This window comes from Pirellulales bacterium, from assembly GCA_035499655.1.
Taxonomy (GTDB): Bacteria; Planctomycetota; Planctomycetia; order Pirellulales; family JADZDJ01; genus DATJYL01.
Genome location: DATJYL010000095.1, coordinates 1 through 57,671 on the forward strand (window position 1 = coordinate 1; position 57,671 = coordinate 57,671).

Below are 57,671 nucleotides of genomic sequence, written 5' to 3' on the forward strand. Positions count from 1 at the left end.
TCATCAAGCAGTGGAAACACGGAGGTTTGATCCAGCGGGCCGCGGACGGAACATCCGACCGAAAACGGCGTGGCTGGATGTTGCGAGGTTTTACGTTACGCAACAAATGTACACTGTACCGATTTGGAAAGAAAATACAAGCGAATTTTGGGCCACGCGTAGAAAGATCGTTCACTGGCTGAGTGCGGGCTGGACGGGGATTTCCAGGAGGCGAGTGCCGCGCAGGATCGACAGGATGATGGGCTGGTCGGCCGGCAGGCGCGAGAGGAGTTGGTGCAGATCGTCCACGCTGCTGACTAGGCGGTCGTTGACCGAGACAATGAAATCGCCGGGTTGGATGCCGGCGCGCTGGGCAGGGCCACCGGGTTCCAGTGCGGCCACTTCGACGGCGCGATCGGAAAGTAAATCCAATTCGCGCACCAGGCGGCGCTCGATGGGGGCCACGGAGGCGGAGATTCCCAGGAATGGGCGGCGCACTTTGCCGTGGGTGATCAGCTCGCCGATGACCCACCGGGCAGTGTTGGCCGGGACGGCGAAACCCAAGCCTTGGGCCATGAACACCACGGCGGTGTTCACGCCGACCACGCGGCCGCGGCTGTCGACCAGCGGACCGCCGCTGTTGCCGGGATTGAGCGGAGCGGTGTGCTGAATGACGCTTTCGATGAGGCGGCCATGCTGCGAGCGCATGCTGCGGCCCAGCGCGCTGACAACGCCGGTGGAGACAGTGGATTCGAAGCCGAGCGGGTTGCCGATGGCGATGACAAGCTGGCCGACGCGGAGGGCGTCGGAATCGCCGAGCGTGCAGAGGGGGAGATCGCGGGCGGCCAGGCGGATGAGGGCCAAATCGGTGGCGGGGTCGTCGCCGATGACTTCGCAATCGAGCCGATCGCCTTCGTGGGTCGTGGCGGTGAGCTTGCTGCGGGCGCCGACTACGTGGCTGTTGGTCAGGGCGTATCCGTCGGGGGTAATGACAAAGCCGGAGCCTTGGCCGCCCTGTTTAGCATCTCGGGGGGGCATGACGCCGATGGTGGCGCGGCCTACCGTTTCGACCACGCGGACCACGGCCTGGGAATAGGCGTCGAGCAGGTTGGCGTCGTCGACGACCGAGTTTGCGCGCGAAGTAGCCGCACCTTGCGATGCGCCTGCTAAACCGCCAGCGTTGGGCAGAGCGTCATGGGCTGAGCCTTGGCCGCAGGATGGTGTGTTATCGCCGGCGTCGGCCTGAATGAGTCGCAGTAGTTGTTCGGCATTGGGATCGCGGGCACGCATGAGAGCATTCTCCGTAGGACTTCGTAAATCGAAATCTGGTTACGAAGGAATGCTATGCAGCGCGTCAAGCGAGGGCCAGTTTGGCCGGGGATGTTGCGGAATGTCGAGGGGGGACAAGCCGCCGGACGATGACTGAGCGATTCGTTACGGGCCGACTTGGGAGGTGGCGGGACGATCGAACGGGGCGTCGGTGGGTAAGGCGGGCTGGCGAGGCGCCGCTTGGGGCGATACGGGTGACGGGGCAGGGGTTGGGTGAGCGGCGGTTAGCGAAGTTCCGGCCGGCGGGGCGAGTGCGCTAATGATGTCGCGCATGGCTAATCGCAACGTGGAGAGATGGGCTGCCATCGAGGGGACGGCATCGGTGCAGCCGTCGGATTGATCGGCGAGTTCCTTGGAGGTGAGTTCTTTTGGCGCGGATGGTTTGTCAGCGGGAGGCAGCAGCATGGGTTGTTGGGCGGTGCGCTGTAACTGAGGCAGCGTCCGGTTAGCGTCGTCATGCTTGTCGATGGTCGGAGGCGGTTGGATGGGGAGGAGCGACGGGGCCGGGGCGTTGGCGCTGGCATTGGTTGGCGCCGCGGCGGTGAGGGGCAACGGCGGCAGCGCAGGCTGGTTGTACATTCGCTCGTGATACACCATGAGGGTGTGCAAGGCGTGCCCCAACGGCCCGATGCTCCACGATTTTTCGGAATTGTCTTCCAGTATGTCGGAAAGAAAATTGAGGGCCCTGAGCACGCGCGGATCGCGCAGATCATCGGTGGGCAACGACCAGACGATGAATTCCAGCATGTGGCCGGTGGTTTGCAGCTTGCGGTCGATGTCGCCGGGACGATCGGCGGGATAATTGAACCATTCGGTGCTGAAGCTACCGTCGGGGTTTTGCAGGGTGCCGAGGGTATAGCGTTGGTAATCGGCGATGTATTTGGCGGCGCGGGCCCATTGGCCGTCGATGGGCTGGCCTTGCTTGGCACGTTCTTTCACGGCGTTGGCGATGCCCAGCAGGCGATGCGAACCGCCGCAGGTGGCGCCGTGGATGGGGGCTTCGATTTCGGCTTTGATTAGTTTGGGAATATCCCAGTGCTCTCCGTAGCGGCTGGTCCACTGGGCGTCGCTGGGGAGGTAATGAGCCAGGGCGATGAGCTTGAAAGTCAGCTCGGTGCCGCTTTGGCAAGTGGCTTTTTCTTCCTCTATGAGATCGGCGACGGTGAAATCTTGGCCGCCGATGTGCATGGGACTTTCGGGACGAACGCGCCACTGGGCGAGCATGGCCAGGAACTGGCCGTCGTGCCCTTCCAGGCCAACGCCGTACAAACCGTGGGGATGGCCATCTTGCAAGACAATGAGCGGTTGGCCTTGGCAACGAGCGCCCCAGGAGAGCCAGCCGATGGCGTTGACGGTGGCGCCGCCGGGGCCATCGCGGTAAATTTCGGTGCGGGGGCCGAAGGCGATGAGGCCGTGCATTACTTCCCAGCAGCTGTTATCTCGGGCGTTGAGATGCTTGGCTTCGTAGGTTGCCAGGACGCGGCGGATTTTTTCTCCGAGGGCGGCGATTTCCGGGGTCATGGGTTTGCCGTCGTGCCCCATGCTGAGATCGCCGGTGGCCGACGAATTGGTCGGGGCCGCAGCGGAAGATTCGGAGTTGCCGGGCGGCGCCATCGCGGAGGTAGAGGGGAGAGAAGAATCTGTGGTGGGCGAGTACGTCACCGAGTCAGCAGCGCGAACCGACGCCGCGGGCACCAGCGCCAGCATAATCGACAAACTCAACGCCGACCGAATTCCCGGGGACGCAAACGAAAGCATGGTGGCGGAATCTCCGGAATAGGTAAAATTTGGTGGTGCGGCGCGGGTGGTGAGCGGGTTTGCCGCCGTGCGCCGAGGATTTAGCCGAGGATTTGCCGGGGCCGCCTACCCCGATCGTGCCGCCGCTAACAACAAGTCCGTGTAGAGTATCGGACTGGGAGAGAAAAGTTTTGACGGCGACAGCGTATGGTCGGCACGAATGGAATGAGCGTCACATGCGGTGCGATGCATGGAGTTCGCCGGGTCGCAGCGGCTTGGCCGCCGAAGGCATAATCGTCAACGTTTGCCAACGAGAAAGAGGGCGTAATCGGCAGAATTTGCCAGGCGGCAACCACCGCGAGGAAAGGGGCCGTCATCAGGTGCCATTAGAAGACAGGGGCCATTAGAAGATTTGCTTCAAGCGGCTGGCGACGGAGGTGGCGTGGAGGGGTGGATCGGGCTGTTGGGCCAATTGCCGCCAGGCGTTGACATCGTTGCCCAAGTCCTTGCCGGTCACTTTTTTCAGACTGTCTACGGCGCAGTGCTGCAGGGCGGGATCGGAATCGTCCAAGGCTCGACCCAGCGCGGCGACGGCTTCTTTATCGCCGGCGGTGGAAAGCGCTTTGGCGGCGGCGAGGCGGACATCCAAATCGGTATCGCCGGACATGGTTTCGGCCAGCATGTGCGTGGCTTGTGGACTGGGGCGCTTGCCCCAGGCGTTGCAACAAGCGATGCGAATTTCGGATTCCGGATCTTTGACGCCGGCGTACAAGATGGCGTTGGCCGAAGGGGTGTTCATGTGGCCCATGATGCTGATGACGGCCATGCGGACGTTGAAATCGGTCTCGTTGGGCATGAGGCGGGCCATTTCGGCGGCAAAGGCTTCTTGTTCTTCGGGCTTAGCCTTGGCGATTTTTTTTGCGCGCTCCTGGAGGGCGGTAATGCGTTGCACCGGGACGGGGCCGTATTTTTTGAGTTCCGCGGTTTGATCTTCGCCAAACGGCCAGGCGCCGCCGAATCGCTTGGCGCAGCCAGGCAAGCATAGCGCAGCGGCGAGCAACGCGCTAATTAGCGCAGACCGAGTGCGGCCGGAAAATGTGCGGCTCATGAACGATCTATTGAGGTAAAACGAGTGCTCTGCCAACACGACTAGACATTGGCCCGGCGCAGACGAGGGGCCGATAAGCGGGGCGAACTATAGCGAAAGCGGGATGGCAGGCCAAGACGTTTCTGGGCGGGAGTTTGCACGGGGAGTGGGCGGGCTGGTATGATGTTGCAGCGCCGCAAGGGGGCGAAGCGACGCAACGCGGCGGGCGACACAAATCGGGCGGTATTGCTAGCAATTTTGGCGTTGCCCAGGTTTGGGGACCAAGAAGTGGCCGGCTGTAACGAATTGCGTGTGGGAGCAGTCTTTGCGTGAAAGCACAGATTTTAAGGTGTCGTCATGCCTGAACCGCGCGAACATGCCCAAAGCCGGGGTTGGATCGAAAGCATTTTGCGGCGCATCCCCGGCTTCAAAGGGTATTTGGAAAAAGAATACCGCCGGGACAGCGATGCCTTGCAGCGCAGTTGGCTGGCAGACCGGCTGCAGCGATCCAAGCCGGCGCTGGATGCCTACGGCCGGGCATTGGTCGACGCCAAAAAGCTGGATGGGCTGGCGCCGTTGGATCATTTTAAGTCGCGGCTGGATAAGACCATCAGCCGGTTGCGCGGCGCGATGCAAGGCTACAGCGGATTTTTCGATTTGGTGCAAGTGAACGAGGCGCTTCTGGACCGGGTGTATCAGCAAGATGTAAAAACGATGGATGCGGTGGAGACGCTGGCGGCGGCAATCGACAAGCTGGCTACCGCCACGGCCGACACCCCCGCGCCGCTTCCGGCTTTGAACGATCAATTGGGGCAGGTGGAGCAGGCGATTGATCAGCGGCAAGATGTGCTCCGGGGATTAGAATGATTTGCTAAACCGCAAGCGGATGGATGATCATTGGAATTAGTTCGCCGATTAGGATTCACCTTCACCTCTCACCCCCGCATCCACCATGTCTCTTCGCCTGGAAGTTATTCAGTTTTTTGACGACAGCGGCGCGTCGCTGGTGCAGCGCGTGCCGGAAGAAGGCTCGGCCGACATTAAATACGGCGCGCAGCTGATCGTGCAGCAAAATCAGGAAGCCGTTTTTTTCCGCGACGGCAAAGCGCTGGATTGCTTTAGCCCGGGCCGGCACACACTGACCACGCAAAACGTGCCGCTGATTACGCGGATTTTGACCATACCGTGGGAAAAATCACCGTTTCAGGCGTCGGTGTACTTTTTCGGCAAGCAGACTTTTTTGGATCAGAAATGGGGGACGCCGCAACCGATTCCGCTGCGCGATGCGGAATTTGGCGGCATGGTGCAATTGCGGGCCAACGGAAAATACTCGTTCCGGATTGTCGATTCGCCATTGCTGTTGAATACCTTGGTGGGCACGCAAGGCAAATACACCAGCGAGCAAGTAGCGTCGTTTTTGAAGGACGTGATTGTTTCGCGGTTGCGCGATTTGCTGGGTTCGCTGGGGTTGGGCGTGTTCGATCTGCAGGCCAAGGGGAATGAAATCGAAGCCGGCACTAAGGCGAAAGTGGCGGACGATTTCGGCAAATATGGGCTGGAGTTGGTCGACTTCATCATCAACGCCATTACACCGCCGGACGATGTGCAAGAGGCGATCAACGCGCGCAGCCGCATCGGGGCGCTGGGTGGATTGCAAGCGTTTACGATGTATCAAGCGGCCAACAGCATGGCGGAACTGGCCAAGCAGGGGGGCGGCAACATCGGCGCCGGGGCGATGGGCATGGGCATGGGGGCCGGATTCGGCATGATGTTCCCCGGCATGCTGCAGCAAGCGATGCAGGGGATGCAGCAGAATCCGCAGGGAGTGCCGGGAGTGGGAAATCCGATGATGCAGGGACAACCTTATCCTCCTCAGCCGGGTACGCCTGCCGGCGCGGCGGGCATGGGAGCGGGCGCATCGAGAATGGCAGCGGCTGCCGCGGGGCCTGCTGCGCAATCGATGGTGGCTGATCCCAAGCAATTGGTGCGCAGCGTGGCGCAATCGTCCGGCTGGCAGGTCACCGAAGGGGACGGCCAATGGCAAATTGTGGTGCCGATTGGCCCGCTGCGAAAGCAAAAAGTGAACGTACAGTTCGACGCGAAGGACTCCGAAGGGAACTCGATGCTGGCGTTCAGCTCGGTGTGCGGTCCAGCGACCAGCCAGAATGCGATGGAACTGCTCAAATTCAACACGCAAATGGTGCACGGCGCCTTTGCGGTGGAGCCTTCGCCGGCGGGCGACGTGATTGTGATGCGGGCCAATCAACTCACGGCCACGGCGGAACCGCTGGCGGTGACGAAGGTGATATCGGCCATCGCCTGGCAGGCGGACAAAGTGGAAGAAAGGCTTTCCGGCGGCGACGCGAATTAGAAAGGCCAATTCAAGCCGTTCGCAAAGCGCCGCTAGGCAAGCCCAGCGGCTAATTGAGCAGTTGCTCGCTGGGCAAGTCGGAAGGAAATGCATGAGCAGTTCGGATTCCGGGGTGCGCGCCGCTGGATTATCATAGAGATATGACGTCGCGGCGAATTTCTTTGTGCCGGATTTTTTGTTCTTGCGCTGTGCTGGGCGGCGGGTGGCTGTTGTCGTGCGATGTGGTGGCCTGGTCTTTGGACCAAATTACCATGCGGCGTGACGGCGAAACCACGCATCTTTCCGGCAAGGCGGTGGTGACGGCGCAAGACGGCGGCGTGATGCTGCAAACAGCCGATGGCAAACTGTGGAACATTTTGCCGGCGGAGATTGTCGATCACGAGCGCGACGACAAGCCGTTTGTGCCGCTTTCGGCCGAGCAGTTGAAAAAGCAAATGCTGGCCGACTTGCCGCCGGGGTTCGACACGGTGAAGACGGCCCATTATTTGATTTTTTTCAACACGTCGCGCGGATACGCGCTGTGGTGTAGCGCGTTGTTCGAGCGATTGTATTCGTCGTTTACCAGCTTTTGGACGCATCGTGGCTTCAAACTGCATGAGCCGGAAATGCCGCTGGTGGTGCTGATTTATGCCGATCGGCAAACCTATGCCCGGCAATCGGCCGACGAATTGCAGGGCAACGCCAACCGGGTAATCGGTTTTTACAGCCTGCAAACCAATCGGGTGAAAACGTACGATTTGACCGGCGCGGAATCGCTGCATCAGGCCGGCGACAATAAGCGATTGGATACGGCCGAGGTGAACGATTTACTGTCGCGGCCGGAAGCCACGATGATGGTGGCCACGGTGATTCACGAGGCCACGCATCAAATTGCATTCAACTGCGGGCTGCAGCAGCGGTTTGCCGATATTCCGCTGTGGGTGTGCGAAGGGCTGGCCATGTACTTTGAAACGCCCGATCTGGGTTACGGCAAGGGCTGGCGGACGATTGGGGAAATGAACCCTCCGCGGCTGGAGCGGTTTCAATCGTATCTGTTGCGGCGGCCAGCCGATTCGCTCCAAACGCTGATCGCCGACGACAAGCGCTTTCGTAGCCGCGATGCCCAACAGGCACTGGATGCGTACGCCGAAGCCTGGGCGCTGAATTATTTTTTGCTGCGGCAGCATGCTACAGAGTACGAAGCTTATTTGCAGCGATTGTGCGAGAAAGCGCCGCTGTGGTGGGACGGCCCGGATGTGCGGCTGAAGGAGTTTAAGGCGGCGTTCGGGCCCGATTTGGCGACGCTGGATGCTGAATTTGTGCGGTACATGTCGCGGGTGAAATGACTGGATCGGCGAAGGGATTCGCCTCCTACTACCATTGATTTTTTAACCTGTGCGGAGTTGTGCTTCGACGCGGCGGAGGGCTTCGTCCACTTTGCAGCGGGCGTGGGACAGTTCGATTTCCGATTGGCCGTCGATCCAATCGGTCACGCGTTTGCTTGCCGAGATGACGGTGCTATGGCTGCGACGGCCGAAGTATTGGCCGATTTCAGAAAGGCCGGCGCGGGTGTATTTTCGGGCCAGCCACATGGCCAGCATCCGGGCGGCGCTGACTTGTCTGGCGCGTCGCTGAGATTGCAAACTTTCCTTGGGCAAACTGAACACGTCGCAGACGGCCTGTTCGATATCGGCCAGACAGACCGGACGGCCGGCGTGGCGGAGGAGATCGGCCAAAGCATCTTCGGCGAAGGGGCGATCGATGGGGGACAGCAGCATGCGGCTTACGGCATGCAGCCGATTGACCGCACCGGAAAGTTCCCGAGCCCCGGCAGTGACTTGTGCGGCGACGAATTCGGCGACGTCGGCAGGCAGTTCGATTCCCAATCGACGGGCAAATTCGTGCACCAGCGAGAAGCGCATTTGCTGATCGGGCGGTTCGAGGGAACAGACCATGCCGCCGGCCAAGCGAGTGCTGAGTTCGGTTCCGAGGCCGGTTAATTCGGCCGGGGCTCGGTCGGCGGCAAACACCAATTGGCGGCCGTCTCGCAGGGCGGTATCGATGGTGTGCAGCAATTCCACCAAGGAGCCTTTTTTTCCGGCCAGGAATTGCAAATCGTCGATCAACAGCAGATCGACGCTGCGATATTTGCGGCGAAAGCTGGGCATGCCCCCTCCGCGGGCCGCGACCACGTAAAACGTGGTGAATTGCTCGGCCGAAAGATAAACACAATTCAGGCCGCGGGTTTGGGTACGGGCGGCCGTCCAAATGCCTTCCAGCAAATGCGTTTTGCCGGAGCCGTGCGGTCCGTACAAGAACAGCGGATTGAGCGAACCGGGGCGGTCGGCAATCATTTGGGCCGAGGCGTGCGCCAGGCGGTTGGCCGTGCCCACGACAAAGGCGGAGAGCGTGGCAAAGCGGCGGCGGGGGAGGGGCTCGGTGTCCGGGAGGGGATGTTTGCCGTTGAGGGGCGGGGGCTGAGTACATCCCATTGGGGCGCGATGAATTGGGGCAGAATGTTCCGCGGCTGGAGGGAGTAGGGGATTTATGGACTCGAGCTTTGCAGTTGGTGCGGGTTTGGGGCAGGAAGCGACGGAAGCATGGACTGCGGAATTTGTGCGGCGATGGGGCTGCGAAGTTGAATGTGCGGCGCCGCCGTTACAAGTTGCGGTATTGGCGGCCAAGGATTGATTCAGGCGAAACTCCACTCTAGCCAGATCGCCGGGTCGGCTGTGATTTGCCGCGCCATCGCCAGCCAGGGCTTCGCGGCAAGCGGTTTCCAGCATACCGCGGTAATGCTGGCGCAGCCAATCTTGCAAAAACTGGGTGGAGGCTTCCACCAGCAACGTGTTGTCGTCGAACGTGAGGCGGGTGTTGGCGCTGAACCAGAGCTCGAAGCGTTCACGACCAATCTGTTCGACGAGCAAAGTCAACACCGTCGACAAAACATCCTTGCTCATGGTCGATTCCTGAACCGAATTGTGCGCGCACGCCTACCGCAATCGCACCGTGAGGGCGGTGATGGTTGATCTGCCGGGAGCGAAGCGTGAGGCTCACAGCGGCGCGTGACGCCGAACCATTTTCGCTACCGGCTTGCCAAAAATCGCTGGTGCAAATTCCGGCCGTCATGTGCCGGGCCAAGTGATTCAGGCAAGCAAGTCAGTGGGGAAAAATGATCGACGAATCGCGGTTTTTTCGCCGTGTGAAGCGTGTTGTTGTGTCACCCAAAGTGGCCGATTGTACTTTCGCTAGCGATGCTGTCAAACCACCCGCTAACAATTGTGAACAATTTTTTTTGGAGCGTGCGGGGGAAGGGTGAATTCGCCGAGAAATTTGCCGCGCGGATTGTAAGCGGCGGTTAAAAAAAATTTTCGCGCGGCAGCGCGCGGCGTGGAAAAACTGTTTGAACGATTTTGCCAACGGAAAAAATGTTCGCATGATTTCGCGGCGGTGAGTTCGCGCGTTCAGTTTTTCGCGGGAATTTCCCGCAAAAATACGCTGCGGCGGTCCCAGGTTTCGAAGTCGGCGGCGGCATACAGCGAAATTGCTGGAGAATTTGCGGCATCGACAGCCAACACCATGCGCTGCGTGGAGCTTTCGCCGGGGGTTCCTTCGCCGAAATTCGAATTTGCGGCCACCCACTGGGCATAACGCACGATTTCCAGTCCCCAGCCGTGACCTCGGGCTTCGGGAACAAGGCCCATGTACACCAATTCGCAGTGGCGATGTTGCGGATGATTGGCCAGTAACACGCAGCCGACATCGCGAAGTTGATGACGAACAAAAAACCACTGCGCCGGATTGAAAGTTCCCACGGATCTGTAAGTTGCTAACACGTCGTCCACAGATCGCAGGCCGTGGATGGTGGGGCAATCTTGCGTGTTTACGTAGGTCCGCTGAACGATGGCAGCCAAGCGGGCCATTTGGGCGCCGGAGACGGTGGTTTCGGCAGTTTCACTAAGTGGTTCTAAGATCAATTCAGTGTGGGGCGGAACGTGTGGAAATTTTTCGCTCAAACTCACCAAATACAACAAATCGGCCGTGTATTTGAAACCAGATTGACGCAGCCAGTCGGCTTGCGGCCCGGTATCGGTATCAGTTAGGGCCTGGATTAGCCGGATGTCGGCTTCAGCGGCTTTCGCTGTGGCAAAATCGATTAACGGGGTGGCTGTGGCAGCCGGCTCTCCTGGGGCTATTCCGGGCGGCCAGAGCGAAGCCACACGTCCGGGCATCAAATGCATCCAAATGGCGGCCACCAGCGCAGGGCCGCGCCGAGCGACGAAAAGCGGTTGCGCTTCGCCGGTGGTGCGCTGGAGTTCTTCGATTGCCGCGGCGATTTGCAACGGGCGGGCTATTTCGTCCAATCGGTTGAACAGCAGTTGCAAGGCCACTGGCCATTCGGATGAAACGGCAAGACTGATGTTTAAGGGAGTGGCAGGTGGGTCGGACATGGCGGTTTGGTTGGGAATATGAAGGCAGAAAAACCGCAGAACGGGGAATACAATTCCAGGGTGGTTGTTGCGGCTCGGCTTTGAGGGGGAGAATGTATAATGACGGGGGATATTCGGCTTCGCAATGGAAATAGGGTTGGGTTGTAGTACGAGGTCGAAGATTGCGACAGCGGGGGCTTCATTCAAGTTAAGGAGCGATACCATGTTTTGTATTCGCTTTTTGAACCGTGTGTGCCTGTTTGTTGCCGCCGTGCTATTGATGGCGATGGATACTCGGGCGCAGCCAATGCGGCCGCCGGAATTGCCAACGCCCAGTGCTCCACAGGCCGGCGCAGAGCCTGGCTATTTGGGCATGGTGGCGGATGATCGGCAGGAACACGGCGGCGGAATTCGTGTGAAAGATGTGGATCCAGACAGCCCGGCTGCCAAAGGAGGCTTGCAGGCCGACGATTTAATTACCGCCATTAACGGACAGGCCACGCATTCGCTGGACGATTTGAAAAGTATTCTCGGCACAATGCCGGCCGGCGCGCAAGTGAAGATCCAAGTGCAGCGACAGGGCGCGGCGCAGGAAGTGGAGGTCACGCTGGGACGTCGTCCGCCGCCGGATCAAAGGCGGTTCCAATTTGGTCGCATTCCCGATGAGCCGGCAGAACCCGGGAGCCAATCCGCCAATGACCAAATGCCGGGGGGAGGAAATCCATCGGCGGGCAATGCGTATGCGCCGAGTTCGGCTTCGCCTTCGATGCCTGGCGGGATGGCCGCGCCGCGGATGGGGGCCGGTTTGTTCGCAGCGCCGGGGCGACCGCTATTGGGCGTTCGCACGCTGCCGGTGACGCCGCAGGACCAAATGCGTTTGGGTTTGTCGTCCACCGCCGGGGCGCACGTGATGGCTCGCACGCTGGGATCGCCGGCTGAAAAAGCGAATATTCCATTGGACAGCGTGATCACGGCGGTGAACGGCATGGCCGTGGGGACGCCAAACGATTTGTCCGCGCTGCTGGCGCGGGCAGGGGCGGGAAGCGAGGTGGAACTGACGTATATGTACAACGGCAAACCAATGAGTGCGAAAATCACGCTGGCATCGGCGGGCGCGGGATTTGGAATGAATTATGCGCAGACGATGCCGGCGCCAGTGCCGACACTGCCGCAAGCGCAAACGCAATTGCCGCTGCCGCCACCGCCCGTGCCGGGCCAACAAATGCTTGAGAATAAAGCGCAACGAGGGTATGGGAGCCTGCCCGGCGCGGTCGATATTGCGCACCCCGAGGATGTTTCTCCACGGCCTATCGATGCACAGCCGCGTCCATTAGATGCACCGCCCCGGCCATTGGATGCGCCACCGCATTCCTCCGACGCGCAAGCGGGGCAGACGGATGCCCAGCGGATTGAAGCGCTAGAGCGCCGGGTGCAAGAGCTGGAGCAGAAAGTGCAAGAGTTGCAAGGGCAACTGCAGCAACAACAAAATGGCCCGCCGAAAGGGACGTAAGGATGGCCAACACGATACTTTGAAATCGCTGCGGGGAAAACTTTGGGCCGCAGCTGGGATCGCCTGGCTGGGTCAGGCTGCTTTGTTGTAGGGGAAGTAGTTATCCCAGGCGTAATCCAGCTTTTCCAGAGCCTCGGTCAGCGGTAAGGCAACAAAGCGGCCGGGGACGACTTCGCGCACTAAATTGAGGCGGAGCAGCTTGGCCAGGGCGTCGTCGACTTCGAAATCGATTGGGCGGCCCAGGCAATCGCTGAGGAATTGCTCGATGCGCTGATCGAGTTCTTCGGCGGTGAAGCCGCGGGCGGGAAAGTTTATTGATGCGGCGCGGTTTTTCCAGCCTAACTCGTCGGCGGTGGAACCGCGGACATCGAGATTTCGCCAGAGGAAATAATAGGCCAGCACGGCTTCGCGATTTTCCTGTTCTTCGGCTTCGTCCAACAGCCGGGACAACACGCCGGCATTATTGTCGAGGTTTTGGTAGTACAGACTTTCGGTCAGATTGAGTTGATATTTTTGCTTGGTTTGCAGGTAGCCGTGGAACGATTTCATGCCGTAGCCGCAGGTGACGCCCAACACTGCCAGAATGCCATACACTCCCGCCGCGGCGGCCAGTAAGGCCCCCTTGAGGGCTTTGTAAATTGAAACGGCCACGCCCGAGGCGGTTGGCGTGATGATTTTGATGCGGTCCTTGAGCGACATTTTCACCCGCGTGCCGGGCAGGAGCATTTCCAGATCGGGCTTGGGAATATCTTTGAATAGCTTGATGAACACGTCGTGGGTGTCGAAGTTACGGGTGCGGTGCTTTCCGGGGCGCAGATGAAAGATGAGGACGAGCCGCTGGAATGTGGGAACTTGCGCTTCTTCCCAGCGGTAAAGCCGTTTCCAATTGCGGTATTGCTGCGGCTGCAAAATTTCGCCGCGGCTGAACAATTCCAAGCGATCGAAGAAATCGAAATCGACTTCCAGGCTGAGCCCGTGATGGCTGACGGAGTTCAAGGCCTGATCTAAATCGTGATGGGTTAGCTTCCGAAAGTTGGCCCGTTCCAGGAGCCACTGGAACCGTTCGAAGAGCAAATCCATTTGGGTTTGGCGCTGCGCGTCGCTTAGTTCGGTCAAGTGAACGGTGTCGGCGTCGGGATCGAACGGAGCGTAGGCACTTTTCAGATTTTCGAAATGGGTCAGATATTCGAAATGCAGCGTGGCATCGAGCAGGGTGCAGAATTGCCGAAAGCCGGATTGCTCGGCGGGCAACAGCCCGGGCTCGGAACAGAGGCGGTCAATGACTTCCGCCTTACGCCAGGGGATAAAGTGTTCGCGGTCCGCCGGATCGGCAACCGCTTTGGCCGGGGCCATTTTATCGGTGAAGTAGTCCATACCAGTTGTTTCGACAGAAGGGGCGGGCATTCTCAAGAAGCACCGGCCGGAGCTTAGAGTGCTAGCACCGCAACGGGGGCAATTCATGCCCGCCGGCATCGTAACCGACGACAAGTCGTCGGCTTGGAGATGCCGCTTACTTCACGGCCGGGTCGGTGATGCTGATTTGCACGAGGTAGCGTTCCAGGGGAGAAGAAGTGCGGACGATGGCCGCAGGGCGCACGGTTAGGGTGCTGGTGGGAGCGCCGTTCCAGCGGATTTGGTACTGCACCATGCCGGGATCGGTGCTGGTGAAGGGTTTGAAGCCGTAGCGATCGACCAGCAGGGCCGTTAGCCGCTGCGGATCGCCGGTGGTGCCGGAGAACGTAATTTTGGCGCACTTTTGAGAGGCGTTGAAGTAATAGGTGAGCGAGCCGGCCACGTCGTCCATGCGCAAGCCGCTGATGAGCGCCACGCGCAGGCCTTGCAGGTTGTCGCCGGGCAGGCCGGACGAAACTCGCGGCCAGCGCGACATGACCCATTGCGGCGTGACATCCCAGCGGAAGGCGTCGGGCAAATCGACCAGGGGCAGCTCATCGATTTGCGGATTAATTCCGGGCACCAGCGGAACGCCGGCAGGCGTGGCGCCGGGTAGTTGCGACGGGAAATCGTTGGCGGAAATGGGCTGCAACGTGCCGGTCGACGAATTTGCGCTCGTGTCGCCAAACACGCTGGCTTTGAGCTTTGACCAATTACTGGCCGCGTAAGGCACGCCGACGGCGGCGCCCAAAACGACCAATGTTAGAAAACCGCGACGGAACATGGGCGCCTCGATACAGGAGATCAGGCTGCAGCCTGACTGAGTTGACCCGTATCGTGGCATCGACCGGCGGGACGGCTGGACGTAAATGGAGCACCGCAGCCATGTCGCCGCTGGCGCCACATGTCAAGTTTGCGCCGTGATCGCGATTGTTACGGCCGGCTGAATTCAGCAGTTTTTTAACGCGATCAGCCGGGGTTTTTTTCGCCGCCGGCCCCAGCGCCGCTGCCGAGCGAGCCGTTGATAACACTGGTATTGCCTGTGTGGGCGTCCATAACCAGCAGCTTGAAGCCGCCGTGTGCGGAATCGAGAATTGAGTCGAGGGCTTCTTCATCGGGGGTGGCTTTGCCGTCGAAATTCAAAATGACATCGCCGGGAGCCAAGCCGGCTTTTTCGGCGGCGCTTTCGGGCGTGACATTGACGACCACCAATCCGCGGGTGTTGTTGTACTCGCCGGAGTAGGTGCTGATACCCAATTCCGGCCAGACATCGACCGGGTATTTTTGCGAGGAATCGGCAACCTGATTGGAATTGTTTCCGCTGGCGATGTTGTTATCGATCCCGTTGGCGTTATCGGAAGCGGGCGTGGAGTTATCGTTTGTTGCGACGGGTGTGCCGTTGTCGATGTAGGTGTTCCCGCCCCAGCCGCCCAGGTAATTTGCGCCGACGTAACCGACGCCGACGCCACCCCAAAAACCCGGGTTCCAACCCCAGCCGGCATACTGCCAATCGTGGTGGTGATGGTTCCAAGGATGATCGTCGTGATGATTCAAATCGTGATTGGCTAGGTGTTGCGGGGTGGGCTGGAACGGATGGTGCTCGGCATTGTGATTTTCGTTGGGGTGGTGTTCGGCTTCGCGGCGCTGGGCGTCTTCGGGGTTGGCGTCGCGATGTTCTTCGTGGTGTTCGGCTTCGTGATGCTCGGCCTCGTGATGTTCGCCTTCATGGCCGCCGTGTCCGCCTCGGGCATAGCTGGTTCGTGGATTCGCGAAGTAAGTCGTCGCTGCGACGATAGTGGCCCAGGCGATGGTCGATTTGAAGTAATGAGCGATGTTCATGAGGCGGCTTTCTGAAAATGCATTAGGTATGAATGGGTTGGTATCTAGCCCAAACATAGCTTGCGGCGCGTGCCTATCGGCCATGTTGCGGGAACGCAACAGGGCGAAGCCGATCGTGCAGATTGTGTGGGCTGAGAGGGAACCGCGCCGGGACGACAAAGTAGGATCGATGGGTTTCTGGCGCTGCGCCTACGGTCAGCAGAAGACACGCCCACTAAGCAAGTAGAGATTATGCTCAGGCCGAGCTGTATTGGCTCATGTCGATTTTGGAGCCGTCGGGGGTTTCGTCGCGGTCGAGATCGAACCATTCGTGCTGGTACTCGATGCGTGATTTTTCGGCAGGGCTGCGGAGGGCGACGTTGGTGGTGAGCGCGATTGCGGCATCGCCCAGCGCCACCTTGGGACCGCACTTGGGCTGGTTCATGGGATCGGGATGGCGGATGCACCAGGCCCAGTGCTCGATTTCCTCGGTGTAACCGCGGCTGGGGGGGCCTTCGCCCAGGGCCAATTTGCCGACGGCCGCTGCGGCGCCGCCGCTGGCGGTGGTGTCGAGCGCGGGAGCGCCGTCTTTGGCTTTTACGACGCCGACACTGGTTTTGGTGTCGCTGTTTTTGTAGAGCATGACTTCCTGTTCGCGGTCCAAAATGAGGGTGCCTTTGGTGCCCAGCACGACTTCGCCATAATCGCCGAAGCCGTTACCGTTGATCGAGGAGTAGGTGACCACGATTTTGCGGTTGGGATCTTTGACTTCGGTTTTGCTGCCTTCCTGGTAATAGCCGGGCGCGGGGAATTCGTACATGCAGTAGACGTGGTCTTCGCATTCCCGGTCCATGGGGAAGAGCGAACGGCCGCCGACGGCTTGCACCGTGAGGGGGAGCGCTTTGCCCCCTTCCGGTCCCATGGCACTGATAAAGATGCCGGAGGCATCGAGTTGATGGCTGCCCAATTCGGCCATGAGTCCGCCGCCGGTGCGCTCCCACAATCGCCAGCGGATGAGTTCTTCCAAGGCGCTGCGGTTATAACCGTTGGGGAGCGTTTTGGCCTGGTAGCCGTGGCTAAGGGCTTGGGCGTCGGAGATATCAGCAATTTGGGCCGCGGTTTGGTCGAGGCGCTTGCCCAACTGCTCCAAATCTTTTCCGGAAAGCGTTGTGCCGTCTTTGGACTTGCCGGTCTTCAGTTGGTTTTGCAAATCTTTCAGATCGCTGGCCAAGTGCGGATCGCCCGGCAGCGGCGGTTGCCAACTATCGTGACCGGGCAAGTTGCCGCGGTGCCATTGGGCGCGGATGGAGTGGACTTCGCCAATGAGTCCGCGGCGGATGGTATCGACGGCGTTGTCGTACAAGATGCTGTAGTGCCGTTGATGTCCGGTGGCCAAAATTTTATTGGTTTGCTGCGAGACGCGGCCCATTTCCTTGCAGTTGGCGATGCTGTGCCCCATCAGTTTTTCGGTGAGCACGTGCAGGCCGGAGTTCATGGCCAAGATGGCCGCCGGCGCGTGCAAGTGCAGCGGCAAGGCGATGATGACGGCCTCGATGCCGAGTTTATCTTTATCGGCGATGAGGTCTTTGTAATCGCCGTATACTTTGACGTTTTGCTTGGCCACGTCTTCGGAGCTCCAGCCGTATTTGGAGATGAGGCCGGTGCGAACCTTTTGCGCGTTGGGGCTGGAGCAATCGCCGTGAAAAGCGCGATGCACGTTGTAGGGTCGAATATCGGCGATGGCGGCAACTTCGATGTAATCAGGCGTGAGCGAACCCAGCAGGACGCCCCCTTCGTCGCCAGTGCCCAAAAATCCGATGCGCAGCGGCTTGTCGACCTTGGTGTATTTGAAGTACATGGCGCCCAAGCCCGCGCCGGAAACCACGCCGGCGGCGACGGTGCCCAGCAGAAATTCGCGGCGGGTCAGCTCGCTGCCGATAGCGGCTTGGAAGTTTTCTTTGCCCAGGGCACGTTCTTCAGGAGTCAGGCTGTTCATGGGAGGAAGGGGAGTGTGGTGGTCTGGTGGTCTGGTGTCAGAGCGGTTATTTAGAGCGGAATGGTCGCAGGAGGAGATGATGGATAAAAAAGTCCAAGCCGGCCCAGCGGCCGACGGGTGAGGAAGCCAACGCCAACAGGGCCACGAATTCGACCGATTGATAATTGAACACGGTGGTGATGGCTCCATTCACCCACGGCGGCTGCGTGGCGATGACCGACAACAAAAACAGCGCCAGGGCCAGCGCCGACAACCGCGTGAATAGGCCGATCATCAATAGGCCGCCGCCGATGATGAGCAGCCAGGTGACCGCGGAGTCGATTTGCTTCAGTTCGGTTTTTGCCTGCGGGGCGGGGCCGAGTTTTAGTTGATCGTCTGACCGCAGCGACAGCAGATCGCGCTGAAAGGCGGCTTCCAACGCTTGGGCATCGCTGAGCCAATCGGCCGGGCTGCTGTTGACGGCATCGGATACGCCGGGCTCGCCGACGGGGTTTTGCTCGCGCTTGGCCAGCCGGGCGATTTGATTGGGAATTTCGTCGGCGCCGGGTTTGGCGGCCATGTTTTGGTTGCGATAAAGTTCGTGGCGATAGGAGGCGATATCGGGTTGATTGCCGGCTAGTAAATCGGCAAGTTGGCCTTCGTAGTGCTTTTGCAAGGATTGGCTGCCAGCCTTCTGTTCGTCGCTGAAATGATAAAAGTTCGCAAAATCGGCGCGATACTGTTCCCAATCGTGGATGACTGCACGGTACCAATCGCCATAAATGGGTGAGGCTTCGGGAGTTGGCTTATCGGCCGCGGGTTGAGCAGCGCCGGCGGAATTTCCTTCATCGGGCAAAGTCGCCGGCTCCGGCGCCAGGGGGACGGCTAGCAGGCGGTCCCAATTGTGGAAGCCGGGGGCGCGGGATTTGAACAGTTCGGCCAGCGGCCCTTTGGCCTGCCGCAAAAAGCCTTCGCTGGACCAGTGCGGATCGTTCTTGTGCGCAAGCCCTTCCTGGAAAAAGTGCCATCCGATGACCACGCGCAGCGCCACCATCAACACGACGGTAAGGAAGCCAATGGTATAAGGTCGTGGGTTCAAAGTGCCTCCAGAACAATCCCGCGGAAATTCATCCGGGGCTGAGAAAGCTTGGGCGAGCGAATGCGGGAAGTCAGAACCATTCCCCAGAGGATATTCTAACTGAGCGAGCCTTAATCCACCAGCACTGGGAGAGTGGCAGGCCAGCAGATACTATGGTGGCATGGTTGGTTGCATCGCACGTTGGTCAGAGGGTGAAATTCGGCGTGTTCGCCGGGTCTAAAGTCAATCGTTCTACGATCCTTGTTTATTCTCCATGCGTATTGTGCTTTGCTATCCCGTCGAGCCTCGGCACGTGGCCCAAATTCAGTCGGCGGCCCCGCAAGCGGAAATATGCGATGCCGGACAAGAAGGCGTGGCCCGGGAATTATTCGCCTGCGACATATTCTGCGGCCATCCGAAAGTGCCTGTCGATTGGGACGGCGTGGTGCGCGGCGGACGACTCAAGTGGATACAATCGTCGGCGGCGGGGCTAGATCATCTGCTGGCGCCCAGCGTGGTGGAATCGCCGATCATTATCAGCAGTGCATCGGGCGTGCTGTCCGATCAAGTGGCCGAGCACACGGTGGCCTTGGTGACGGGTTTGTTGCGTGGGTTGCCGACATTTTTTCGGGCGCAACAGAACAGGGAATACATCCGGCGGCCGACGCGCGATTTGCATCACTGCACGGTGGGCATTGTCGGGCTGGGGGGCGTCGGGCGGCGCGTGGCGGAACTGTTCGCACCGTTCAAAACGCGAATTTTGGCGACCGATTTATATCCGGTCGATAAGCCGCCGCACGTGGCGGAGTTATGGCCGGCTGATCGGCTGGGCGATTTGCTGGCCGCGGTCGACGTGCTGGTGTTGTGCGTGCCGCTGACGGATCAAACACGCTGGATGATCAATGACCGGGCGCTGGCCAAACTGAAACCGGGCGCGGTGCTGGCGAACATGGCCCGGGGAAAATTAGTGGTGGAGAACGATTTGGTGGCGGCGTTGGAGTCGGGCCGTTTATTTGGCGCCGTGCTCGATGTGGCCGCCGAGGAGCCGCTGCCGCCGGAAAGCAAATTGTGGGAATTGCCCAATGTGATCATCACGCCGCACGTGGCCGGTCAAAGTCGGTGGCGGATCGACAACATGACCGATTTCTTCTGCGAAAATCTGCGGCGCTATTTGGCCGGGAAGCCGCTCGTGAATTTAGTAGACAAGCGGCTGGGTTTTCCGGTACGCAAGGCAGAGCGGTAAACTGCGCCAATTGAAATCAAGGCAAAAGCAGCCAGGACGAATCCGGAGGGTTCGGGAACCGGGGCCGTGTTGCCGCCGCCGGGATGGCTTAGTCGGACGAGCAAATCTTGCAAATCGGCATTGGTGACTTTGCCGTCGTTGTTGAGATCGCCATTGGCCAACAAATCGACATCGGTATAGTTTTGGCCGGCTTGATAAGCCGACAAATTGGCCAGGGCGTTGATCATCGGCAAAATATCGGCGGCCGAGACCGAACCGTCGTGATTAAAATCTCCCAGCACAGGAACCGGGGCGGGGGTGCCGGGGACGATTTCGCCTGTTGATAATTGCACAGCGTGCGGCGAGGCGGTGCCTGAAAATACGATGGAGTTCAATTGCGCCAGGCTCAGTCCACCGGAACCGGATCCGAAGAAAAGGCGATCTGTACCGCCACCGGAAGTGGAACCGCTCCAGTTGGCGACGGTCAGGGTGCCAGTCCAGGGCAGCTCGTGGCTGTCGGTGAAATCCAAAATGCTGGCGCCAGTGCCCAAATCGATGGTGGAACTGGCCGACAATTTTAAGGTGGACAACGTATCGCTGAACCCGCCGGTGGCAAAAGTGCCGCCGGAGAGAACCAAGTTGGAAGTGTCGGCAATGCGGTTAGAGGCGCCCAGCGTGAGGGTGCCTTGTTTCACGGTGGTGGCGCCCGAGTACAGATTGGATGCGGTAAGGGTGATGGTTCCCAGGCCGGTTTTCGTGATGCCGCCGGCGCCGGAAATGACGCCGGAAAGCGTGCCGTTAAAGCCGTTGCTATTAATCGTGCCGCCGGCGCCGGAAACTGTCATCGGCACGTTCACGTTCAGTTGTGCAGCTGCTTGCAGCGTTCCAGCGCTCCAGTTGATCGAGCCGCCTGAGGTCCAATTGCTGGGCGTGCCCGCGCCCAGTACGATTTGCGAAACGGCCAGCGTGCCGCCCATCAGCGAAAGGGTGCCGGTGTAGTTGGTCGCCGTGGGATTATAGACCGTGTTGCCAAGAATAATATTGTAGGCCTGCACGGCACCGCTGGTTATTTGTAGCGTACCGTTGCCCTGGTCGCCGACGGTGATGGTGTCGTACACATTCAGGGTTCCTCCGGAGACGAACACTTTTTCACCTGTTGACGTACCGTTGCCGCCGATCGACAGCGTCATGGCCGAAGCGGTGCCCGTAGAAACAGTTACCATGCCATCGACCGAACCGTTGCCGCGGATGAGGGCATGGTCAAAAACTCCCGGCACAGCCGAGGACCACGTGCCACTGGACCACGTGCCGCTGGCATTGGACCACGTTTGGCTGGCATATTCATCGCCCAGTTCGTTGGCGTATTGCTCGATCATGGTGTAGCCCAGCGGATTGAGCTTCAGCGCGCCCGAGGGATCGGTCGTGCTCAAACCGTGTGCGGCTGCCCAGGTGTCGGGAATACCGTCGTTGGCGCTGCTCGTGGGAGGCGTTCCTCCGGTAATGGTGCCGAAGCCGCTGTTTGACAAGCCCGTGTCTTTTTCCGTGTTGTAAATGGAACCTTGCGTTCCCAGCGATTGCACCTGAGTGATGACTTGCGTATCGACGGTGTCGCGCTGCAGCGAATCGCCGGCGTGGGCCACGTCGAAAGTGTAGGCGGCGGCCGTGCTTAACAGCGGTAAACTGGCTGTGGTCGATGACCAGGGAGAAGACAGCGTAACCACGCCGCCGGGCGATGTGGCCGAGCCATCTAATGCGTCGTTTTTGTTCGAGTCGAGCAAATTGCCCGAGGAGTATGCGCTTTGATTGGAGTCCAACTGGTACCAGGCATCGCTCGGACTGTTGGTGTTCGGTCCAGCGATGAAGTAATTGTTCAGGATGTCGTAGCTATAAACGCCCGCAGAGTTACCCGTGGTAAAGGCATACTGGTAGTTATACACCACGTTGTTAATGTACTGGCTATTTGACTTTGCGAGCGGATTGCGGCCGTGGGAATTCACCCACAGGTTGTTCACGTAGGTAACGTTGTTGCCTTCGGTGTGCATATTCAACTGCTGCGCCTTAATGGGATCGGCCAACAACGAGTTCTGCAGCGTGACGTTGTTGACCCCATTGGTGCCGACGGCGTCGATGTTGTCGTACTGCGAGTATTCGGCATCGACGTGATTCAGAATCATGTTGCTGGTGTCGCCCAAGTTGATGCTGGCTTTGGCGGAACTATCGGCGCTGCCTTCTCGGGCGCGAATGAATTCGACAATATCGTTGCTGGAAGCTGAAAACGAGAGTTCGTGCCCCATCAAGCCGATGCCTTGGCCCGGCGCGGTCTGTCCAAGAATGGTCAAATTGCTTTTCGCGCTAATGGCCGACGCCAGGTTAATATAGCCGCCGACGGCAAAAACAATGATGCGGTTGGACTGGCTGACCGCGTCGCGAAATGAACCGGCGCCGGAATCGTTGAGATTGGTGACGATGTATAGGCTGCCGGCACGGCCACCGGTGGTTAGGGCGCCGAAACCTTCTGCATCGCCGAAGGCCCGCAATTGCGCATGCGCGCTCGATGCGCTGAGCCAGCAGATCGCAGCGATGCAGAAAGCGGCTGCGCGCAACACATGCTTTTCCATTTTCCCCTCTCCCCCGTAACGATCAATTCCGCGCACATTGTTCAGCTTGTAGTCTGTGCCGGATTATTGTAGCCGATGCTCGCTGGCGTTGCATCATAAATTTTATTGCAGGCAAGTTTTCCAACATGGATGAGCGAATTACTGGGCAAAAGCAGCCGCAACTAAAGGCTTTGCGCGGAGTTTGCGCGAATGAGAATGGCCGATTTTTCCACCGATTGCCGGCAAACTATGTCTTTACCTCGCTTCTCATTGCGGCCTAATATAGAGTCTGATCAATCAGCGAAGTAGAATGTAAGTTCAACGTGGAGTGACGACCTTCGATGACGACGACCATTTTTTATGAAAACCGTCTGACTGTGACCCAAGGCGGGCATGAGCCTCGCCGCTGCCCCGACGAGCTTCTGAACCGATACGTGACGCTGGTTGATTCGCAGCGGATGAGCTGGACCGAGCATTTGCGCCTGCTGCGCCTGTTGGGTTCCGGTGGTCAGGGCGTGGTGTACCTAAGCCAGCGGCGCGGGGCCGACGGCTTTACCCTGCCTGTCGCGATCAAGATTTTTTCGCCGGAACGGTACGAAGACGACCGCAGCTACGACGAAGCCATGACACGCATGGCCGACGTGGCTGCCCGAGTGGCGCTGATTCAGCAAGATAATTTGCTGGACGTGCACAATTTTGTGGATCGCAACCGCATTCGGCTGATGGAAATGGAATGGGTCGACGGTTTCGACCTGAGCCAATTGGTGACGCACAAAATGCTGGAACACGTTCGCAAGCGGGTCAGCGAAAAGCGTTGGGCCTATCTGAACAATGTGATTATCACCAGCGGACCGATGCAGCCGCGCCTGAAGGCGGGCGTGGCCGTGAACATTGTGCGAGAGTGTCTGGCGGCGCTGGCGGCGTTGCACCGCAACGGCATTGTGCACGGCGACATTAAGCCGTCGAACATTATGCTGAAGCGCACCGGCAATGCGAAAATAGTGGACATTGGGTCAGCCTTCGCGCTGGATGCTTTGCCGCCGCGGCGGACTTGCACGCCCACTTATGCGGCGCCGGAAGTGCTGGAAGGGAGCGAATGCTCGCCCCGTGCCGACTTGGCGAGTTTGGGTTACGTGCTGGTGGAGATGCTTTCGGGCCGGCCGCCGTTTGCGGGCCTTTCGACCTACAAAGATTTGCTGGAGGCGAAGCGGTTTTTAGCCCAGCGCTTGCCGCAAATTTTGCCGGCCGAGGTCACGTGCAACGAGCTACTGATGAACTTCTGTCGCGGGCTGATTGCGCCCGACCCCAATCGCCGCTTCCCCAGCGCCGAAGCCGCCGACTTGGTGAAAGAAGGGGCTGCCAGCTTCCACCGGCAGCTCATTGTCGGCGGCCTGGCCAGCGAATACGAGAACGAAATTCGGGTGTGGCTGGAAGATATTGAGTGAAATCGGTTTCGCAATTCCCTCAGACGCTGCGCGCTTACCGAATCAAGCGTTCCTCGCTTTACTGAATCGGGTATCCCTTCCATAGCCATAGGAGCGCCTCGGGCAAGGTTTGCCCGACCACTTTGCCGTCGACGTGACCGGCGCCGTTGGCGAACACGTACTGATAGGGGTAACCCTTGTCTTTTAGCGCGGCGGCCATGCGGTTGTTGGCCATGACCCAGTTGTGATACGTGGATTCGTCGCGCTGGTAGCCGTTGTCGTGTTCGCCCACTTCCATCCAAATGCGGATCGGCTTGCGGTCCGTCTGCGGGATGAAATGCTCGTGATATTCCCACGCGCCGTGCGGCGAATCGGGATTATCGGGTGATTGCTGCGCCACAAACGTGCCGGAATAACTGAGCACTTTGCGGTACAGCTCGGGCCGGAACCAGGCCATGGTGAAGGCGCAGGCGGCGCCGGAACTGCCGCCCATCGTGGCGCGGCCTGCGGGATCTTTCGTCAGCGTCACGTTGCATTGTTGTTCGACGAGCGGCAGCACTTCGTTTTCGATGAACTGGGTGTATTTGTCGGAGACGGTGTCGTATTCCAGGCCGCGTTCGCTCCCTTTGCCGTCGCCGCCGCCGGAATCAATCATCACCGCCACCATGGCCGGCAACTTTTTCTCATGGATCAAATGATCCAGCACAGGCGTCAACCGCTTGACGTAGCTGTGCCCGTCTTGAACCACCATGAACGGCGCCGCCGTGCCGGGCTGGTAGTCTGCGGGAACGTAGACCCACAGCTTGCGTGAATACGGTCCTTTTAGTCCGGGATAAATTTTGCTGTCTTCCGATTTCATCGCCAGCTCATGCATGGTTCCCTTGGGCACGTCGTCGGCGAGGGTCAGCTCCGGCGCGTTTTGGTACGGCGGCGAGATGACGAAATCGCCGTCGGCATCCGGTGTGGGTTGAGCGGTCGATGCAGATTGCGGCGCGGTGCTGGACGGTGTTGCTGCGGGTGGCGGCGTGGGGTCGTCGGCCCAGGCGCAACAACACGCAACGGCCAGCGGCAAAATTAGCAGCAAAAAGCTTGAGAGCGGCTGCAGGCATTTCATAATTTGGGCTCCGCGAATCAATGGAGAGGTGTGCGCAATACGCCGCGGTCGATTATTGCTGGATGTTGTCGGGGAATGCAAGCGACTTGTCTCGCGCAGGGAACGCAGATTTCACCACGGAGTCACGGAGGGCACGGAGAAGGCAGATTGAACCGCGGAGACGCAGAGCCGGATGATTTTAACCGCAAAGGACGCGAAGGACGCGGAGGGGATTTTATTATGCAGTCATGAAAAAATTTGATTTTGCAAGTCATGCAAAAAGTGTATGAATTCATCTTCTAGGCCGAGCGGCGTTTGGTGTCGCCGATGACTTCGCTGACGCTTTCGTGATCGAACAGCGTGGGAACGCCTTTGGAATCGAAATAGACTGCGGTGCCGGCGCGCGATACCAAGGCTTCCGGATGTTCCACGTCGATATGCTCCCCGCTGACAAACCGCACCCGATAAGAACGAAACGGCTTGCGCTGTTGATAAGCCCGCAATGCTTTGTTGAAGTTTTCGGAGGTCATATGGAAATTATATTAGAAAACCCGCTGTTGTCATACGGAGTGTGTGATTTAATTAGCCGAGCCGGCAATGGCATCCTAGTCGGGTTAAGGCGGTGGTGGCAATAAATTCAATACGTCCGAATGTTTCCATTTTGCGTAGCGTCTATGCATTTCATCATAACGTTTAGAAAGTGGGGCAGCCCATGTATTATCACTTGCCCAGCCAACAACGTGGTCCCAAACGCGGCCAGTGTGCCCAAGCAAATCGGATAGAAGAAGTTGGCTAATTGCTTCGTCATGGCGCAGCAAAATGTGGGCACCAGGGACTGGATGACCACCAAGCTCGCAATGGTATCCATAGTCTTCTCCGCGAAATTTCCCTTGCGAAGCCTTTCTTATCTTGGCAGGAGCGAAAAATGATTGGCGTTCTTCGGAAGTGCTGCGGATCCAGCGTTCCGCATCATTGTCGCGGGTTTCAAATGCCCATGCTAAGTATTCCACTTCAACCAATTGTCGTAATAACGCTGCCGCAGCGTAGTGACGGCCGTCATTAAACAAATCTGCGCTCGCTGATGTCAGTTGTCCACCAATCCTGAGCAATAGCGAAACGGCGACAACTTCGTCATTGCCATTACCGAACGGTGATTCACCATTTTTGCGGTCTGTACCGAAGATGTGCCCAATTGCGTGAAGTTCTTCTCCGGCTTGAGAAAATGTATCAGCAGTGAACTTGGCTAATTGAAACCTGAGTTCGGCGAGTTCATCATTGTCGGCGAATTTGCTTGTAACATCCAGGGAATCTTTATACGACAATTCGAAATTAGTGCTCATACGATCGATGCCTGTTTTTGCGAAACAAAAGATATGATTCTACGCCAATGAATAAACGCTGTGCATCGCATTGCGGGCCATTGGCACTCGAACCGACACGGATTCAATCGAGATGGTTCAAAACGACAGCGTAATGCGGCGGCCTTCTTCGTGGCTGCGGCGGGCGGCGAGGACGACGACGAGGGCGCGGTAGGCGTCTTCCAGGCCGGCGGGGTTGCGGACCAGGCTGGTCACGCTGCGGTGAAAGTACGAGAGCAGCATTTCGCCCACGGCTCGTTCGCTTTCCAGCGATTCCTGATGGCGGCCCGCCTTGTCGAACCACAACACCTGGGCGGGCAAGTCGATGAAGGCGATGCCGTTTTCGCAGGCCACTTGGAGCGCCGGCGGCGGACGGAACGAAACCGCTTCTTCCCAGCCTTGCGGCATGTAGTAGCCGGAGCTGATTTGCGCGATGACGCCGGTGCCGGCATGCGTGCCGGGCGGAGAAAAGTCGAGGCTCATCATGCGGTAATCTTCATCGCGCGAGTCGGACGAGACGTTGTGCATGAGGCCGAGCACCGAGGTCGGTTCCGCGCCGACGACGTAGCGGCACCAATCGACGAGCTCGACCAAATCGCTGGTGCCGAAGCCGCGATCTTTGGGGCCGTCGGGCTTGTGCGGTTTTTCGCCGACGCCGATGCGGCGATGACAGAAAATGAGGCGCGGCTTTCCCAAGTGCGTGGCGATGAGTTCTTTCAGTCGCAGCGTGGCGGGATTTTGGCGGCGAGCGAACTCGGCCATGAAGGCCACGCCCGCCGCATCGACCCGATCTTTTATTTGCTTCGCTTCTTCCAAACTCAATTGCAGCGGCGCGGCGCAGTAAATGGCTTTCCCATATTCGCAGGCGGCCATGATCGGCAGCCAGCCGTACCATTGCTCGGCCAGCATGAGGATGGCATCGATATCTTCGCGGGCGGCCAGCGCGCGGAAGCCATCAACGGGGGTGGCGTTGAAATCGCGAGCGGCCTGTTCGGCGCGCAGGGCAACCTGATCGCAGACGGCGCGGACTTCGAAGCGATCGCCCAGGGCGCGCAGCGCGGGCCGGTGTCGGACCTCCCAAGCGCGACCGAGTCCGACAAGTCCGACGCGGAGCTTCATGGGGGAAGATTAGTAGGTGAGGGGTGAGTGGTGAGGGGTGAGTGGTGAGTGGGCGTCGATAGTCGGTTGGGGCCGTCGAGGTGTTACATAAGCCTGAATGCCAATGCTTGCACAAACTTAGGCGCGAAGGTATCCGAAGTCGTGCCGCACCGGCGATTATATCGGTTTGTTAGCGGCCGGCACAATCAGCGGGCGAGTGGAAGATTTTTTGCAGCTTAGGGTTGCGACGTGAAAGGCCGGGGCGGACGCGGATCAGGCTGGTCGGTCAAAAGTGATCAGAACACAGGCCGGGCGGTGATTGAAAGAGGCGCGATAATCCGGCGTTCAATGTTACCGCCAGCTCAGCGTTAAATTTTATTTATTCGGAAAATTTTTCCCAGTCATGGCTTGCAAGTTCATTTTACCCATTTACACTACGAACTTTTCCCCTCGTCCGAAACGCACTTGGCTGAACGGAGACACAACGAAGGAGGCCGACCAAGACGGAAGGCATGACGACAAGCTTTGGCCGCCCGAGCCTAACCGCGGGATGGCCAACTTCTAGGCGGTTTGTCGTGGCCAATCGTGCATGGCAGCGCTCTTTATCTGTGCGGCGAGTGAACGATGTCGGACTCTGCCCGTGCGCATGGGCCGGCCTGTGTAGGCTTGCCGATCGCCGGGTTGGCCTGGGCATGGAATTGGCCCGCGACGGTTGGGGAAGCCAGTTCCAGCATTTTGCCTTGGTCCTCGCCCCGAAGGAGATCTACCCGTGAGTAGCGTGGCTTTTTCCGCATTGATGCAGATGGCTTTGTTGGTTGCCGTGTCTGTCAATACCGCTTCGAATGGCACCCAGTCGATCGGCCCGTCAACGAATGGAGATGTTACGAATAATGTTGCCGCATCCAGCCCGGCGGGTGGCAATTCAGCGGTTGGCAATTCGGCCAATTCAGTGGTTAATCATAGTGCGGCCGGGACGTATGCGGCCGCTTATCAAGACACGCAAGACAGCGGCAAGCCGTTGGTGGTGTTGGTGGGGGCCACATGGTGCCCGGCCTGCCAGGGGATGAAAACTTCCACGATGCCGGAAGTGGCGGCAAAGGGGGAACTGCGGCACGTGGCGTTTGCCTATGTGAATACCGACGCCCAAAGCGATTTGGCGGGCAAGCTGATGGAAGGCAATTTAATACCGCAACTGGTGATGTACCAGAAAGCCGGCGATGGGTGGACGCTAAAGCGGCTGGTGGGCGCGCAAAGCGTAGAAGCGGTGGAAGAGTTCTTGGGGCCTGCGGCGAAGCAAGATGTGGCTGTGAAGGATAACGGCCCGAAGGATACTGCCGCAACCAAGGAATCAACCGTTAAGACACCAACGGCAACGAATCCGGCGACAAAAGCCCCTGCCTCTACGCAGCAATCGTCGGCCGGCAACCGTTCGACCCCGACGGGTTAAGTGAAGAACTGTGGAAAGTCGATTATTGGAAGCCTACGGTTTCTCCGCCTGCGCGGGTGGCGAGCCACTGGAAAACCCAATAATCGACTTCATACCGCAAAGTATGAATTGCGCCGTCAGCGGTTAAAAAGTTGACCGCATCGGGATGGTAGCTCCAAAAGTGAAATTTGTGCGGATCGTCGTAAGCGTTGCCTTCCACGAGGCCATCACTGGTGCTGCATAGATTATCGCCGTTGCCGGTGCCGTCGCCATAGCCGCAGTAGGGCCACCCCCAATAATCATTGGATATGCCGCGCTCGCCCATGATTAGAGTGTTAGAAAGTCCGTCAGTGATTTTGGGAATACTGATGGGAGGGCCATACAACAAAATGCCGTCGTTGGCTGTTGCCAGCGTTCCCATGACACCCAGGTAATCAGTGCAACCGTGATGTCCCGCATATTGCGTGGGGTCGTACCAAATGAAACCCGCAAGGGGATCGTCAGGGCACATGTCAACGGGTTGAACTTGGTTACCAGGGTCTTGTCCCGCCGGCAGAGCGTTGCAGGCTCGAAAGCAATCCGGTAAGTAGGTGTAGTCTATGTATTGGAAAATGCTCTGGCACTCTAAATAAGGCAGTAGTCTCGATTGAAATCCCCACCACCTCTTCGGAACATTCCCAATGGGGAATGCATGATTCACATTATGAAACTGGTGTAGCGCTAAACCATACTGCTTGAGGTTATTTTGGCACTGCGTTTTACGGGCGGTTTCTCTGGACCATTGAATGGCCGGCATCAAGAGGCTGATTAGCAGTCCAATGATGGCGATGACAATTAACAACTCGACAAGAGTGAACCCGTATTTTTTTGACGGTGTTCGACGCATGGCAGCAGACTTAAATGTGTTTAGGGTTCCAACGTGAAGTTATATTGATTTACGTTTGCGGTCAGATTGGCGGTCAATTTCCACTCTGTTTTGACTTCAGTTTTGCTCTCAGCGGAATTTTGCTTGGCGGTGTCAATTTTCGTGTCGTTGGTGTTGGGCGTCGGAATTCTATTTTTGGCAGCAGTCCGCCTGACGATTACCTTGTGGGGACCAACTGCTGGTCCATTGTTTTCGTCGAATTGATATTTGCCGTCGGTCAGCGTGGCCATTGCGGCGGGGCCTGAACTGCCGTCGTCGGGGATGAAACTGATTGAGCCATTCAACTTTTCACCGCTGATCGTTGTCACCGTTCCGTGGATGGGCAATCGTGGAAGATGATTCTCCGAATGACAACCAGCAAGTGGCATTCCAACAACGAAATAAAATAACCAAACAATGATCCGTGGGCGGCTTTCGACCCACTCCGCTAGAACGGCCATTGCTCTCGGCAAACCTTGGAAAATTCACGCCCCTTGAATCGCTGACCAAGCTTCATTTAAGCCGCCAATTTCAGGAAAGGCAAGGGTTTTGAAGCGGCTGCATTGAACGCCGGGTTCTACGCCAAGCTCAATGGGATATTAGGTAGGCCGGGCGGTGCGGCCGCGCTGGGGGAGGTTGGCGTCCAATTCGTAACGGTCGATTTTGCGGTCCAGCGTGGAGCGTTCGATTCCTAAAATGCGGGCGGTTTGGCTTTTGTTCCAATTGGTGGCGTTCAGCGTGGCGTGAATGTGACGCCGCTCCAGTTCTTCCAGCGACATGGGCTCGAACATGTCGGCGGGGTTGGGGACGACTTCGGCGGTATCGCCGGCGGTGGAAAGTTTGGAAAGGGTGAGGTCTTCCACTTCGATGAATTCGCCGCGGGTGAGCACGACGGCGCGTTCGACCACGTTTTTCAATTCGCGGACGTTGCCGGGCCAGCGGTAGCGGAGCAATTGATCCATGGCTTCGGGGGAGAAGCCGCGAATTTTGCGGCCGGTTTCGGCGTTGAATTTGGCCAGAAAGTGCAAGCCGAGTTCGGCGATGTCTTCGGGCCGTTTGCGCAAGGCGGGGACAAAGATTTCGAGCACGTGCAGTCGGAAGAACAGATCGCGGCGGAAGAGTCCCTCGGCGACGGCCCGTTCCAAATCGCGATTGGTGGCGGCGATGACGCGGACGTCGCACTGGATGGGGTCGCTGCCGCCGACACGTTCGAAGGCATGCCCTTCCAAGACGCGAAGGAACTTGGCTTGAATGGTGGGGGTCATTTCGCCAATTTCGTCCAGCATGAGGGTGCCGCCGTCGGCGGCTTCGAACTTGCCGATTTTGCGTTCGGTAGCGCCGGTGAATGCGCCGCGTTCGTGGCCGAACAGTTCGCTTTCCAGCAGGCTTTCGGACAAGGCGGCGCAGTTGAGGACGCAAAACGGACCTTTTTTTCGGGGACTGGAAAAGTGGATGGCGCGGGCGACCAATTCTTTGCCGACGCCGCTTTCGCCGCGGATCAGGACAGTGGCGCGGTTGGGCGCGGCGCGGCTGATGTCGCGCTGCACTTTGTTCATAACGAGGCTGGAGCCGATGATTTCGCTTTCGACGCCGAGGAGTTCGCGGAGTTGGAGGTTTTCGTCGCGGATTTGCGTTAAATCTTCGGCTAATTCCAGGCGTCGGCTGAGGTTTTCCATGGCGACGGCCAGGGTATCGGCCACGGCCAGGGTGAATTCCAAATCTTCGGGGTCGGGAATGCGTTCGGGGCGGGTGGAATACAAGTGGATGAGCCCCAGCGGGCGTTCGTTTTTGCGGATGGGCGCGCACAAGATGCTGGTGGCGTGAAATTCTCCCTTGCTGTCACGGATGGAAAGGGCGCTGTCGCCCATGACGTTTCGAGCGAGGACGGCTTCGCCTTCGCGGAGCACGGTGGCGGCGACGAAGTTGGAGACGCGTTGATAATTCAAATCGGAATCGGTGCGGGAAGCGATGACTTCCAAATCGGCGGCGGTGGGATCGGCTTTCATGAAGCGCGGCAACAACAATACGGCGCCGGCATCGGCGTGAGTGGCTTCGAACAGTCCGGCCAGGGCGACGCGTGCCACGGAGGGCTGATCGGGCGCTTTGGCCATTTCAAAAGCGATGCGACACAGTTGTGCGGCGGCGCGGCCGACTTTGGGAATGGCTTCGTCCTCGCCGGCTTCGGGAGCGAGGAAGCGAGTTTGTCCTCGGCGGTGAGTAATTTTGGTGGCCTCGGATTCTGGTTCTGACAGCACGTTGGATTCGTCCACACTGGCGGCCAAAATTGTGTCGTCGGGCCTGACGCCTTCTTTGGACGCCGTGCCGGAGGAATCGGGGAAAGCGGAGGCCAGGTCGTGGACGAAGGCCATTTGCGAATGGCCGATGCGAACGATCTCGCCGGGCTGCAGCAGATAGTCGCCGTGAACGCGTTGGCTACCGACCAGTGTGCCGTTTCGGCTTTCCAAATCGCGCAGGACCCAGCGCTCCTGCGAGTAAAAAATTTCGGCATGGGCGCGGCTGCAGCGTTCGTCTTTCACGACAATTTGATTGGTAGGCGAGCGGCCGATTGTGACCGATTGTCCGGGCATCAGCCGGAAGACATCGGTCCACTTGGAACCTTCGCGAATTACGAGGTACGCTAACATTTCAGATAAGACCCCTGCCGGAATTCAAGTGCCGATAGCACCAAGAGTTGGCAACGATTGATTATAACCAGTCGGAGGCAAAAGTGTTGCATTTTTCAACAGGTTGGGAGGGGGGCGATTACCGGTGGATGCAGCAATTTGAGGCAAACGGTTGTTTCAGCCCTGAAAACAGAGGGTTCTTGGGCCGGGGATCGGCCACTGGGAGCGTGCAGCAGGGTGTTGCGGGGCCAGAGTTTAGCACCGCCGCATATGGAGCAGGAAGTTTGCTACCCATCGGGGCAGAGATTAACATAACAAGTGGTTTGCTTGGGCCGAATTCAGCGCCCCCCTCTCAGGCGGTCGCCACGGAAGTACTAAGCGGTTCCAGCGATTGCTGATTGGGGTGAGCGCGAACAAAATCAACACTGGGGAGCGGAGTTGGTCCGCCGTTTTCGTCGGCTGCAATCCAAGTTTCCTGTGTTTTTTCGCAGAAGAGGAGCAATTACATGAGCGTCGCGCGCACAAACCGTTGCACAAAACTTTCGAGCGTGGTTGCCGTGCTGCTTATCGCCGGCCTGGGAACGGCAACCCTCCGTGAAGCCGCGGCACAAACCACCGGCGGAACCACCATTAACATTAACAACACTACCAACACGGGCACCGGCACCGGCTCCACCACGTTTCCGTCGGTTTTAGTTCCGGGTGTGGTGGGTGGTGTTTCGGTGAATGTGGACGGTGTGCTCAAGCAACAAGATGCCACGCAGCGCGAGCAAGTGTTGGATGCACGTCGCAAGGCGCTGCAGCAAGTGCCAGGCGATTTGAATCAGCCCACCAAGTTGCGAATGATTTCGCTCCGTAAGCTGGACGAAGCGATTCAGCATTGTGCCCAGACGGGTCAACCGCTGCCGGACGACATACGTTACCTGGCCGGGTTGCAACGCGTTCAATATGTGTTTGTGTTTCCGGAGCAACACGATGTGGTGTTGGCCGGCCCGGCGGAAGGTTGGAAAGTGAATGAGCAGGGGGAAGTGGTGGGCAACGTTTCGGGGCGGCCGGTACTGCAACTGGACGACCTGGTCGTGGCGCTGCGCAGCGCCGATGCGGCGCGCAACGGTGGCATTAGTGTGTCGATTGATCCCACGGCGGAAGGCATGCAGCGGTTAAACACGTTTTTGGCACAACAAACCGTGGTGAAAAACAACATCGAGAAGATCGCCGGCTCGATGGAAGAAGCGCTCGGTCCGCAAAACATAACGCTGCACGGCGTGCCGGACACCAGCCGGTTTGCCAATGTGTTGGTGATGGCCGATTATCGCATGAAGCGGTTGGGGATGAACATGGATCCGTCGCCGGTAAAGGGGATGCCCAGCTATTTGGAAATGGTAAGCCCGACGGTGCACAGCGTGCAAACGCCGCGGTGGTGGCTGGCGCCGAAGTACGATCCGCTCGCCACCGACGGCGAAGGACTGGCCTGGGAAATTCGCGGCCCCGGCGTGCAGTGCATGTCGGAAGAAGATTTTTTCACCGCCAGCGGCCAGCGTCAAGTCAACGCTGTAAAGAATCCGACGGCGCAGAAATGGGCCGATTCGATGACCAACCACTTCGAGGAGCTGGCGCAAAAGGATTCCGTGTTTGGCGATTTGCGTAATTGCATGGATTTGGCGGTGGCCGGGGCGCTGGTGATGAAGGAAAACTTGTTGGATAAAGTCAATTTTCATCCGCAGTTTTTGTTGAACGACAAGATGCTGGTGACGACCGGTTACAACCCGCCGAAGCAGGTCGACAGCAAGGTGAGCTTGCTGAAGAAGGGAACGAACTACGTGATCAGCGTTTCCGGCGGCGTATTACTGCTGCCGTGGGAGATTATTCAGAAGCAGGAAAAAACCGCTGAGCTGTCGCCGGCGCGCAGGGCCGCATCGGAGGCGCGGACCACGGCGGACCAGGATCACTCTGGCCGCTGGTGGTGGAACGGTTGAAGCGGCTAGCGACTAGCAATTAGCGATTAGCAATACAGCAGCGGATGTTGCTCAGCCCCGGTCGCCCGACCGGGGTTTTTTATTGGCGTCGTCGCACGCGCGAGAAATCGTAAAGTAGCAGCAGATTTTGCGCGGTGTATTTTGCGACTTTTCTCAATCATCACTTCAAACGTTGTTGCCGCCGTACAACCGCTAGCGGCAATTCTTTTGGCAATGGGCCCGCTGAATTGACAATTGCCGCTCGTTCGGTACGATGAGCGCTGCGCTTTTTCGTTGCAATCTTGCGGAATGTAGGAGGGGAATCCTTTCCCCGACGGAAGTGTTCAATCGGCGAAGGGATTCGCCTCCTACAACGTTCGATCATATCAACTCAATGGAGTGCCCCATGACCCAGCTCGAATCGGCTCGCGAAGGCCACATTACGCCCGAAATGGAATTCGTCGCAAAGCGTGAAGCTTTGTCGCCGGAGTTGATTCGTCGTGAGGTGGCCCGGGGCCGGTTGGTTATTCCGGCGAATAAAGTTCACTTGCAAAAGCGGCTGGAACCGATGGGCATCGGCGTCGCCACGAAAACCAAAATCAATGCCAACATCGGCAACTCGGCGGTCACCAGCAACGTGCAGCAGGAATTGGAAAAGCTGCACACGGCCGTACACTTTGGCGCCGACACGGTGATGGATTTGTCGACCGGGAAAGATATTGATCCGATTCGGCAGGCGATTATCGACGCCTCGCCTGTGCCAATTGGCACGGTACCGATTTATCAAATGCTGGAGGAGTTGGGCGGCAACATCGAGGAAATGAAGCCGCAACATTTTTTGGACATGGTGGAGCATCAGGCAAAGCAAGGCGTCGATTACATGACGGTACACTGCGGCGTGATGTTGGAGCATTTGCATTTGACCATGGGGCGCGTGACGGGCATCGTCAGCCGCGGCGGCAGTTTGATCGCCAAATGGATGATGACGCACCGCCAGCCGAACCCGCTGTATACGCACTTCGACGATTTGTGCGACATCATGCGCCAGTACGACGTGACATGGAGCCTGGGCGATGGTTTGCGGCCGGGCAGCATTGCCGATGCCAGCGACGCGGCGCAATTTGCCGAACTGGAAGTGCTCGGTGAATTAACTAAGCGCGGCCGTGAAAAGGGGACGCAGGTGATGGTCGAAGGTCCGGGCCACATTCCGATGGATCAAATCGAAATGAACATGCGCAAGGAAGCGGAGCAGTGCGACGAAGCGCCGTTTTATGTGCTGGGTCCGCTCGTGACCGACGTGGCCCCGGGCTACGACCACATTACCAGCGCCATTGGCGCGGCCTTGGCCGGTTGGCACGGCGCCGCCATGCTGTGCTACGTGACGCCGAAAGAACATTTGGGCTTGCCGGAGCTCGATGACGTGAAGCAAGGCGTCATCGCTTACAAGATTGCGGCCCACGCGGCCGATTTGGCGCGGCATCGGCCTGGGGCACGAGAACGTGACGATGCGCTGAGCCGGGCCCGATTTGCGTTCGATTGGAACGAGCAGTTCCGCTTGGCCCTCGATCCGGAAACCGCCCGGCGGATGCACGACGAAACCTTGCCGCAAGACACATTCAAAAGCGCCCACTTCTGCAGCATGTGCGGGCCGAAGTACTGCAGCATGAAAATCACGGAAGACATTCGGGCGATGGCGGCGGAGAAGCCGTTGGAAGTGCGGGTATCATCCAACGTCTAATTCGCAACATCTCGCAGATTGTCGGCATGATATGGTAAATCGATGTAGTATAAATTCTGAATTGCCGAAGCGTATGCATTTTGCTGCTATTGTTCGTGCATATACAGCCAGAAAAATCGCCAACGTGGAGCTTAGAAGCTTTGAAAATGAGAAATCATTTGCTGATGCCCTTAACCGAGCTGGGATGGCAATGCGCCCCGATGGAAAACGATATGATCATCAGCGGCGCATTCCTCATGCTGTACTCTGTGCAGCGACTTCGTCTCTTCGTCTGGCGGCACTCGAACGCGCCACTGATTTTGACTCTTTATTCGCAATTGTAAGCAATGCCATCGGGTCCATTCACGGCATTGGCGAGCTGACGATATATGACACTGCGCTTCGAATTGGGGCTAAACTAGGATTGTTGCCAACCCGAGTTTATCTTCACAGTGGTACAAGAAAGGGCGCGCGTGCCCTTAATCTTAATTGGCACGCGCCGTATTTAGAGGTCGGCGAGTTTCCGGCTGAATTGCAAAAACTTGCCGCTCACGAAATCGAGGATTGTTTGTGTATTTTCAAGGATCGGTTTAGGAACGTCGAATCTCGGTAGTGCGAGATTACAAATCTTCCGGTTTCAATCCAGTATGCCGGGAAATTCTGGCCAGCATGCGCGGGCCAATTTCTTCGCCATCGTGAAAAGCAAAAACATAATCGGGAAAGCCCGCGCGTTGCAAAGTGCGGTGCGAACCGGTTTGGCGTTTGATCGACCAACCAATTCGTTGAAGTGCGGCTAAGACTCGCCGCGCTTTAGTCGATGGCCACTGGCTCACGACTGCACCGCGAAGACTTCGCTCATTTCCGGCACGCTTTCACCGTGTTCTAAGCGGTCGGCCAATACGCGCAACGAAAGTGCTTTAGCCCGTTCAATGGCTTCTTGGCGCGATTTCCCATAAGCTTGCACGCCGGGTAAGTCCGGCACTTCGGCAATCCAACGACCATCTTCTTCACGTTCGACTTCAACGTTCAGCATGGTGCAGTTCTTCTCCAGCTTCGTCGCTTTTGAATAACAATCCGGTTACAAGTTAAGCATATCGTCTAGAACAGTTTGCGGCAAATTAGTATTGAATAGAAGGGAATCTAATGGGTTATCAGCTCATTGGCTGCCCGCTAAATCGCTGATTGCTCGGAGGCAGATACTTTTGCGGTATCGCTCGCCAAGTATTTAGCGCCCCACAGCCAAAACACGCCGCTTAAAAAGATGGCCAGCGAGACGGCGGCGAAACCGGCGTTCATGTTCGAACTGACAATTTCGTCGACTTTGCCAGCGGCATTCGATGCGGTCGCGGTGGAATCGCCAAAGAGCATGTTGATTTTGCCGATCAGCGGTGGGCTGATGGCGTCGCCCAGCGCGTGGATGATAAAAATGTTTAGCGCAAAGCCCGCGGCACGAATCGAGGGCTGCGTTACATTCGCCAGAATGGTGTTCGTCGGTCCGGTATTAAAAAACAAGCCGCAACAGGTGATGAATATCATGATCCAGGCTGTGGGGAATGGCACCACCAGCGCGGCCAAAAAAAACGGCAGCGCGATGAGCATTCCCCAGCCGGACACCAAAAAGTACGACCCGGGAAAACGTCCGCGCAGCTTATCACCGAGCCAGCCGCCGCTGAGCGTGGCGGCCAGACCCGTGATTACGACAATCAGGCCAAACACCCAGTTAGCGTCTGTCAGCGCCGCTTTGCGAAGTTCGGCATCGGCTGGGTCAAGCAGACCGGCATGAACTTTTCGCCAGACCAGGTATCGCGGAATCCAGAACGACAATCCACCGGTGGCAAACGTCATGGCGGTCATGCCCAGCGTGTTGTAAACGTACGAGGGAATGTGCCGCAATTGCTTGTAGTCCGATAATTTGGCGGCCGGCGAACGAGCGCTTTGACCTGGTTGCTTGCTTGCGCGTATTGTAGCGCCAGCGTGCCGCGGATCGCGCAGGAATATGGCCCATGCGCCCAGCAGTAAACCCGGCGGCACGACAATAAAAAATGCGTAGTGCCAGGTGAAACCCAAGTGCAGCACCTGCCCACCGAGCAAGTAACCCAGCGCACTGCCAACGGGAATAGCGACATAAAACCAGGCAAGCACTTGTCCGCGGCGCTCGACGGGATACAAATCGGCAATAATGGTCGGCGCGGCGGGGCCGTAGGCTGCTTCGCCAATGCCGACAAACACTCGCGTGGCCAGCATGATTGCAATGCCGGTTGCTAAACCGGTTGCGCCGCTGGCGGCGCTCCAAATCAAGACGCCCACACCGACCAGCAGCCAGCGGGAGTAGCGATCGGCCAGCCAACCGAAGACCGGCGCGAAACACATGTAACTGATGAGAAACGCCGTGGCGAGCAAACCGGTTTGGGCTTCGGTGCTGCCGAAGTCGTGCTGAATTTGGTCTTCGACCGCGGCCAACACGTAGCGGTCGATGTAGTTGAGCAAATTGATTGCCAACAGCAGCGCCAAAGCCACGCGCGCGCCAGGCAAAGCTGAGTTCCGTTTGAACGCAGATGCTTGTGTGGTGGCTGATTTCAAATCAGAATAATCTCGCGCAGAGACGCAGAGGACGCAAAGTTGGCAGGAGATCGGCAATGCCTGTAATGCACGAGAATGATATTACTGGAATTGTGATTGATGCAGCAATCGCAGTACATAAAGCTTTGGGACCAGGATTGTTGGAATCGGTCTATGAAGTTGTGCTGGCACACGAATTAAAGAAACGTGGGCTGAAATGCGAGCGGCAAGCGCCGATTCCGGTTGTTTATGACAACATTCGGTTCGACGAAGGTTTTTGCATCGATATTTTGGTTGAGGACAAAGTGATTGTAGAGCTAAAATCGGTCGAAAAGACGATTCCCGTGCATAAGAAGCAAGTTTTGACGTATCTTCGTTTAACGAATAAGCGAGTCGGCTTGCTCATCAACTTCGGCGAAGAATATCTCAAAGACGGCATTACCCGACTCGTCAATCAACTGCCCGAGTAGAAAATAATCCTTGGCCTTTCTTCGCGCCCTCTACGTCTCTGCGCGAGATCATTGTGTGGAGCGCTCGTGGGCGGCACGCACTTCGGGCAGCGGATAGTCGATGATGGGCAGGTCGAGGCCGGCGATTTCTTTGAGCCGCCGCCAGCCGCGGGTGACGAGCGATTGGCGCTGGCGGACATAGTTGGGGTCGAGCTGCCGCTTGTCGAACGCACCATCGATGACGACCGGCGCGAAATCGTCGTCGACAATAAATTGCGCCAGCGTGGGATTGCAGCGGATGTGGCGTTCGCGCAGCGTGTGGAGCGTTTCGGGATCGACTTCGCCGATGACGTAGCGCAGGTAGAGATCGCTATCGGTGATTTCGGCCACATCACCGCTGCAAACGTCGCACAGGTATCCTTCTTCGCATTTAGCCATGATGAGCATAGGCAGAAAGCAGAAGGCAAAAGGCAGAAGATGGCATTTTGCTCATTGCGAACATTGCAATTCAGATTCTATGTCAAGAGGTTGAATTGTATCATTCTGCTTTCTGCTTTCTGCTTTCTGCCTTTTGCTTTTTACAGTCCCAGCACGTCGTTCATGCCGTACAGGCCGGCGGGTTTGCCGGCGAGAAATTTGGCGGCGGCCAGCGCGCCGTGGGCGTAGCAATCGCGGTTGGTGGCTTGAACCGTGATTTCCAGCGTTTCGCCCAACAGGCCGAAAATGATGGTGTGCTCGCCCGGGTTGTCGCCGCTGCGGACAGCGTGGTAACCGATTTCTTCGTGCGGGCGCTGGCCCGGTCGGCCTTCGCGGCCATGTTGATGCTTGGTGAGGCCCATGGCGTCGGCGATGATTTGACCGAACTTCAGCGCGGTGCCGCTGGGGGCATCTTCCTTATAACGGTGGTGCCGCTCGATAATTTCCACGTCGGCGCCGCTGGGGTGCTCGGCCAGCGCGCGGCCGCAAATTTCGGCCAACCGCATGGCCAAATTCACCGTCAGGCTCATGCTAGGCGACCAGAGGAGCGGAATTTTTTGGGCCGCGGCTTCGACGGTCTTCTGCTGCTGCTCATCGAGCCCGGTGGTTGCGACGACCAGCGCGATGTTTTTCTCCAAGCACGTTTTCAAAATCGCCATGGTGGCGGCGGGAATGGAAAAATCGATCACCACATCCACGGGCACGTTCAACGTGGCGGCCAAAGGCACATTGATTTTCCGCAGCCGCGCGATAAGGCCGGCATCTTCACCGAGTTTGGAGTGCTTGGGGGAATCGAGCGCGGCGGCAATTTGCAATTCGTCATCGACGGAGCCGAGGGCAATCAGGCGTTGGCCCATGCGGCCGGCGGCTCCGTGAACGGCGATTTTGATGGGAGTGTCGAGCATGAGGAAGTGCTTCGTCGAAGAAGTGGAATTATGGATTGGAGGGACGTGCTAAGCCGCAAGCGGGTCGCTGAGCCGTTTGGATTGGATTAACTGTATAACTGGATGGCGCGGATGATTTCGTCCAAATTGTTGTTCACCGTGACGGCGCGGTTGGCGAAGGCGGCCCGTTTGACGCCGCGGCTGCCTAATACTTTGTTGAACATTTCCTGATCGGTGGTGTGGTACGCCACGGTGGCGGTGGGGTCTTTCAATTGATGGCCAGTGAGAATACAGACGATTCGCTGGTCTTTGCCAATCACCCCTTCGGCGATCAATTTTTTTGCTCCGGCTACGCTGGCGGCGCTGGCGGGTTCGCAGCCCAAGCCGCCGGCGCCCACTTGGGCTTTGGCGTCTAACATCTCCTGCTCGGTGACTTCGCGGACCACGCCGTCGCACACTTCGAGCGCCCGCAAACACTTCGTGAGGCTGACGGGCCGGTTGATTTCGATGGCGCTGGCGATGGTGTCGGCGCGGCGGCCGGCGGCGGCCAGCTCGGCATAATAAGTATTGATAATATTTTCGTCGGGCTGGCCGCCGTTCCAGCGCAGACCGCGGCGCTGGTATAATTCGAACAGTGTGTTGGCACCGGCGGCGTTGATGACGGCCAAACGGGGCACGCGGTCGATGAGGCCGATCTCTTTCATCTCGGCGAAGGCTTTGCCAAACGCGCTGGAGTTGCCGAGGTTACCGCCGGGGACGACGATCCAATCGGGCGGTTCCCAGCGGAGGGCTTCCAGCACTCGGAGCATGATGGTTTTTTGCCCTTCCAGCCGAAATGGGTTGACGCTATTCATTAAGTAAATGCCCAGCTTGGCCGAAACTTCTTTCACACGCTGCATGGCGTCGTCGAAATCGCCGGCAATTTGCACGGTGAGCGCGCCGTAATCAAGCGCCTGCGAAAGTTTCCCATATGAAATTTTGCCAGAACCGATGAAAATAATGCCTTTCATCAGCCGCGTGACAGCGCAATAGAGCGCCATCGACGCACTCGTGTTGCCGGTCGAGGCACAGGCGGCTCGCTTGGCGTTGACCAGCCGGGCATGAGTGAAGGCGGCCGCCATGCCGTTGTCTTTGAAGCTGCCCGAGGGGTTCATTCCCTCGTATTGCAAATGGAGTTGGCCACGATCCAGGCCCACGTATTTTCCGACGGCCGGAGCCAGTTGTAGCAGCGTTTGGCCTTCGCCAATGGTGACGGCCATTTCCGGCGGAGCGAAGGGGAGCAACTCGCGGAATCGCCACACGCCGCTGAAGCAGAGCGGTTCGTGCCGGCGGCTCCATTTGTTTTCGAACCATTTCAGCGAGGTCGGCGGGCGGAGGCGGTTCCAATCGTAGGCCACGTCGACCAAGTGGCCGCAATCGCAGGCCACGCGCACTTCTTCGATACCGTAAGTTTGCCCGCAACTGGGGGAAACGCAGCGTTGGAAGGCGACATCGGTTTTGGTGGCGACGCTAATGGGAACACCCTGGCAGCTAGCATGGACGGATCAAGCCATTGTATGCCGAATCATTCAGTCTAGATTAGGCTCTTACATTCTGGAAGCACAGTCGTAAACAGTGGCCCATTTAGCTGTTCATCGGTAGTGGGTCAGTTTGAAATTCCGACAGCCGCTTTTCCCGACTGACACAGTCGGGCTATGTTCAAATTGACCCACCACCTGTTCATCCGGCCCTTTGACACTTCACTGGGGCTGAGTTTATAATCGTGGTTTCGCCACAATCCAAAGGCTTCCAACCAGGGATTTTCACCGCGGGAGTACTTAATAATGAAGAAGGCTGAAGCGAAGGAATATAAAGGTTTGTTGGTCGCTTTACGGGCTCGTTTGCGGGGGGATGTCAACCAGTTGGCCGATGCCGCATTGAAAAAGAATCAATCGGAAGCCAACGGCAGCATTTCCAGCATGCCGATCCACATGGCGGACCTGGGGAGCGACAATTTCGAGCAGGAATTCAGCCTGAGCCTGATGGAAAACGACGAAGTGACGTTGGGCGCCATCGAAGCCGCGTTGGAACGAATCGAATCGGGCACGTACGGAGATTGCGAAGAATGCGGCACCAAAATCCCCAAGACCCGGCTGGAAGCCATTCCCTACACGGCGTTGTGCGTGAAGTGCGCCTCGAAAATGGAAACGCGGGGCTAAGCCCATAGGGCAGGTTTCCTCCGGTCCTTTGTTGAGTAGGTCACAGGATGGCCACGACTCCAGTCCCGGCATCGCGAATTGCGTTGTTTCTAGGGCTAATTATTGTCGGTTGTGCCGCCGACTTGGCAACCAAACATTGGATTTTCGCCAAACTGGGCATGCCGTATGAAAGCCCGCCAATTGTGCTGGCGCCCGGGGTGTTCAGCCTGACCACGAGTTTGAACGAGGGGGCCTTGTTTGGTTTGGGGCAGGGCATGACGTGGGTGTTTGCGGGGCTGTCGGTGCTGGCGGCGATGGGCATTTTTTATTGGCTGTTTTTTGCCGGCGCCGGGCACGATTGGTGGCTAACGGTGGCGCTGGGCGTTTTGATGGCGGGCATTTTCGGCAATTTGTACGATCGGTTGGGATTGCCCGGCTTGGTGTGGGAACCGCCCAATCCACGGGCCGGACAGGTGGTGCATGCGGTGCGCGATTGGCTGCATTTGGAAATCCGGAAAATTCATTTCGATTGGCCGGTGTTCAACCTGGCGGACAGCCTGCTGGTTTTGGGGGCATGCATGCTGTTCTGGCATGTGGCGTGGCGCGAGCGCAATCGTCGTGCCGCGGACAACGCGCCGGTCGATTCGGCACGGCCGAGCATTGGTTAATCGTGGGGGATGCTGCCGCGTTCTCCCCCCTCTCTTTAAGGACTTCCTTAAAATTCCCCCAAGAAACATTTGACACAGATGGCCAACCGCTCTAAAATCCCACGTTGTCCAGGGGGAATGTGGCTGAGTGGAGTTTCAAGTGGGATTGGAATCCTCTTGGCCAACTCATGAGATCATTCATCGATTTTCGTAAAGACTCTTTGGCCCATGTGCTGAAAGGAGGTGCCTGCATGAGCGTCGCTCCTTCAAGCGCCGCCCCGAGAGCCGCCGCCGTTGCGAAGGTTGGGGAATAAGCTCGGCTGCTGTTCTCGTTCCTATCCGTGCCTCGTTGTTTTCGCTTGTTGTCAAACCACGGCAAGATTGTGGGCCATGATTGCTTGTCAGCATGACGCAATCGCAAGGACGACCAGCGGGAGCCCGACGAATTTGGGTAAAATGCTCCCCGCCGTACTTCGATTTGTCTGATGAGCAACAAATGCCGTTGTGAGTAGGGATCTCGCAAGCGATCTACGCACATAGTGCTGGCTCCCGATCGTAGACGCAAAGGCACTCCGATGAAACTTTCGCGCACCGTCGGGTACGCGCTGCAGGCCACCTTGCAATTGGCCGAAGCCGAACCCGGCACGCCGGTTCCCTGCAGTCAACTGGCCGCACAGGGCAAGATGCCAGAGCGGTTTTTGCTGCAGATTCTTCGCAATTTAGTCACGCATGGAATTTTGCACTCCACCCGCGGCGTGGACGGCGGGTATACCCTGGAGCGCAAGCCCGAGGATATTTCGCTCTTGGACCTGATCGAAGCGATCGACGGTCCGGTGCTAGCGCACGCACCGTTGGCCGAGGGGCTCCCGCCGGAATCGGTGGAGCAGCTTTCCTCGGCGCTGCAACAGGTGACCGCGTTGGCCCGCAAGCAATTAGGCGGCATCAAAATTTCCTCGCTGGTGCCGCCGCAGCGGAAAGGAATTAATGGCAGCAAGGAGGAATGGCCGGGATGAGGTTCTGAGAGTCGAGGGAACGTTTCGCCGCGACGAGCAAACGGGCATGTCGCAGCGCAGTGCGGTAGCAGGATGCACCGGAGCGGTATCCGGCTTTCCTGTACGCTCGGCGGCGGTTAATCTGGACGGAATGAGCGACGCGCTTTCCGACCGTTTGAAATTGGCTGTCGATGCCGCCCGTGAGGCCGGCGCGCTGACGCTGCGCTATTTTCGCCGCGGCGATTTACAGGTTGATTTGAAGCACGACGCCTCGCCGGTGACCGTGGCCGATCGGGAATCGGAGCAATTGCTTCGCCGGCGCATTGCCGCCGCCTTTCCCGAGGACGGCATTTTGGGGGAAGAATTCGGCGAGCAGTCGGGCACAAGCGGTTACCGCTGGATTTTGGACCCCATCGACGGGACCAAATCGTTCATCCACGGCGTGCCGCTGTATGCAGTGTTGATCGGCGTCGAACAATCGTTTAATGATTCATCGAGCCGCGGTGCTGAGTTTAGCCGCGACGCGCAGTCTGCGGAGCGGAGCGCGAACTCCACCAGCGAAATCGGGGTCATCTACTTGCCCGCCACGGACGAAATGGTGTATGCCGCCGCAGGGCAGGGGGCCTGGTATGTGCGCGGCAAGGCAGCGCCGGCGCCGGCCAAAGTTTCCCAGAAAAAAACCTTAACAGAGGGTTTGTTCCTCACCAGCGGGTTAACGGGGTTTCATAAGCGCGGCGGCTGGCCGGCCTTCGAGCGGTTGACGAAGGCCGCCAAACTCACCCGCACCTGGGGCGATGCCTTCGGTTACATGCTGGTCGCAACCGGACGAGCCGAAGCGATGGTCGACCCGGTGATGAACGTCTGGGACGCCGCCGCCCTGTTGCCGATTTTGCAAGAAGCCGGCGGCACGTTCACCGATTGGCAAGGCCGCCCCACCATTCACAGCGGCGAAGGCATCGCCACAAACGGGTTGGTTCTCGACGAAGTGCTGCGGCTGGTGAAATGAGAGGCAATTTACGCTTTCAGTTCGCCCTTGTTCGCCGTGGCTGAACCGATATACTGGTTAGTTCGTCATTTATCGACACAACAGACTTAGAACGCTCGAGGTTGCAGATGGCTCGTCACTGTGCAGTTTGCGGCAAATCGGCCACGATGGGAAACCGCGTCACCACCCGCGGTAAGGCCAAGTATTTGGGCGGCGTGGGGACCAAAGTCACGGGCATTGCCCGGCGGCAGTTCAAGCCGAACTTGCAGCGGCTGCGCGTGACCGTGGGCAAATCGAACACCAGCATGCTGGTCTGCACCCGCTGCATTCGCCGCGGCTCGGTGACCAAGCTGGTCCGCCGCGCTCCGTTCAAACTGACCATGCAAGGAGGCAAGGGAGCGAAAGCGGCGGCGGCGGCGAGTTGAGGGTTGTCGATTAGCGCTGCCAGCGCGACCAACGGTCGCGGCTTTATGGAATTTATTTCAAGTGCAAGCCCATGGGTTGCACGTTTACACGCAACACAAACATGGCACTCATCCGGCAAGATGTGGAAAAGGTTTCGCTCTTGGGCCGGCTGCTGCTGAACCCGGAAGAGTTGGACCGCCTGACCACGCAATTGGGCGGCATTGTGGCGTACATCGAACAGTTGGCCGAACTGGACGAGGAGATCAAAGCCAAACAGGTGCAGCCCATGGCCCATGCCGTGGAAATGACCAACGTGTTTCGGGCCGACGAAGTGCAGCCATCGCTCGATCGAGCCCAGGCTTTGGCCAATGCTCCGCAGCATGACGAACAGTTCTATTTGGTCCCCGCCGTGCTAGGCGAATAGGGACGCAGGATGTAGGATTTTGGGCGCGAGCGCTTAATTTTGTCGCTGGTCAAATTCTACATCCTACTTCCTAAATCCTACTTTCTTCTCCATGTCGCTGACTGATCGCACCGCTGCTGAACTGCTGGCCGATTTGAACGCCCGGCGTGTCTCGTCGGCCGAAGTGACGCAGGCCTTCATCGAGCAAATCGAACAGCACGATGGCCAGGTCAAAGCGTTTTTGCGCTACGATGCCGCTGCGGCACTGAAGCGCGCCAAAGAAATTGACCAGCGGCGCGCCAAGGGGCTGCCGATTGGCCTGCTCGGCGGCTTGCCGGTGGCGGTGAAGGATTTGATTTGCACCCAAGGCGAACTGACGACCTGCGCCTCGAAAATGTTGGCCGACTTCAAAGCGCCCTACGATGCGGCCATTATCGAAAAACTGCATGCCGCCGACGCCGTGTTCCTGGGCCGCACCAACATGGACGAGTTCGCCATGGGGGGCTCTAACGAAAACTCGGCGTTTTTTCCGACGAGCAATCCGTGGAATTTGGAGTGCATTCCCGGCGGCTCCAGCGGGGGCGCGGCGGCCTGCGTGGCCGCACGGATGGCGTGTCTTTCGATCGGCACCGACACGGGCGGGTCGATTCGCCAACCGGCCGGTCTGTGCGGCGTGACCGGCATGAAACCGACGTATGGTCGAGTGAGCCGATACGGACTGGTTGCGTTTGCCAGCAGCTTGGATCAAATCGGCCCGCTGGCGCGGACGGCAGAAGATGCGGCATTGTTGCTCGAAGCAATTGCCGGGCACGATGCGCGCGATTCAACTTCTGTCACCACGCCGGTACCGCCGTATTCGAAAACCGTGCGCGAGCCGCTGAAGGGATTGAAGCTAGGACTGGTGCGCGAACATTTCGGGCCGGGCCTCGACGGCGAAGTGGAGCAAGCCGTGCGCGAAGCGTTCAAAGTGTATCAATCGCTGGGCGCGCAGGTGAAAGAGCTTTCGATGCCGCACGCCAAATACGGCGTGGCCACGTATTACATTATCGCCCCGTGCGAAGCCTCCAGCAATTTGGCCCGTTACGACGGCGTGCATTACGGCTATCGCACCGACGTGGCGAAAATGAACGCTCGCCTGGCCGACGAAGCCAAGCAATTGCAAGCGGCCGGGAACAAAGCCGCACTGGCAGATTTGGACAACTCTCTGGTGCGCATGTATCGGCAATCTCGGGCCGAAGGTTTTGGCCCGGAAGTGAAACGCCGCATCATGCTGGGCACATACGCGCTGAGCGCCGGATATTACGACGCCTATTATCTCAAAGCTCTGAAAGTGCGGCGGCTGATTCGCCAGGATTACGACGATGCGTTCAAAGAGGTCGATTTAATCGCCGGACCGGTGACCAGCACGCCGGCTTTCAAAATCGGCGAGAAAAGCGACGATCCGCTGGCGATGTACCTGGTCGATTTGTACACGGTGAGCCTGAATCTGGCGGGCCTGGGGGGCATCGCTTTCCCGTGCGGATTCAGCAGCGGCGGCCTGCCGATTGGCCTGCAACTGCAGGGCCCCGCGCTGGAAGAAGAAAGACTGCTGCGCGCGGCCCACATGTTTCAAACCGTCACCGACTGGCACACGCGCAAACCGCCGCTGTGAAATTATCAGCTTGGTTCCAAAATGTCTGACCCTTATATCACCATTATCGGCCTGGAAGTGCACGTGCAGTTGCTCACGGCGAGCAAACTGTTTTGCCCGTGCAGCACGAAGTTTGGCGCCCCGCCGAACACGCAAACTTGCCCGGTATGCATTGGGATGCCCGGCACACTGCCGGTGATGAATCGGCAAGCGTTCGAGCTGGGCCTGAAAACGGCGGTGGCGCTGAACTGCCAAATTGCGCCGTTCACGAAGTGGGACCGCAAAAATTATTACTATCCCGACTTGCCCAAGGGGTACCAAATCAGCCAGTACGATTTGCCGTTTTCGCACGATGGGTATTTGGAAATCAGCGATCCCAAGGGGCGGTTTGAAAATAAAAGAGTCGGCATCATTCGGGCACACTTGGAAGAAGACGCGGGCAAGAGCATGCACGACGAGGCGCATGGAAAGGCCGACAGCCGGATTGATTTGAACCGCACCGGCACGCCGCTGTTGGAAATTGTGAGCCAGCCCGACATGCGTTCGCCGCTGGAAGCGAAGGCGTATCTCACGGAGTTGAAATTGCTGCTCACGTATTTGGGAGTATCCGACTGCAACATGCAGGAAGGAAGTTTGCGGGTCGATGCCAATGTGAATCTGCACATTCCGCAGAGCGACGGTCGGCTGGCCAAAACGCCGATTGTGGAAATTAAAAACATGAACAGCTTCCGGGCCGTGGAGCGAGCGCTGGAGTACGAAGCACAGCGGCAATACGACGTGTGGCAGGAAGACCACGTGGAAATTGGCAAGCGGCCGAAGCAAACGCGCGGCTGGGACGACGCGGCGAACATGACTCGCGGGCAGCGAGAGAAAGAGGAATCGAGCGATTACCGATATTTTCCCGAGCCGGATTTAGTGCCGGTGACCACGACACCTGCGCAAATCGAAAAAGTGCGGGCCAGTTTGGGGGAACTGCCAGCACAGTTGCGGGCCCGCTTGGAAGCGACGTACTGGATCACTGCGTACGACAGCGACGTGATTGTAAATCAGGGCCGGCCGTTCGTGGCGTACTTCGTCGAACTGGCCGATGCCGTGAAAGACGGCAAAACGGCCGCGAACTGGGTGACTCAGGACGTGCTGCGAGTAATGAACGAGAAAAACGTGCCGATTGAGAATTTCCCAGTACGCGCCGCGGCGCTGTCCGATTTAATTGGCCGAGTACAGGCGGGCGATTTCAACACTAGCCGAGCCCGCGAAGTGTTTGTCGAAATGCTGGCGGGCAAATCGGTGGCGGAAGCCGTAGCGGCGCTGGGCATTGCCAAAGTCGACGAGATCGAATTGATCGCCATGGCGGGCGAGATTTTGGCTGCTAATCCGAAAATTGTGGCCGATCTGAAGGCCGGAAAGGCACAAGCGGCGGGCAATTTAATCGGCCAGGCGAAAAAGCGCAATCCCAACGTCAACCCGGGCCGCTTTCGGGAAATATGTCTGGAACTGGCGGGGAAGATGTAAGTTTCTCGTCGCCGCAGCAGTGGCTGGTGCATTTTGAATTGTCATGTCTGCAATCATCACTCTCACTACCGATTTTGGTTCCGGCAGTCCGTATGTGGCGGCGATGAAGGGGGTGATGTTGGGCATCCATCCGGCGGTGCGGCTGGTTGATATTTCGCACGAGGTGGGTCCGCAAGACGTGCGGCACGGCGCGGTGGTGTTGGCCGAAGCGACGCCGTGGTTTCCGGCCGGGGCGATTCACGTGGGGGTGATCGATCCGGGTGTGGGAACTGCGCGAAAACTGATTTACGCGCGGATTGGCGATCAGCAGTATTTAGCGCCTGACAATGGATTGCTCAGCTTGTTGGCCCAGCGCCACAAGCCGGCGCGGATCGTGGAACTGGCGAATGCGGAAATTTGGCTGCCGGAAGTTTCGCGCACGTTTCATGGGCGCGACATTTTAGCGCCTGTCGCCGCACAGTTGAGCCTGGGATTGGAATCGGAGCGATTGGGGCCTGCCCTGCACGAATTGTTGATGCTCGATTGGCCCGAGCCGCGCCGCAGCGGCAACCGCGTGGATGGAACCGTGCGGTGGATCGATCGGTTTGGAAATTTAATCACGAACATCGGCGCGGCACAGCTTGGCGACGCTGAGAAAATGCCAGCGGTCCGAATTCAATGTGCGGGGCGCGAAATTGCCGGTCTGGCGCAAGTTTATAGTGAGCGGAAGCCGGGCGAATTGACGGCGCTGATTGGTTCCAGTGGTTATCTGGAAATTGCGGTGGTCAATGGGAGTGCGGCAGGGATGCTAAAAGCCGGTGTGGGTGCGCCGATTGTGGTTGAGTGGTGAATCTGCAAAACCGCAAGCGCGGGGCAAGCGGGTTGTGGTTGAGTGGTGAATCTGCTAAACCGCAAGCGCGGGGTGGGCCGATTTTGGTCGAATGGGGGATTTGCTAAACCGCAAGCGCGGGGTGAGCCCTCGCGGCTAAATATTTATTGGTCATTGCTGATCTCTTATATTCGCCTTGAGCAATCATCTTTCAACCCCTTGCCACTTACTCCGCCATGCCCAGCCGTGACGAACTTTTGCGTTGGGATCGCGAAATAGTATGGCACGCTTTCACGCAAATGGCGGAGTATAAGCCGCTGATTTTGGAGCGCGGCCAGGGCTGCACGGTGGTCGACATCGACGGGCGAGAATATCTGGACGCCACCAGCAGTCTGTGGTGCAATTTGCACGGGCATCGGCATCCGCGGCTGGATGCGGCGATTGTCGAGCAGTTGGAGCGCGTGGCCCACGTCACGAACCTGGGCATGTCGAACCCCACGACCATCGAGCTAGCCAAGCGATTGGTCGATATTGCGCCGGCGGGTTTGAAGCATGTATTTTTTTCCGACGACGGGGCGACGGCCGTGGAAGTCGCTTTGAAAATGGCGTTTCAGTATTGGCGGCAGCGGCCCGATCCGCGGCCGGAAAAAACGCTGTATGTGGCGCTGGGGGAAGCCTATCACGGCGATACGATGGGGAGCGTGAGCGTGGGCGGGGTCGATCGATTCACCGCCATGTTCGAACCGCTGATGTTTGAAGTGATTCGCGTGCCTATGCCCGACATGTATCGGCTTGCCAGTGGAGTGCGGGCCGAAACGGCGTTAACGCATTATTTGGGGGAATTGGAAACGGTGCTGAATGACCAGCATCGGCGTATTGCGGCGGTGGTGATCGAGCCTCTCGTCCAATGTGCGGCGGGCATCATCACGCATCCGCCCGGGTATTTGCGCGGCGTGCGTGATTTATGCCGCCAACACGACGTGCTGCTCATCGCCGACGAAGTGGCGGTGGGCTTTGGCCGCACGGGCCGCATGTTTGCTTGCCAGCACGAGCAAGTGACGCCCGATTTTTTGTGCCTGGCCAAGGGAATCACCGGGGGATACATGCCGCTGGCGGCCACGTTGACGACGGACGAAGTTTGGCGAGCGTTTTTGGGGACGTATGGGGAGTCGAAAGCGTTTTTTCACGGACACACTTATGGCGGCAATCCGTTGGGGGCGGCGGTGGCGCTGGCGAATTTGCAAATCTTTGAGGAAGAACAAACGCTGGCGAAACTACAACCAAAGATGGCCCGCTTGGCGGAGCGTTTGGCGCGATTGGCGCGGCATCCGCACGTGGGGGACGTTCGGCAATGCGGATTAATCGCCGGCGTGGAGTTGGTGCGCGACAAAGCGACGAAAGAACCCTATCCGTGGCAAGAGCGCCGCGGATGGCGGGCTTGTGAAGCGGCCATGGCGGAAGGCGTGCTCGTTCGCCCGCTGGGCAATGTAATCGTCATCATGCCACCGCTGTCGATACGGTTGGACGAACTAGATCGGATTTGCGCTGCCGTGGAGCGGGGAATCGATAAAGCGGCTAGCGACTAGCAATTAGCGATTAGCCGGCAAGCCGATGGCCGTTGCTAATTGCTAATCGCTAGCCGCTAATTGCTTCTTTATTGCGCCGAAGATTTTGTCCCGTGATCGGAGCCGCCGATCAGCACTCCCATCGGGAGCGGGCGGCCGGCCGTGGCAAAATCGAGCCGATGCAGCTCCTCCTTGAGTTGGAGGTAAGTTTCAAAGCTATCGGGATAGGTCCAGAGCGTGACCGTGGTGTCGTGGGGGCTGTGCAGTGCCAACGCCTGGTGAAATGCCGAAGTCGGCCGCATGGCCTGCTCAAACGTTTCGCCCTCCTGCGTGCCGGTGGGCACCACCTGGAATTCTTTTGCCCGCAGTCCGACGATGCGGCCGTGGTCGGCGACAATATCCATGGTGTAGCGGAATTCGAAACCGTTCCGTGGCCCGACCACGCCGACGCGGTCGGCGATGTTGTTCAAATCCATGCCCGAGGTGCGAATATCGGAGCGTACGTCTTCGATGAAATCGTCCACGGGCACATAGGCGATGCGTCCGCCGAGCAATTGAAAATGCACTTCGTGCCCCAGCACGGTGCGACTGATGGGGGTGGGATAATGGCGGATTTCTACGGTCGGCGGCTTCTGTGCTTCCAGGCCTTGCAGTTCGGCTTCGCCGCGCTCCAAGTCAGCCTGGCTTTCTTCCAACTGGCGACGCAGGTCGAAATCTTCCTGCTTTGAGGAATCGAGCTGCTCCCGGCGATCGCCGATTTCTTTTTCCGCGGCCGCAATCATCGTGGCCAGCGATTCGCGGGCGGCACTTTTGGCGCCGCTGTCGGCGTCGACCGCTTGCGCTTCCTGCCCAATGCGGCGTACGTCGTATTCGATGGAAGCAGCCTGCTTGCTCAGCGATTCCAATTCTTCCGCAGAGGGTACTGGCGTCGTGGATGCCTGCACGATGGGGTTTTGGGCCCGCATGCCAACCACCATCACGAGAATGATGAGAATGCCGACGATGTTGGTGGTGATGTCGAGGAACGAATCCTGACCGGCGTGTTCGATGTTGGTGTTATCGTTGCGCTGCATGGGAGGGTGACGGGTGAGGGGTGAGGAGGTGAGGGGTGAAGAGAAGTAGGGTTCAGGGTTCAGGGTCGGCGGCGGCTAAACCGCAAGCGGTTGTACTGTCGACAGTCGTTAGCTTCGTTGTTTATTTTCGTTTCACGTCCCAGCCGCTGTCGGCCAGAAGGGTTTGTAAATCGGCGGCGCGGGCGTCGGCGTTGGGGTTCACGTTCAACACTAACTGCGGTTTCCAATACATGCTGCGGCCGGCGATGCCCCAACTTTTGGTGTAGCTGCGTATCGCGCTCACCAGGGGATCGACGGAGTCTTCCGTCCGCGCGCCCAGCGGAATGACTTGGGCCTGCTGATCCCGGGTGTCGGGCACCAGCACGAGCCGATCGGGCCAGCATTCCACGCGGATGGGGCGATCAACAGGAATCGACGCAGTGCGACTGTTGGGCAACGCCCAATTGTGGCCACGATTTTTCGCCAGGCTGCGCGATGATGACGAAGAGCTTGATGATTGCTGGGTAGATGGATCGTATGAGGCCGCGTTTTGTTGCTGTTGGGGCGTGAGATCGAACGACATGGAAGGCGCGCCGGCGGGCATGTTGGGATCGCTGGAGCCGCCGAACATACTGCTAGATTGGCCGCCTGAAGACGATCCGCCACTGGACGAATCGCCGCCTGATGAAGACGACATTCCACCGCTGCCGCTACTCCCCGTACCGCCAGACGATGCCGAACCGCCGTAAGTGCCGTAGGCGGAACTGCCGCCCAATGGTCCGGTGCTAACCGCGTAGGGACCGCCGGAAGAGCCGGCGCTGGAATTTGCCGCGCCTGCTGCGCCCGCCGCGCCATTGGTGCCCGGCGAACCGGAACCAGAACCCGACGATGCGATACCGAAAACTGATGGGCCCGACGCAGAATTGGGCAATAATACGCCACCGTATTCGCTGGGAGTGCCGCCGTTCATTCCACGTTCGCCATTGGCCACGGTCGATGCAGCGCCATTGGCGAGATTCTGATTGCCACTGTTTCCTGTGCCAACGCCTGCGGTGCCATTGCCAAAACCGTTGCCGCTATTGCGGGCGCCGGCATAACGGGGTCCGACATTGTCGAATTCAGGGCCGCCGCCATTTGCGGAGCCACTGCCATTAGCGGAGCCACTGCCATTTCCTGAGCCATTGCCGCCGGGGCCGGCCGCCAAATATCCGCTGCCGCCAGTGCCGCCCGGTTGATCGCCTGGGAAGCCAGGGCCAGTGGATAGTCCGCCACTGGGTGTTGGACCGCTTAACACCGTACCACTATTTGGTCCGCCGCCAATTAATGCAGAATTATTCGTGCCGTCGCCCGCCTGTCCATTTCCTGCCAGACCATTTCCAGAAGGAGCATTTCCAGCAGGGCCATTTCCATTAGGAGCAACGCCGTTTCCGCCTCCGTACATGCCGCCGCTGTTTAATCCGCTGCCGGAACCATTCGGGCCCGAACCGCTCATGCCTGAGGCACTGCCGCCAAAGGCGCTATTGCCGCCCAGATTTCCAGCGGGCACATTTCCCCCGTATGCTAGTGTGCCGCCAGCGTTATTTCCGCCGTTGGCGTAGCGATCGCCGTTGGGGTTGCCGCCACCGTATTGGTTGTTGCCGCCCCCTGTGAAGTTGCCGCCGCCACCGCGAACACCAGTTCGGCCAAAGCCGCCCAATGGATCGTCGGCAAACGGATCTTCGCCCAGGGACGGTCCACCGTCGCGCACCACGCCGCCGCGGAAAGGGGAAACGTGGTACTCCACTTTGCTCGATTTTCGGGCGAATAATTCGGGGCTGATTTTCGCGAGCCACTGCAACTGTTGCCGGGCGTCGGCGACGGCGCGCTCTTCTTGTTCTTTCAATTGCGGTTCGGGCTGCATGGGGAAATCGAGTTTCCAATTTTCCCCGACTAACTCGTAACCGAACTCGGCATCCCACGACGACATGGCGTCGCGCACCAAATAATAGGCAATGATGCCATCGGGGCGAACCAAGAGCAGCGGGTAGGGCTCATTCGGCAAGTCAGGCGCGGGGCGCGGAGCGTTGCGCCAATATTCCTGCGCGGCCCGCAAGGCCGAGGCCAGCGGATTGCTGGGTCCGCCAGGTCCCAGGAAATCTTCCGGTTGGAAGACAATTCCCTCGGGCTGCAAGATAACGCAGTCGGCGCGGCATTCGATGTAAATGGGGCGGCGGTTGGTTTTGTACATGCCCTCGAAGGGAACCACGGCATAGGCCGGCTGACGATTGGCGGAATCCATGTGGGCGCGCTGCAGATCTTTTTCCAATTGAATGCGCTGGGCGTTTAGTAGCGCGAGTTGTGTGCGGAGCTGATCGCGCTGCGGATCGTTGTCGTGGCTGGCTTTCAATTCTTTACCCGCAGCGACGAGGGCCTGCAGGTGATCTTCCATTTCTCTTGTGGAATCTTCCACGCCGGCCAGCTTTTGACGGCTGGTTTCCAAATCGGCCAGAGTTTTTTCGCGGGAGCCTGTCAATTCCTGGATCCGCAGTTGCAGGTCTTCCTTGGCATCGACAAGCTCTTGCTGCTGGGCAGCCTTGCCCGCCATGCGCTTGGCCGGATGCAGCCGGGCTTCGCGATTGATGACGCCCAAAATGACGATCAGCGTGCCCATGGTGCACAGGAGCACGTCTAAGAGCGGCATCAAATTAACGGTGTGTGTTCCGGCGGCGGTGGAGCGGCTCATGCGGAAGGCAACTCGAAAAGCAAAATCACAAAGTCCGAAATGCTAGCACGGTGCGCGCGGACCTACCCCGGCGCATCTCGATCCACCTAAAGATCGGCTTAATCGGCAAAGTCGATGAAGCGAATCGCCCGCAGTATTGCTTTGCGGCGAAGCGCGGCAAACTGGGCAAATCGGTGGAGGTCATTACTCTTTTCGCAATCGGCAAGAATTGCCAAAGCGTTCCCGACTGCCCGACCGATACATACTGTCGCACCGGGTGGACTAGGCATCTTCGATGCTGACATCCCAGGGGGGACGCAGTCCGGGTCAGGTCCAAAAGGCCGCCCGGACTGTTTTTATTTGACAAGCATGTAAGTTGTCAGTTGTCCGTTGCGACTGACGACGGACAATGGACGACTGACAATTATGCACTGCGATAAGTTGCATAACAGCGTGGGGTTTCCCACAAATGGGTTTCGACGACTGGGAACCCGCGCTGGGCAGTGAATTCGAAAATGAGTTTGGCGATGTTTTCGGCCGTGGGATTGGCGTCGATGATGTGCAGCGGCTCGCCGAGTTTTTGGAGCAGCGGCACGGCCGGATCGTCGCGGCACAAAATCATGCGGTGATCAAGCGTTTCGTCAATCCAGTGGCTGACGACCTGTTTGATGTCGGAGAAATCTAACACCATGCCGCGGGAATCCAACGCCGCCGCTTCCAACACAATGACGGCCCGACCGTTGTGGCCGTGCAAGTGCCGGCATTTGCCGTCGTAATTGAGTAGCCGATGGCCGTAACAAAAATCGATTTCGCGAGTAACACGGAACATAAGGCTCGATCAGTAAATCCAGGATCTGATAGTAAATTAAAGTGCGACAGCATTCGATTGTAGCACTGGCAGTATTGACATAGATAGTCGGCCGTTTTGAACTTCCCATGTTTGCCACGCATGCAAAAGGTGGTGCGTTATGACCAGCACACAAAACAAACAGAAAAAAGCATTGCCTGATTGGGTCGATTTGCCGATGGCGGTGGCCGCGCTGTTGACGGTGGCTTTTTACGTGATTGTGTACCGCGAATTCCCGAAGGGTTCGCTCATCCATCGCTATACGACAGAGCACGTGGTCGAGTACGTGGTGGTGGCGTTTTTCATCTGGGGCATTGTGGATGTCGTCTTCAAGCTGTGCGGCTTTCCTTTGGAAGTGCTGGCGCTAAGGCAACCCGGCCTGCCGGAGCGAAACGGCAAAGAACCGGTAGCGAATGCCCGGGCCTTATATGCCCAACTGCTCGGCCGGCCCAAGTGGTTTTTGGATTCCCGCTATGGGCAGCGGCTGGCCAAGGCGCTGGGTTATTTGCAAGAAAAAGAATCGGCCGACGGATTCCACGATTACCTGCGCTATTTGGCCACGCAGGACGAAGAAAAAACGCACGGCAATTACGGATTGGTGCGATTCATTTGCTGGGTGGCTCCGGTGCTAGGCATTTTGGGCACGGTCATTCACTTCGGCTCGGCCTTCGGCGGGCTGTCTGTCGACGAAATCGGCGATAACCTGGCGAAAGTGGTGGGCGAAATCGGTACGGCATTCAACACCACCACGGTCGCTTTGGCTGCCGCCATCACGATGATGTTCAGCCTGTTCATGTGCGAAAAGACGGAGCGCGGAATCATTCATTCGATCAGCCGGCGTGTCGATTTAGAGCTGCTCAACCGCTTCGAAGTGACCGACGAAAGCCTGACGCCCTTTTTGCAGGCCGTGCAAGTAGGAAACCAGGCCACGCTGACGGCGCTGGATTCCCGGTTGGAAAAACAGTTGCAAATTTGGGCCTCGGCCTTTACACGCTTGCAGCAGGAAAGCGACAAGCGGCTGCAAACACACGGACAAATGTGGGAACAATCGCTCAGCAAAATGCACGCGCAATTTGAGCACAGCGATACGCAGCGCGAGCAAAAACTGCTCAAGCTGCTAAGCGAAATGCAATTGCAACGCACCGAGCAAAAATCGCAGGGCCAGGCGATGCTGAACCAAATGACCGGTCTGCAAACTCACTTTGCCCAGTTGGTGGAAGCGCTGGCCGGTTTGAACCGCGGCGAAAGCGAGCTGGCGAAATCGCAACAATTGCTGGCGCAAAATCTGCAAGGCATTCGCGAAACGGGACATCTCGATCAGGCGTTGCACGGCCTGACGGCGGCCATTCACTTGCTGACCGCGCGACATGATTTGGATCCGAAAAAAGCCAGCCGGGCGGCGTGATTTTTATTCACCGCAGAGACACCGAGAAGAAAGCCACGGATGAACACAGATAAGCACAGATGAAAGCAAT

Annotated in this window: 50 protein-coding genes; 23 read left to right on the forward strand and 27 right to left on the reverse strand. The window is 58.2% G+C overall.

The window, feature by feature from the left end:
- Positions 1-171 precede the first annotated feature (171 nt).
- The gene (locus VMJ32_06695) at positions 172-1,269 is read right to left on the reverse strand and encodes a trypsin-like peptidase domain-containing protein (GenBank protein ID HTQ38696.1); all 1,098 of its coding nucleotides are present in this window, start codon (positions 1,267-1,269) and stop codon (positions 172-174) included.
- 144 nt (positions 1,270-1,413) lie between these two features.
- The gene (locus tag VMJ32_06700) at positions 1,414-2,829 is read right to left on the reverse strand and encodes a hypothetical protein (GenBank protein HTQ38697.1); all 1,416 of its coding nucleotides are present in this window, start codon (positions 2,827-2,829) and stop codon (positions 1,414-1,416) included.
- A gap of 19 nt (positions 2,830-2,848) precedes the next feature.
- On the opposite strand from VMJ32_06700, the gene VMJ32_06705 reads away from it, so the two are divergent.
- Positions 2,849-3,088, forward strand: a complete 240-nt coding sequence (locus VMJ32_06705; GenBank protein ID HTQ38698.1) for a hypothetical protein — start codon at positions 2,849-2,851, stop codon at positions 3,086-3,088.
- 360 nt (positions 3,089-3,448) lie between these two features.
- Here VMJ32_06705 and VMJ32_06710 read toward each other — a convergent pair whose 3' ends face one another.
- Positions 3,449-4,153, reverse strand: a complete 705-nt coding sequence (locus VMJ32_06710; GenBank protein HTQ38699.1) for a HEAT repeat domain-containing protein — start codon at positions 4,151-4,153, stop codon at positions 3,449-3,451.
- A 336-nt stretch (positions 4,154-4,489) separates the two neighbouring features.
- On the opposite strand from VMJ32_06710, the gene VMJ32_06715 reads away from it, so the two are divergent.
- The 3 genes from VMJ32_06715 (at position 4,490) to VMJ32_06725 (ending at position 7,828) form a co-directional block, all read left to right on the forward strand.
- The gene (locus VMJ32_06715; protein HTQ38700.1) at positions 4,490-4,999 is read left to right on the forward strand and encodes a hypothetical protein; all 510 of its coding nucleotides are present in this window, start codon (positions 4,490-4,492) and stop codon (positions 4,997-4,999) included.
- An 85-nt stretch (positions 5,000-5,084) separates the two neighbouring features.
- On the forward strand, positions 5,085-6,503 hold the full coding sequence (locus VMJ32_06720; GenBank protein ID HTQ38701.1) for an SPFH domain-containing protein: 1,419 nt from the start codon (positions 5,085-5,087) through the stop codon (positions 6,501-6,503).
- Between the two features lie 209 nt (positions 6,504-6,712).
- On the forward strand, positions 6,713-7,828 hold the full coding sequence (locus VMJ32_06725; protein ID HTQ38702.1) for a DUF1570 domain-containing protein: 1,116 nt from the start codon (positions 6,713-6,715) through the stop codon (positions 7,826-7,828).
- 42 nt (positions 7,829-7,870) lie between these two features.
- Here VMJ32_06725 and VMJ32_06730 read toward each other — a convergent pair whose 3' ends face one another.
- Both VMJ32_06730 and VMJ32_06735 read right to left on the reverse strand, forming a co-directional pair.
- Positions 7,871-9,442 carry a DnaA/Hda family protein gene (locus VMJ32_06730; protein ID HTQ38703.1) on the reverse strand — a complete coding sequence of 524 codons (1,572 nt, stop codon included), beginning with the start codon at positions 9,440-9,442 and terminating at the stop codon, positions 7,871-7,873.
- 504 nt (positions 9,443-9,946) lie between these two features.
- Positions 9,947-10,933 carry a GNAT family N-acetyltransferase gene (locus VMJ32_06735; GenBank protein ID HTQ38704.1) on the reverse strand — a complete coding sequence of 329 codons (987 nt, stop codon included), beginning with the start codon at positions 10,931-10,933 and terminating at the stop codon, positions 9,947-9,949.
- Between the two features lie 202 nt (positions 10,934-11,135).
- Here VMJ32_06735 and VMJ32_06740 point away from each other — a divergent pair, with 202 nt between their 5' ends.
- Positions 11,136-12,422 carry a PDZ domain-containing protein gene (locus VMJ32_06740; protein ID HTQ38705.1) on the forward strand — a complete coding sequence of 429 codons (1,287 nt, stop codon included), beginning with the start codon at positions 11,136-11,138 and terminating at the stop codon, positions 12,420-12,422.
- A 72-nt stretch (positions 12,423-12,494) separates the two neighbouring features.
- Here the strand turns inward: VMJ32_06740 and VMJ32_06745 are convergent, their stop codons facing one another.
- From VMJ32_06745 to VMJ32_06765, 5 genes are all read right to left on the reverse strand, one after another.
- Positions 12,495-13,796 (reverse strand): DUF3754 domain-containing protein, encoded by a 1,302-nt coding sequence (locus tag VMJ32_06745; GenBank protein HTQ38706.1) that lies wholly within the window; start codon positions 13,794-13,796, stop codon positions 12,495-12,497.
- Positions 13,797-13,932: 136 nt separating this feature from the next.
- Positions 13,933-14,598, reverse strand: coding sequence for a DUF6690 family protein (locus VMJ32_06750; GenBank protein ID HTQ38707.1), 666 nt, complete (start codon positions 14,596-14,598; stop codon positions 13,933-13,935).
- 185 nt (positions 14,599-14,783) lie between these two features.
- A complete protein-coding gene (locus VMJ32_06755) occupies positions 14,784-15,653 on the reverse strand; it encodes a PDZ domain-containing protein (protein ID HTQ38708.1) in 870 nt (289 codons plus the stop codon).
- A 235-nt stretch (positions 15,654-15,888) separates the two neighbouring features.
- A complete protein-coding gene (locus tag VMJ32_06760) occupies positions 15,889-17,628 on the reverse strand; it encodes a Gfo/Idh/MocA family oxidoreductase (GenBank protein ID HTQ38709.1) in 1,740 nt (579 codons plus the stop codon).
- Between the two features lie 46 nt (positions 17,629-17,674).
- Positions 17,675-18,706 (reverse strand): hypothetical protein, encoded by a 1,032-nt coding sequence (locus VMJ32_06765; GenBank protein ID HTQ38710.1) that lies wholly within the window; start codon positions 18,704-18,706, stop codon positions 17,675-17,677.
- 253 nt (positions 18,707-18,959) lie between these two features.
- Here VMJ32_06765 and VMJ32_06770 point away from each other — a divergent pair, with 253 nt between their 5' ends.
- The gene (locus tag VMJ32_06770) at positions 18,960-19,928 is read left to right on the forward strand and encodes a D-2-hydroxyacid dehydrogenase (GenBank protein HTQ38711.1); all 969 of its coding nucleotides are present in this window, start codon (positions 18,960-18,962) and stop codon (positions 19,926-19,928) included.
- On the opposite strand, the gene VMJ32_06775 is transcribed toward VMJ32_06770, so the two are convergent.
- A complete protein-coding gene (locus VMJ32_06775) occupies positions 19,853-22,525 on the reverse strand; it encodes a dockerin type I domain-containing protein (protein ID HTQ38712.1) in 2,673 nt (890 codons plus the stop codon). The genes VMJ32_06770 and VMJ32_06775 overlap by 76 nt on opposite strands.
- 320 nt (positions 22,526-22,845) lie before the next feature.
- Between VMJ32_06775 and VMJ32_06780 the strand changes: the two genes are divergently transcribed.
- Positions 22,846-23,949, forward strand: coding sequence for a serine/threonine-protein kinase (locus VMJ32_06780; protein ID HTQ38713.1), 1,104 nt, complete (start codon positions 22,846-22,848; stop codon positions 23,947-23,949).
- Between the two features lie 58 nt (positions 23,950-24,007).
- On the opposite strand, the gene VMJ32_06785 is transcribed toward VMJ32_06780, so the two are convergent.
- From VMJ32_06785 to VMJ32_06800, 4 genes are all read right to left on the reverse strand, one after another.
- Positions 24,008-25,042, reverse strand: a complete 1,035-nt coding sequence (locus tag VMJ32_06785; protein HTQ38714.1) for an alpha/beta hydrolase-fold protein — start codon at positions 25,040-25,042, stop codon at positions 24,008-24,010.
- A 278-nt stretch (positions 25,043-25,320) separates the two neighbouring features.
- Complete coding sequence (locus tag VMJ32_06790) at positions 25,321-25,551, reverse strand: hypothetical protein (protein HTQ38715.1); 231 nt, start codon at positions 25,549-25,551, stop codon at positions 25,321-25,323.
- An 84-nt stretch (positions 25,552-25,635) separates the two neighbouring features.
- Complete coding sequence (locus tag VMJ32_06795) at positions 25,636-26,361, reverse strand: hypothetical protein (GenBank protein HTQ38716.1); 726 nt, start codon at positions 26,359-26,361, stop codon at positions 25,636-25,638.
- A 117-nt stretch (positions 26,362-26,478) separates the two neighbouring features.
- Positions 26,479-27,498, reverse strand: coding sequence for a Gfo/Idh/MocA family oxidoreductase (locus tag VMJ32_06800; GenBank protein ID HTQ38717.1), 1,020 nt, complete (start codon positions 27,496-27,498; stop codon positions 26,479-26,481).
- 748 nt (positions 27,499-28,246) lie between these two features.
- Here VMJ32_06800 and VMJ32_06805 point away from each other — a divergent pair.
- Complete coding sequence (locus VMJ32_06805) at positions 28,247-28,924, forward strand: thioredoxin family protein (protein HTQ38718.1); 678 nt, start codon at positions 28,247-28,249, stop codon at positions 28,922-28,924.
- 22 nt (positions 28,925-28,946) lie between these two features.
- Here VMJ32_06805 and VMJ32_06810 read toward each other — a convergent pair whose 3' ends face one another.
- The 3 genes from VMJ32_06810 to VMJ32_06820 all read right to left on the reverse strand — a co-directional run bounded on the left by VMJ32_06810 (position 28,947) and on the right by VMJ32_06820 (position 32,452).
- Complete coding sequence (locus VMJ32_06810) at positions 28,947-29,789, reverse strand: DUF1559 domain-containing protein (protein HTQ38719.1); 843 nt, start codon at positions 29,787-29,789, stop codon at positions 28,947-28,949.
- Between the two features lie 20 nt (positions 29,790-29,809).
- The gene (locus VMJ32_06815; GenBank protein ID HTQ38720.1) at positions 29,810-30,154 is read right to left on the reverse strand and encodes a hypothetical protein; all 345 of its coding nucleotides are present in this window, start codon (positions 30,152-30,154) and stop codon (positions 29,810-29,812) included.
- A 252-nt stretch (positions 30,155-30,406) separates the two neighbouring features.
- The gene (locus VMJ32_06820; GenBank protein HTQ38721.1) at positions 30,407-32,452 is read right to left on the reverse strand and encodes a sigma 54-interacting transcriptional regulator; all 2,046 of its coding nucleotides are present in this window, start codon (positions 32,450-32,452) and stop codon (positions 30,407-30,409) included.
- A 485-nt stretch (positions 32,453-32,937) separates the two neighbouring features.
- Here VMJ32_06820 and VMJ32_06825 point away from each other — a divergent pair, with 485 nt between their 5' ends.
- The 3 genes from VMJ32_06825 (at position 32,938) to VMJ32_06835 (ending at position 36,716) form a co-directional block, all read left to right on the forward strand.
- A complete protein-coding gene (locus tag VMJ32_06825) occupies positions 32,938-34,407 on the forward strand; it encodes a DUF1598 domain-containing protein (GenBank protein HTQ38722.1) in 1,470 nt (489 codons plus the stop codon).
- A 385-nt stretch (positions 34,408-34,792) separates the two neighbouring features.
- Positions 34,793-36,124, forward strand: coding sequence for a phosphomethylpyrimidine synthase ThiC (thiC, locus tag VMJ32_06830; GenBank protein ID HTQ38723.1), 1,332 nt, complete (start codon positions 34,793-34,795; stop codon positions 36,122-36,124).
- Between the two features lie 73 nt (positions 36,125-36,197).
- Positions 36,198-36,716, forward strand: coding sequence for a hypothetical protein (locus VMJ32_06835; protein ID HTQ38724.1), 519 nt, complete (start codon positions 36,198-36,200; stop codon positions 36,714-36,716).
- Between the two features lie 7 nt (positions 36,717-36,723).
- On the opposite strand, the gene VMJ32_06840 is transcribed toward VMJ32_06835, so the two are convergent.
- The 3 genes from VMJ32_06840 to VMJ32_06850 all read right to left on the reverse strand — a co-directional run bounded on the left by VMJ32_06840 (position 36,724) and on the right by VMJ32_06850 (position 38,635).
- Positions 36,724-36,936 carry a type II toxin-antitoxin system HicA family toxin gene (locus VMJ32_06840; GenBank protein HTQ38725.1) on the reverse strand — a complete coding sequence of 71 codons (213 nt, stop codon included), beginning with the start codon at positions 36,934-36,936 and terminating at the stop codon, positions 36,724-36,726.
- Positions 36,933-37,136: a type II toxin-antitoxin system HicB family antitoxin gene (locus VMJ32_06845; GenBank protein ID HTQ38726.1), complete on the reverse strand. Its 204-nt coding sequence runs from the start codon at positions 37,134-37,136 to the stop codon at positions 36,933-36,935. Before VMJ32_06845 ends, VMJ32_06840 begins: the two co-directional genes overlap by 4 nt.
- 137 nt (positions 37,137-37,273) lie before the next feature.
- Positions 37,274-38,635, reverse strand: a complete 1,362-nt coding sequence (locus tag VMJ32_06850; protein HTQ38727.1) for an MFS transporter — start codon at positions 38,633-38,635, stop codon at positions 37,274-37,276.
- A 104-nt stretch (positions 38,636-38,739) separates the two neighbouring features.
- Here VMJ32_06850 and VMJ32_06855 point away from each other — a divergent pair, with 104 nt between their 5' ends.
- Positions 38,740-39,132, forward strand: coding sequence for a GxxExxY protein (locus tag VMJ32_06855; GenBank protein ID HTQ38728.1), 393 nt, complete (start codon positions 38,740-38,742; stop codon positions 39,130-39,132).
- Positions 39,133-39,180: 48 nt separating this feature from the next.
- Here VMJ32_06855 and VMJ32_06860 read toward each other — a convergent pair whose 3' ends face one another.
- The 3 genes from VMJ32_06860 to thrC all read right to left on the reverse strand — a co-directional run bounded on the left by VMJ32_06860 (position 39,181) and on the right by thrC (position 41,899).
- A complete protein-coding gene (locus VMJ32_06860; protein ID HTQ38729.1) occupies positions 39,181-39,549 on the reverse strand; it encodes a hypothetical protein in 369 nt (122 codons plus the stop codon).
- A 140-nt stretch (positions 39,550-39,689) separates the two neighbouring features.
- Positions 39,690-40,493, reverse strand: a complete 804-nt coding sequence (gene dapB, locus VMJ32_06865) for a 4-hydroxy-tetrahydrodipicolinate reductase (protein ID HTQ38730.1) — start codon at positions 40,491-40,493, stop codon at positions 39,690-39,692.
- Between the two features lie 86 nt (positions 40,494-40,579).
- Positions 40,580-41,899 carry a threonine synthase gene (gene thrC, locus VMJ32_06870; protein ID HTQ38731.1) on the reverse strand — a complete coding sequence of 440 codons (1,320 nt, stop codon included), beginning with the start codon at positions 41,897-41,899 and terminating at the stop codon, positions 40,580-40,582.
- Between the two features lie 396 nt (positions 41,900-42,295).
- Here thrC and VMJ32_06875 point away from each other — a divergent pair, with 396 nt between their 5' ends.
- The 10 genes from VMJ32_06875 to bioA all read left to right on the forward strand — a co-directional run bounded on the left by VMJ32_06875 (position 42,296) and on the right by bioA (position 51,617).
- Entirely contained in the window at positions 42,296-42,670 is a 375-nt protein-coding gene (locus VMJ32_06875) for a TraR/DksA C4-type zinc finger protein (GenBank protein ID HTQ38732.1), read from the forward strand.
- Positions 42,671-42,717: 47 nt separating this feature from the next.
- Positions 42,718-43,317, forward strand: coding sequence for a signal peptidase II (locus VMJ32_06880; GenBank protein ID HTQ38733.1), 600 nt, complete (start codon positions 42,718-42,720; stop codon positions 43,315-43,317).
- A 554-nt stretch (positions 43,318-43,871) separates the two neighbouring features.
- On the forward strand, positions 43,872-44,309 hold the full coding sequence (locus tag VMJ32_06885) for an Rrf2 family transcriptional regulator (GenBank protein ID HTQ38734.1): 438 nt from the start codon (positions 43,872-43,874) through the stop codon (positions 44,307-44,309).
- A 46-nt stretch (positions 44,310-44,355) separates the two neighbouring features.
- The gene (locus tag VMJ32_06890) at positions 44,356-45,294 is read left to right on the forward strand and encodes an inositol monophosphatase family protein (protein ID HTQ38735.1); all 939 of its coding nucleotides are present in this window, start codon (positions 44,356-44,358) and stop codon (positions 45,292-45,294) included.
- A 107-nt stretch (positions 45,295-45,401) separates the two neighbouring features.
- Entirely contained in the window at positions 45,402-45,698 is a 297-nt protein-coding gene (gene rpmB, locus VMJ32_06895) for a 50S ribosomal protein L28 (protein ID HTQ38736.1), read from the forward strand.
- Between the two features lie 71 nt (positions 45,699-45,769).
- Positions 45,770-46,102, forward strand: a complete 333-nt coding sequence (gatC, locus tag VMJ32_06900) for an Asp-tRNA(Asn)/Glu-tRNA(Gln) amidotransferase subunit GatC (protein ID HTQ38737.1) — start codon at positions 45,770-45,772, stop codon at positions 46,100-46,102.
- A gap of 91 nt (positions 46,103-46,193) precedes the next feature.
- Positions 46,194-47,732 (forward strand): Asp-tRNA(Asn)/Glu-tRNA(Gln) amidotransferase subunit GatA, encoded by a 1,539-nt coding sequence (gene gatA / locus VMJ32_06905; GenBank protein HTQ38738.1) that lies wholly within the window; start codon positions 46,194-46,196, stop codon positions 47,730-47,732.
- A gap of 21 nt (positions 47,733-47,753) precedes the next feature.
- Complete coding sequence (gene gatB / locus VMJ32_06910; GenBank protein HTQ38739.1) at positions 47,754-49,223, forward strand: Asp-tRNA(Asn)/Glu-tRNA(Gln) amidotransferase subunit GatB; 1,470 nt, start codon at positions 47,754-47,756, stop codon at positions 49,221-49,223.
- A gap of 43 nt (positions 49,224-49,266) precedes the next feature.
- The gene (locus VMJ32_06915; protein HTQ38740.1) at positions 49,267-50,052 is read left to right on the forward strand and encodes an SAM-dependent chlorinase/fluorinase; all 786 of its coding nucleotides are present in this window, start codon (positions 49,267-49,269) and stop codon (positions 50,050-50,052) included.
- A 215-nt stretch (positions 50,053-50,267) separates the two neighbouring features.
- Positions 50,268-51,617, forward strand: coding sequence for an adenosylmethionine--8-amino-7-oxononanoate transaminase (gene bioA, locus VMJ32_06920; GenBank protein HTQ38741.1), 1,350 nt, complete (start codon positions 50,268-50,270; stop codon positions 51,615-51,617).
- A 68-nt stretch (positions 51,618-51,685) separates the two neighbouring features.
- On the opposite strand, the gene VMJ32_06925 is transcribed toward bioA, so the two are convergent.
- The 3 genes from VMJ32_06925 to VMJ32_06935 form a co-directional block, all read right to left on the reverse strand.
- Positions 51,686-52,669 (reverse strand): hypothetical protein, encoded by a 984-nt coding sequence (locus VMJ32_06925; protein HTQ38742.1) that lies wholly within the window; start codon positions 52,667-52,669, stop codon positions 51,686-51,688.
- A gap of 121 nt (positions 52,670-52,790) precedes the next feature.
- Complete coding sequence (locus VMJ32_06930; GenBank protein ID HTQ38743.1) at positions 52,791-55,370, reverse strand: hypothetical protein; 2,580 nt, start codon at positions 55,368-55,370, stop codon at positions 52,791-52,793.
- Between the two features lie 403 nt (positions 55,371-55,773).
- On the reverse strand, positions 55,774-56,178 hold the full coding sequence (locus VMJ32_06935; protein HTQ38744.1) for a 6-carboxytetrahydropterin synthase: 405 nt from the start codon (positions 56,176-56,178) through the stop codon (positions 55,774-55,776).
- Positions 56,179-56,317: 139 nt separating this feature from the next.
- On the opposite strand from VMJ32_06935, the gene VMJ32_06940 reads away from it, so the two are divergent.
- Positions 56,318-57,601: a MotA/TolQ/ExbB proton channel family protein gene (locus VMJ32_06940; protein HTQ38745.1), complete on the forward strand. Its 1,284-nt coding sequence runs from the start codon at positions 56,318-56,320 to the stop codon at positions 57,599-57,601.
- The last annotated feature ends 70 nt before the right edge of the window (positions 57,602-57,671 follow it).

Coding starts and splice junctions, on each gene's coding strand:
- VMJ32_06755 (HTQ38708.1), bottom strand. CDS start 15,653: ATGAACATCGCTCATTACTTCAAATCGACCATCGCCTGGGCCACTATC.
- VMJ32_06855 (HTQ38728.1), top strand. CDS start 38,740: ATGCCTGTAATGCACGAGAATGATATTACTGGAATTGTGATTGATGCA.
- VMJ32_06930 (HTQ38743.1), bottom strand. CDS start 55,370: ATGAGCCGCTCCACCGCCGCCGGAACACACACCGTTAATTTGATGCCG.
- VMJ32_06700 (HTQ38697.1), bottom strand. CDS start 2,829: ATGACCCCGGAAATCGCCGCCCTCGGAGAAAAAATCCGCCGCGTCCTG.
- VMJ32_06785 (HTQ38714.1), bottom strand. CDS start 25,042: ATGAAATGCCTGCAGCCGCTCTCAAGCTTTTTGCTGCTAATTTTGCCG.
- rpmB (HTQ38736.1), top strand. CDS start 45,402: ATGGCTCGTCACTGTGCAGTTTGCGGCAAATCGGCCACGATGGGAAAC.
- VMJ32_06720 (HTQ38701.1), top strand. CDS start 5,085: ATGTCTCTTCGCCTGGAAGTTATTCAGTTTTTTGACGACAGCGGCGCG.
- VMJ32_06740 (HTQ38705.1), top strand. CDS start 11,136: ATGTTTTGTATTCGCTTTTTGAACCGTGTGTGCCTGTTTGTTGCCGCC.
- VMJ32_06845 (HTQ38726.1), bottom strand. CDS start 37,136: ATGCTGAACGTTGAAGTCGAACGTGAAGAAGATGGTCGTTGGATTGCC.
- VMJ32_06775 (HTQ38712.1), bottom strand. CDS start 22,525: ATGGAAAAGCATGTGTTGCGCGCAGCCGCTTTCTGCATCGCTGCGATC.
- bioA (HTQ38741.1), top strand. CDS start 50,268: ATGCCCAGCCGTGACGAACTTTTGCGTTGGGATCGCGAAATAGTATGG.
- VMJ32_06875 (HTQ38732.1), top strand. CDS start 42,296: ATGAAGAAGGCTGAAGCGAAGGAATATAAAGGTTTGTTGGTCGCTTTA.
- VMJ32_06710 (HTQ38699.1), bottom strand. CDS start 4,153: ATGAGCCGCACATTTTCCGGCCGCACTCGGTCTGCGCTAATTAGCGCG.
- dapB (HTQ38730.1), bottom strand. CDS start 40,493: ATGCTCGACACTCCCATCAAAATCGCCGTTCACGGAGCCGCCGGCCGC.
- gatA (HTQ38738.1), top strand. CDS start 46,194: ATGTCGCTGACTGATCGCACCGCTGCTGAACTGCTGGCCGATTTGAAC.
- VMJ32_06885 (HTQ38734.1), top strand. CDS start 43,872: ATGAAACTTTCGCGCACCGTCGGGTACGCGCTGCAGGCCACCTTGCAA.
- VMJ32_06745 (HTQ38706.1), bottom strand. CDS start 13,796: ATGGACTACTTCACCGATAAAATGGCCCCGGCCAAAGCGGTTGCCGAT.
- VMJ32_06760 (HTQ38709.1), bottom strand. CDS start 17,628: ATGAACAGCCTGACTCCTGAAGAACGTGCCCTGGGCAAAGAAAACTTC.
- VMJ32_06880 (HTQ38733.1), top strand. CDS start 42,718: ATGGCCACGACTCCAGTCCCGGCATCGCGAATTGCGTTGTTTCTAGGG.
- VMJ32_06825 (HTQ38722.1), top strand. CDS start 32,938: ATGAGCGTCGCGCGCACAAACCGTTGCACAAAACTTTCGAGCGTGGTT.
- VMJ32_06695 (HTQ38696.1), bottom strand. CDS start 1,269: ATGCGTGCCCGCGATCCCAATGCCGAACAACTACTGCGACTCATTCAG.
- thiC (HTQ38723.1), top strand. CDS start 34,793: ATGACCCAGCTCGAATCGGCTCGCGAAGGCCACATTACGCCCGAAATG.
- VMJ32_06770 (HTQ38711.1), top strand. CDS start 18,960: ATGCGTATTGTGCTTTGCTATCCCGTCGAGCCTCGGCACGTGGCCCAA.
- VMJ32_06940 (HTQ38745.1), top strand. CDS start 56,318: ATGACCAGCACACAAAACAAACAGAAAAAAGCATTGCCTGATTGGGTC.
- VMJ32_06925 (HTQ38742.1), bottom strand. CDS start 52,669: ATGCAGCGCAACGATAACACCAACATCGAACACGCCGGTCAGGATTCG.
- VMJ32_06800 (HTQ38717.1), bottom strand. CDS start 27,498: ATGAAGCTCCGCGTCGGACTTGTCGGACTCGGTCGCGCTTGGGAGGTC.
- VMJ32_06915 (HTQ38740.1), top strand. CDS start 49,267: ATGTCTGCAATCATCACTCTCACTACCGATTTTGGTTCCGGCAGTCCG.
- VMJ32_06810 (HTQ38719.1), bottom strand. CDS start 29,789: ATGCGTCGAACACCGTCAAAAAAATACGGGTTCACTCTTGTCGAGTTG.
- VMJ32_06735 (HTQ38704.1), bottom strand. CDS start 10,933: ATGTCCGACCCACCTGCCACTCCCTTAAACATCAGTCTTGCCGTTTCA.
- VMJ32_06730 (HTQ38703.1), bottom strand. CDS start 9,442: ATGAGCAAGGATGTTTTGTCGACGGTGTTGACTTTGCTCGTCGAACAG.
- VMJ32_06795 (HTQ38716.1), bottom strand. CDS start 26,361: ATGAGCACTAATTTCGAATTGTCGTATAAAGATTCCCTGGATGTTACA.
- VMJ32_06935 (HTQ38744.1), bottom strand. CDS start 56,178: ATGTTCCGTGTTACTCGCGAAATCGATTTTTGTTACGGCCATCGGCTA.
- VMJ32_06715 (HTQ38700.1), top strand. CDS start 4,490: ATGCCTGAACCGCGCGAACATGCCCAAAGCCGGGGTTGGATCGAAAGC.
- VMJ32_06820 (HTQ38721.1), bottom strand. CDS start 32,452: ATGTTAGCGTACCTCGTAATTCGCGAAGGTTCCAAGTGGACCGATGTC.
- VMJ32_06790 (HTQ38715.1), bottom strand. CDS start 25,551: ATGACCTCCGAAAACTTCAACAAAGCATTGCGGGCTTATCAACAGCGC.
- gatB (HTQ38739.1), top strand. CDS start 47,754: ATGTCTGACCCTTATATCACCATTATCGGCCTGGAAGTGCACGTGCAG.
- VMJ32_06750 (HTQ38707.1), bottom strand. CDS start 14,598: ATGTTCCGTCGCGGTTTTCTAACATTGGTCGTTTTGGGCGCCGCCGTC.
- VMJ32_06890 (HTQ38735.1), top strand. CDS start 44,356: ATGTCGCAGCGCAGTGCGGTAGCAGGATGCACCGGAGCGGTATCCGGC.
- VMJ32_06835 (HTQ38724.1), top strand. CDS start 36,198: ATGCATTTTGCTGCTATTGTTCGTGCATATACAGCCAGAAAAATCGCC.
- VMJ32_06780 (HTQ38713.1), top strand. CDS start 22,846: ATGACGACGACCATTTTTTATGAAAACCGTCTGACTGTGACCCAAGGC.
- gatC (HTQ38737.1), top strand. CDS start 45,770: ATGGGTTGCACGTTTACACGCAACACAAACATGGCACTCATCCGGCAA.
- VMJ32_06860 (HTQ38729.1), bottom strand. CDS start 39,549: ATGGCTAAATGCGAAGAAGGATACCTGTGCGACGTTTGCAGCGGTGAT.
- VMJ32_06705 (HTQ38698.1), top strand. CDS start 2,849: ATGCTGAGATCGCCGGTGGCCGACGAATTGGTCGGGGCCGCAGCGGAA.